General features: G+C 64.0%; 53 protein-coding genes. 24 read left to right on the forward strand and 29 right to left on the reverse strand.

The features are described from left to right. Positions 1–96 precede the first annotated feature (96 nt). Positions 97–750 (forward strand): HNH endonuclease family protein, encoded by a 654-nt coding sequence (locus M3G19_RS05135; protein ID WP_259901199.1) that lies wholly within the window; start codon positions 97–99, stop codon positions 748–750. Between the two features lie 6 nt (positions 751–756). Next, positions 757–1,239 (forward strand): DUF2269 domain-containing protein, encoded by a 483-nt coding sequence (locus M3G19_RS05140; RefSeq protein WP_259901200.1) that lies wholly within the window; start codon positions 757–759, stop codon positions 1,237–1,239. 121 nt (positions 1,240–1,360) lie between these two features. Here M3G19_RS05140 and M3G19_RS05145 read toward each other — a convergent pair whose 3' ends face one another. From M3G19_RS05145 to M3G19_RS05155, 3 genes are all read right to left on the reverse strand, one after another. Continuing rightward, a complete protein-coding gene (locus tag M3G19_RS05145) occupies positions 1,361–2,392 on the reverse strand; it encodes a S1 family peptidase (protein WP_259901201.1) in 1,032 nt (343 codons plus the stop codon). 27 nt (positions 2,393–2,419) lie between these two features. Continuing rightward, positions 2,420–4,531: a DEAD/DEAH box helicase gene (locus M3G19_RS05150; protein ID WP_259901202.1), complete on the reverse strand. Its 2,112-nt coding sequence runs from the start codon at positions 4,529–4,531 to the stop codon at positions 2,420–2,422. A gap of 117 nt (positions 4,532–4,648) precedes the next feature. After that, positions 4,649–5,320, reverse strand: a complete 672-nt coding sequence (locus M3G19_RS05155) for a hypothetical protein (RefSeq protein ID WP_259901203.1) — start codon at positions 5,318–5,320, stop codon at positions 4,649–4,651. Positions 5,321–5,566: 246 nt separating this feature from the next. Between M3G19_RS05155 and M3G19_RS05160 the strand changes: the two genes are divergently transcribed. The 6 genes from M3G19_RS05160 to M3G19_RS05185 all read left to right on the forward strand — a co-directional run bounded on the left by M3G19_RS05160 (position 5,567) and on the right by M3G19_RS05185 (position 11,676). Further along, complete coding sequence (locus M3G19_RS05160; RefSeq protein WP_259901204.1) at positions 5,567–6,169, forward strand: hypothetical protein; 603 nt, start codon at positions 5,567–5,569, stop codon at positions 6,167–6,169. Between the two features lie 222 nt (positions 6,170–6,391). Beyond that, positions 6,392–6,517 carry a hypothetical protein gene (locus M3G19_RS05165; protein WP_259901205.1) on the forward strand — a complete coding sequence of 42 codons (126 nt, stop codon included), beginning with the start codon at positions 6,392–6,394 and terminating at the stop codon, positions 6,515–6,517. A 51-nt stretch (positions 6,518–6,568) separates the two neighbouring features. Then, entirely contained in the window at positions 6,569–7,192 is a 624-nt protein-coding gene (locus M3G19_RS05170; protein WP_259901206.1) for a hypothetical protein, read from the forward strand. A 30-nt stretch (positions 7,193–7,222) separates the two neighbouring features. After that, positions 7,223–7,612 (forward strand): (deoxy)nucleoside triphosphate pyrophosphohydrolase, encoded by a 390-nt coding sequence (locus M3G19_RS05175; RefSeq protein ID WP_259901207.1) that lies wholly within the window; start codon positions 7,223–7,225, stop codon positions 7,610–7,612. Positions 7,613–7,616: 4 nt separating this feature from the next. After that, on the forward strand, positions 7,617–10,532 hold the full coding sequence (locus M3G19_RS05180; protein WP_259901208.1) for a DUF3427 domain-containing protein: 2,916 nt from the start codon (positions 7,617–7,619) through the stop codon (positions 10,530–10,532). 85 nt (positions 10,533–10,617) lie between these two features. Then, positions 10,618–11,676, forward strand: coding sequence for an AAA family ATPase (locus M3G19_RS05185; protein ID WP_311198338.1), 1,059 nt, complete (start codon positions 10,618–10,620; stop codon positions 11,674–11,676). Here the strand turns inward: M3G19_RS05185 and M3G19_RS05190 are convergent. Continuing rightward, positions 11,673–12,677: a nucleoside hydrolase gene (locus M3G19_RS05190; RefSeq protein ID WP_259901210.1), complete on the reverse strand. Its 1,005-nt coding sequence runs from the start codon at positions 12,675–12,677 to the stop codon at positions 11,673–11,675. The two genes, M3G19_RS05185 and M3G19_RS05190, sit on opposite strands and share 4 nt — an antisense overlap. After that, positions 12,677–13,954, reverse strand: coding sequence for an MFS transporter (locus M3G19_RS05195; RefSeq protein ID WP_259901211.1), 1,278 nt, complete (start codon positions 13,952–13,954; stop codon positions 12,677–12,679). Before M3G19_RS05195 ends, M3G19_RS05190 begins: the two co-directional genes overlap by 1 nt. Positions 13,955–14,079: 125 nt before the next feature. Between M3G19_RS05195 and M3G19_RS05200 the strand changes: the two genes are divergently transcribed. Continuing rightward, positions 14,080–14,541, forward strand: coding sequence for a hypothetical protein (locus M3G19_RS05200; RefSeq protein ID WP_259901212.1), 462 nt, complete (start codon positions 14,080–14,082; stop codon positions 14,539–14,541). Here M3G19_RS05200 and M3G19_RS05205 read toward each other — a convergent pair. After that, a complete protein-coding gene (locus tag M3G19_RS05205) occupies positions 14,538–15,434 on the reverse strand; it encodes a hypothetical protein (protein ID WP_259901213.1) in 897 nt (298 codons plus the stop codon). The two genes, M3G19_RS05200 and M3G19_RS05205, sit on opposite strands and share 4 nt — an antisense overlap. Before the next feature lie 142 nt (positions 15,435–15,576). After that, positions 15,577–17,148 carry a carboxylesterase/lipase family protein gene (locus tag M3G19_RS05210; protein ID WP_259901214.1) on the reverse strand — a complete coding sequence of 524 codons (1,572 nt, stop codon included), beginning with the start codon at positions 17,146–17,148 and terminating at the stop codon, positions 15,577–15,579. 166 nt (positions 17,149–17,314) lie between these two features. Here M3G19_RS05210 and M3G19_RS05215 point away from each other — a divergent pair, with 166 nt between their 5' ends. The 4 genes from M3G19_RS05215 to M3G19_RS05230 all read left to right on the forward strand — a co-directional run bounded on the left by M3G19_RS05215 (position 17,315) and on the right by M3G19_RS05230 (position 27,035). Next, entirely contained in the window at positions 17,315–18,238 is a 924-nt protein-coding gene (locus tag M3G19_RS05215) for a hypothetical protein (RefSeq protein WP_396121751.1), read from the forward strand. A 93-nt stretch (positions 18,239–18,331) separates the two neighbouring features. Then, positions 18,332–21,988, forward strand: coding sequence for an ABC transporter ATP-binding protein (locus tag M3G19_RS05220; protein WP_259901216.1), 3,657 nt, complete (start codon positions 18,332–18,334; stop codon positions 21,986–21,988). Positions 21,989–22,053: 65 nt separating this feature from the next. Then, on the forward strand, positions 22,054–25,809 hold the full coding sequence (locus tag M3G19_RS05225; protein WP_259901217.1) for a multifunctional oxoglutarate decarboxylase/oxoglutarate dehydrogenase thiamine pyrophosphate-binding subunit/dihydrolipoyllysine-residue succinyltransferase subunit: 3,756 nt from the start codon (positions 22,054–22,056) through the stop codon (positions 25,807–25,809). 158 nt (positions 25,810–25,967) lie between these two features. Continuing rightward, positions 25,968–27,035, forward strand: coding sequence for an HNH endonuclease signature motif containing protein (locus tag M3G19_RS05230; RefSeq protein WP_259901218.1), 1,068 nt, complete (start codon positions 25,968–25,970; stop codon positions 27,033–27,035). Between the two features lie 86 nt (positions 27,036–27,121). Here the strand turns inward: M3G19_RS05230 and M3G19_RS05235 are convergent, their stop codons facing one another. Continuing rightward, positions 27,122–27,787, reverse strand: a complete 666-nt coding sequence (locus M3G19_RS05235) for a hypothetical protein (RefSeq protein ID WP_259901219.1) — start codon at positions 27,785–27,787, stop codon at positions 27,122–27,124. 83 nt (positions 27,788–27,870) lie between these two features. Beyond that, entirely contained in the window at positions 27,871–28,413 is a 543-nt protein-coding gene (locus tag M3G19_RS05240; protein WP_259901220.1) for a general stress protein, read from the reverse strand. A gap of 90 nt (positions 28,414–28,503) precedes the next feature. On the opposite strand from M3G19_RS05240, the gene M3G19_RS05245 reads away from it, so the two are divergent. Beyond that, complete coding sequence (locus M3G19_RS05245) at positions 28,504–29,646, forward strand: Mrp/NBP35 family ATP-binding protein (protein WP_259901221.1); 1,143 nt, start codon at positions 28,504–28,506, stop codon at positions 29,644–29,646. On the opposite strand, the gene M3G19_RS05250 is transcribed toward M3G19_RS05245, so the two are convergent. From M3G19_RS05250 to sigE, 3 genes are read right to left on the reverse strand one after another with little or no spacing between them, the layout of a single operon-like run. Continuing rightward, the gene (locus M3G19_RS05250) at positions 29,643–30,140 is read right to left on the reverse strand and encodes a Sec-independent protein translocase TatB (protein WP_259901222.1); all 498 of its coding nucleotides are present in this window, start codon (positions 30,138–30,140) and stop codon (positions 29,643–29,645) included. The genes M3G19_RS05245 and M3G19_RS05250 overlap by 4 nt on opposite strands. Before the next feature lie 4 nt (positions 30,141–30,144). Then, positions 30,145–30,483, reverse strand: coding sequence for an anti-sigma factor (locus tag M3G19_RS05255; protein ID WP_259901223.1), 339 nt, complete (start codon positions 30,481–30,483; stop codon positions 30,145–30,147). A 5-nt stretch (positions 30,484–30,488) separates the two neighbouring features. Continuing rightward, positions 30,489–31,073 (reverse strand): RNA polymerase sigma factor SigE, encoded by a 585-nt coding sequence (gene sigE / locus M3G19_RS05260; protein ID WP_259901224.1) that lies wholly within the window; start codon positions 31,071–31,073, stop codon positions 30,489–30,491. A gap of 65 nt (positions 31,074–31,138) precedes the next feature. Here sigE and M3G19_RS05265 point away from each other — a divergent pair, with 65 nt between their 5' ends. Further along, positions 31,139–31,789, forward strand: coding sequence for an O-methyltransferase (locus M3G19_RS05265; protein WP_259901225.1), 651 nt, complete (start codon positions 31,139–31,141; stop codon positions 31,787–31,789). Here M3G19_RS05265 and glgC read toward each other — a convergent pair whose 3' ends face one another. Further along, positions 31,790–33,013: a glucose-1-phosphate adenylyltransferase gene (gene glgC, locus M3G19_RS05270; protein WP_259901226.1), complete on the reverse strand. Its 1,224-nt coding sequence runs from the start codon at positions 33,011–33,013 to the stop codon at positions 31,790–31,792. 119 nt (positions 33,014–33,132) lie between these two features. Between glgC and glgA the strand changes: the two genes are divergently transcribed. After that, positions 33,133–34,353, forward strand: coding sequence for a glycogen synthase (glgA, locus tag M3G19_RS05275; RefSeq protein ID WP_259901227.1), 1,221 nt, complete (start codon positions 33,133–33,135; stop codon positions 34,351–34,353). Between the two features lie 17 nt (positions 34,354–34,370). Beyond that, the gene (locus tag M3G19_RS05280) at positions 34,371–35,762 is read left to right on the forward strand and encodes a GH32 C-terminal domain-containing protein (RefSeq protein WP_259901228.1); all 1,392 of its coding nucleotides are present in this window, start codon (positions 34,371–34,373) and stop codon (positions 35,760–35,762) included. 116 nt (positions 35,763–35,878) lie between these two features. Here the strand turns inward: M3G19_RS05280 and M3G19_RS05285 are convergent, their stop codons facing one another. The 7 genes from M3G19_RS05285 to dapE are packed head-to-tail and all read right to left on the reverse strand — an operon-like array spanning position 35,879 to position 40,820. Further along, positions 35,879–36,757, reverse strand: coding sequence for a methyltransferase domain-containing protein (locus tag M3G19_RS05285; RefSeq protein ID WP_259901229.1), 879 nt, complete (start codon positions 36,755–36,757; stop codon positions 35,879–35,881). Between the two features lie 21 nt (positions 36,758–36,778). Next, a complete protein-coding gene (locus M3G19_RS05290; protein ID WP_087116512.1) occupies positions 36,779–36,949 on the reverse strand; it encodes a DUF3117 domain-containing protein in 171 nt (56 codons plus the stop codon). Between the two features lie 6 nt (positions 36,950–36,955). After that, a complete protein-coding gene (locus tag M3G19_RS05295; protein WP_259901230.1) occupies positions 36,956–37,282 on the reverse strand; it encodes a cell division protein DivIVA in 327 nt (108 codons plus the stop codon). Between the two features lie 9 nt (positions 37,283–37,291). Then, complete coding sequence (locus tag M3G19_RS05300) at positions 37,292–38,023, reverse strand: glucosyl-3-phosphoglycerate synthase (protein WP_259901231.1); 732 nt, start codon at positions 38,021–38,023, stop codon at positions 37,292–37,294. After that, positions 38,023–38,883 carry a dihydropteroate synthase gene (gene folP / locus M3G19_RS05305; protein ID WP_259901232.1) on the reverse strand — a complete coding sequence of 287 codons (861 nt, stop codon included), beginning with the start codon at positions 38,881–38,883 and terminating at the stop codon, positions 38,023–38,025. The genes M3G19_RS05300 and folP overlap by 1 nt, the downstream gene beginning before the upstream one ends. Next, positions 38,884–39,684, reverse strand: coding sequence for a TIGR00730 family Rossman fold protein (locus M3G19_RS05310; RefSeq protein ID WP_259901233.1), 801 nt, complete (start codon positions 39,682–39,684; stop codon positions 38,884–38,886). 50 nt (positions 39,685–39,734) lie between these two features. Continuing rightward, positions 39,735–40,820, reverse strand: coding sequence for a succinyl-diaminopimelate desuccinylase (gene dapE, locus M3G19_RS05315; RefSeq protein WP_259901234.1), 1,086 nt, complete (start codon positions 40,818–40,820; stop codon positions 39,735–39,737). 42 nt (positions 40,821–40,862) lie between these two features. Here dapE and M3G19_RS05320 point away from each other — a divergent pair, with 42 nt between their 5' ends. The 3 genes from M3G19_RS05320 (at position 40,863) to dapD (ending at position 44,357) form a co-directional block, all read left to right on the forward strand. After that, positions 40,863–41,795, forward strand: coding sequence for a succinyltransferase (locus tag M3G19_RS05320; RefSeq protein WP_259901235.1), 933 nt, complete (start codon positions 40,863–40,865; stop codon positions 41,793–41,795). Between the two features lie 95 nt (positions 41,796–41,890). Further along, positions 41,891–43,261: an amino acid permease gene (locus M3G19_RS05325; protein ID WP_259901236.1), complete on the forward strand. Its 1,371-nt coding sequence runs from the start codon at positions 41,891–41,893 to the stop codon at positions 43,259–43,261. Between the two features lie 130 nt (positions 43,262–43,391). Beyond that, the gene (dapD, locus tag M3G19_RS05330; protein WP_259901237.1) at positions 43,392–44,357 is read left to right on the forward strand and encodes a 2,3,4,5-tetrahydropyridine-2,6-dicarboxylate N-succinyltransferase; all 966 of its coding nucleotides are present in this window, start codon (positions 43,392–43,394) and stop codon (positions 44,355–44,357) included. A gap of 80 nt (positions 44,358–44,437) precedes the next feature. Here the strand turns inward: dapD and M3G19_RS05335 are convergent, their stop codons facing one another. The 8 genes from M3G19_RS05335 to typA all read right to left on the reverse strand — a co-directional run bounded on the left by M3G19_RS05335 (position 44,438) and on the right by typA (position 53,472). After that, positions 44,438–46,321: a hypothetical protein gene (locus M3G19_RS05335; protein ID WP_259901238.1), complete on the reverse strand. Its 1,884-nt coding sequence runs from the start codon at positions 46,319–46,321 to the stop codon at positions 44,438–44,440. Between the two features lie 35 nt (positions 46,322–46,356). After that, positions 46,357–46,881, reverse strand: coding sequence for a GtrA family protein (locus M3G19_RS05340; RefSeq protein WP_259901303.1), 525 nt, complete (start codon positions 46,879–46,881; stop codon positions 46,357–46,359). A 193-nt stretch (positions 46,882–47,074) separates the two neighbouring features. Next, the gene (dapC, locus tag M3G19_RS05345; RefSeq protein WP_259901239.1) at positions 47,075–48,178 is read right to left on the reverse strand and encodes a succinyldiaminopimelate transaminase; all 1,104 of its coding nucleotides are present in this window, start codon (positions 48,176–48,178) and stop codon (positions 47,075–47,077) included. Between the two features lie 5 nt (positions 48,179–48,183). Then, positions 48,184–48,507 carry a ferredoxin gene (gene fdxA / locus M3G19_RS05350; RefSeq protein ID WP_259901240.1) on the reverse strand — a complete coding sequence of 108 codons (324 nt, stop codon included), beginning with the start codon at positions 48,505–48,507 and terminating at the stop codon, positions 48,184–48,186. Between the two features lie 44 nt (positions 48,508–48,551). After that, positions 48,552–48,938, reverse strand: a complete 387-nt coding sequence (locus M3G19_RS05355) for a hypothetical protein (protein ID WP_259901241.1) — start codon at positions 48,936–48,938, stop codon at positions 48,552–48,554. Continuing rightward, positions 48,938–49,822: an N-acetyl-1-D-myo-inositol-2-amino-2-deoxy-alpha-D-glucopyranoside deacetylase gene (gene mshB / locus M3G19_RS05360; RefSeq protein WP_259901304.1), complete on the reverse strand. Its 885-nt coding sequence runs from the start codon at positions 49,820–49,822 to the stop codon at positions 48,938–48,940. Before mshB ends, M3G19_RS05355 begins: the two co-directional genes overlap by 1 nt. Continuing rightward, positions 49,812–51,509 carry an ABC transporter family substrate-binding protein gene (locus M3G19_RS05365; RefSeq protein WP_259901242.1) on the reverse strand — a complete coding sequence of 566 codons (1,698 nt, stop codon included), beginning with the start codon at positions 51,507–51,509 and terminating at the stop codon, positions 49,812–49,814. Before M3G19_RS05365 ends, mshB begins: the two co-directional genes overlap by 11 nt. A gap of 46 nt (positions 51,510–51,555) precedes the next feature. Next, positions 51,556–53,472 carry a translational GTPase TypA gene (gene typA, locus M3G19_RS05370; RefSeq protein ID WP_259901243.1) on the reverse strand — a complete coding sequence of 639 codons (1,917 nt, stop codon included), beginning with the start codon at positions 53,470–53,472 and terminating at the stop codon, positions 51,556–51,558. A gap of 254 nt (positions 53,473–53,726) precedes the next feature. Here typA and M3G19_RS05375 point away from each other — a divergent pair, with 254 nt between their 5' ends. Both M3G19_RS05375 and M3G19_RS05380 read left to right on the forward strand, forming a co-directional pair. Then, positions 53,727–54,467, forward strand: a complete 741-nt coding sequence (locus M3G19_RS05375; RefSeq protein WP_259901244.1) for a hypothetical protein — start codon at positions 53,727–53,729, stop codon at positions 54,465–54,467. 38 nt (positions 54,468–54,505) lie between these two features. Continuing rightward, on the forward strand, positions 54,506–55,096 hold the full coding sequence (locus M3G19_RS05380) for a DUF402 domain-containing protein (RefSeq protein WP_259901305.1): 591 nt from the start codon (positions 54,506–54,508) through the stop codon (positions 55,094–55,096). A gap of 10 nt (positions 55,097–55,106) precedes the next feature. Here M3G19_RS05380 and M3G19_RS05385 read toward each other — a convergent pair whose 3' ends face one another. Next, the gene (locus tag M3G19_RS05385) at positions 55,107–55,481 is read right to left on the reverse strand and encodes a DUF2218 domain-containing protein (RefSeq protein ID WP_210574794.1); all 375 of its coding nucleotides are present in this window, start codon (positions 55,479–55,481) and stop codon (positions 55,107–55,109) included. Between the two features lie 77 nt (positions 55,482–55,558). On the opposite strand from M3G19_RS05385, the gene M3G19_RS05390 reads away from it, so the two are divergent. Beyond that, complete coding sequence (locus M3G19_RS05390) at positions 55,559–56,470, forward strand: DUF808 domain-containing protein (RefSeq protein WP_259901245.1); 912 nt, start codon at positions 55,559–55,561, stop codon at positions 56,468–56,470. Between the two features lie 11 nt (positions 56,471–56,481). Further along, positions 56,482–57,651 carry a hypothetical protein gene (locus M3G19_RS05395; RefSeq protein WP_259901246.1) on the forward strand — a complete coding sequence of 390 codons (1,170 nt, stop codon included), beginning with the start codon at positions 56,482–56,484 and terminating at the stop codon, positions 57,649–57,651. Positions 57,652–57,671 lie beyond the last annotated feature (20 nt).

The raw sequence follows: 57,671 nt of genomic DNA on the forward strand, positions 1-57,671 counted from the left end.
GGGTTTTCGCGATCGCATAGGGCAGATCGCATAGGGGACATCGCATAGTGCACCCGACCACGGAACCTCAGCGCGTCCGAGGCAGTCCAATTAGGCATGACCTTCTTCCGCACATATCTCGCCGTCCTTTCCACCATCACAGTCGCGGTCGTGCCGTTCCCCACACCGCATTCGCTTTTCGACGTCCCCTCCCACCCCCAACCCCGCCATACCGTTCTCGGCTACGAGCGCGAAAACTTCGGCGACGGTTGGGGCACGCAGCACTCCGGCTGCACCACCCGGGAGGCTGTCATGGCCAGCGCGTGGCAGATCGATTCCTGCGCTCTGCCCTACCGCCAATGGGACATGTCCGCCGCCGCACCGTTCGACGACCCGTACACCGGCGCCCCACTCGACCCGTCCGAGGTGGAGATCGACCACATCATTCCCCTGCGCGCCGCGTGGGATTCCGGCGCCCACGCCTGGCCGGAGGACAAACGCATCGCCTTCGCCAACGACCCGCTCAATCTCGTGGTCACGTCCCGCACCGCGAACCAGGCTAAGTCCGATTCCCTTCCCAGCGAATGGGTGCCGCCGAAAAAGAATGTCCGCTGCGACTACGCCCGACGTATCGCGCTGATCGCACGCACTTATAGTCTTGCGCTCCCGAAACCGGACGTGCGCGCCATGCGCCGCCAATGTTCAGGTGTGCGTGGCCTTGTAGATTCTTTCGTCCCAGCTGGGACAATTCCGTTGCATTCCGTAGAGTAAGGTGCCATGACAACATTTCTGCTTTTCCTGCACGTCGCCGCCGCTGTTCTTCTCATCGGCCCGGTGACCGTCGCCGTGTCCGCGTTCCCGAAGGCCGCTCAGAAGGCCGAGTCCGGTTCGGAAGAAGCTGTCGGCCGCGCTTCCTTCCTGCACAGCTTGTCCACCAAGTACGGCCTGATCTCCCTGCTGGTCCCGCTGCTTGGCGGCGGCCTGCTCGCCTTCGACTGGGAGACCCACAAGTCCAACTACTGGATGCACACCGCGATCGTGCTCAGCGTCCTCGCCTGGGTCTTCCTGTTCGCCATGGTCATCCCGCAGCAGCGCAAGATGATGGGCAGCCTCGGTGCCCTGCACCCGGCTGACGCCGACCCGCGCGATATTGCCACCAATTTCGATTCCGCTCGCGTCAAGGCTGCTGCCGGCGGCGGCATCTTCTCCCTGCTGTGGTTCCTCACGCTGATCCTCATGTTCCTGCCGACTCCGGCTTAAGACCAGCGGCATCTCGCCCCCAGCGGTTTAGTGCTTAGTGCAAGGCGCTAAACCACCGGGGGTTTCTTTCATTCTGGCTCTGACACCGGCAGCAGTGAGGGGGGACGAGGCCAAGCCCCGCCTAGAAGAACCCGAGGACCTGGCCTGCCAAGGGCACCGCAGCTACCACGATCAGCAGCAGGTAGCCGATGATCGCGCCGGGGCTGAGCGCACCGTTAGACGAGGATCCAGTGGCGCTGGCGTTCTGCGGGGAGTCAAGAGGGTAGCCCTCATAGGCCGGCGCAGTCGGGCCGGGTGTGCCGGTGGGCAAGAAGATGGAGGTGTCGTCGATAGGCACGACGCCCGGATTCGTGCGCTCGGCGAGGTAACGGGTCAAAGCCCAGTTCTTGAAGGACTGGAACGTGTCGGTCGGGCCGTCTGCGGGGAACGTGGCGCGCAGGAATCGTGCGTGGACTTTCTCGCCGCCGTCGCGCGGGGAATGCAGCTTCGGGTTCAAATGGCCGGACATGACGCCGACCATCCCGCGACCGGGAATGAACACGGGGCCACCGGAATCGCCCTTCTGCCCCGTGACGCCGATGGCGAAGAGCTCGTGGCCGAAATCGGCGGCGGCGCGCCCGCAATGGGAACCGAGGGTGCCGCGGTGCGTGGTGGCGCCGTGGAAGCAGACCTTCTCGCCGGGGCGCACCTCCGACGGACGGATCAGGGTGTCGCCTGTGATGTTATTCGGGGCGAGACGCACATTGTCGTTCCACTCGATATAGCCCCAGTCATTCGGCGACTGAAGGTCCGAATACAGCGGTGAAACGCGCAGATGACCAAGCACAGGCGAGCGCTTGGTGTAATCCGATGGATCGAGTAAGCGCACCCCCGCACCGTCGGCACCGCAGTGCGCGGCGGTGAAGCTGCGCTGGTTGTCGGCATCGTTGTAGCCGATCGTGCACAGGCTGTCAGTGTCGTCCACGACGAACGGCATGCCCTGGTACACAGCCGATGGCACCGCCGCCGAGGCAGGCGCGACGCCGCCGGCAATCACGCCAGAAGCAGCTACACCCGCGCACGCGAGCGCGGCGCCCGATTTCAGCGCAGCAGAACGCGCCCGCAGTGCGACGCGCTGCAGGCGAATAGAGAGCTCATTGTTCACGGACTGCATGACACCTACTGCCCTACGGGTTCCGGCCTAGTCGCGCCAGCCGCGGTCGCGGCCGCCACGTCCACCACGGTCATCGCGATCGCGGCCACCACGGCCGCGTCCTCCACCGCGGCCGCCGCGGTAGCCGCGGTCACGGTCGTCGTCACGCTTGCGGTAACCGCCGCGTCCACCACGGCCACGCGGCGGTGCGCCGGTGTCGCGCTGGATATTGATCAGCTGGCCGGAGATGCGCGTGTCGGTGAGGCGGTCGAGGACAGCCGGGTCGAGATTCTTCGGCAGTTCGACGAGCGTGAAGTCGCCGCCGATGGTGATGCGGCCGAAGTCACGGTTAGTCAGGCCGCCCTCGTTCGCCAGCGCGCCGACGATGGCGCCCGGGCGGACGTGCTGGCGCTTGCCCACGTCGAGACGGTAGGTGTCGAAGTTCGGGTCGTCGTTCTGGAAACGGTTGCGCCCGCCACGGTCATCGCGGTCACGACGGCCACGGCCACCGCGGTCACGACGGTCATCGCGGTCCCAACGGTCGCGGTCGCGACGATCGCGCTTGTCCTTCGGCGGCTCTTTCATCAGGAATTCGTCGCCGGAGGTCTGGGCTGCAAGCGCGGCGGCGATATCTTCCATCGGCACGTCGTGATCGGCGGAGTAGCTGCGCACCAGGCTGCGGAAGAGATCCATCTGGTCGTTCTCGAGCGACTCGGTAATCGAATCGGAGAACTTGGCCATGCGGGAGACGTTGACCTCGTCCACGGTGGGCAGGTCCATCTCTTCGATCTTGGCGCCGGTGACCTTCTCGATGGAACGGAGCATGCGGCGCTCGCGCGGGGTGACGAACAGGATCGCCTCGCCCGTTCGGCCGGCACGGCCAGTTCGTCCGATGCGGTGGACGTAGCTTTCCGTGTCGTTCGGGATGTCGTAGTTGAGCACGTGCGAAATGCGCTCAACATCCAGACCGCGTGCGGCGACGTCGGTGGCGACGAGAATGTCCAAGCGCCCGTCGCGAAGCTGGTCGACCGTGCGCTCGCGCTGCTGCTGGGCGATGTCGCCATTGATCGCGGCGGCGGAGAACCCGCGCGCACGGAGCTTCTCGGCGATCTCTTCCGTCTCGTGCTTGGTGCGCACGAAGACAATCATGCCGTCGAATTCGGTGACCTCGAGAATGCGCGTGATCGCATCGAGCTTGTTGCGGTGCGCGGTGAACAGGTAGCGCTGGGTGATATTCGTGTTCGTGCGCGTCTCGGACTTGACCGTGACCTCAGCCGGGTCGTTCAAGTACTGCTTGGAGATGCGGCGGATGCCGTTCGGCATCGTCGCGGAAAACAGCGCAACCTGCTTGTCGTCTGGGGTGTCCTCGAGGATGCGCTCGACGTCTTCCTGGAAGCCCATGTTGAGCATCTCGTCGGCCTCATCGAGCACGAGGAAGCGCAGGTCGGAGATGTCCAGCGAGCCCTTCTCCAGGTGGTCGATGACACGGCCCGGGGTGCCCACGATGACCTGCGCACCCCGGCGTAGACCGGACAGCTGAATGCCGTATGCCTGGCCGCCGTAAATCGGCAGGACCGAGATACCGCCCAGGTGGTCCGCGAAGGACTGGAAGGAATCAGACACCTGCAGCGCCAGCTCACGCGTCGGCGCGAGCACGAGCGCTTGCGGGTGACGCGCCTTCTTGTCGATCTGGGCGAGCACCGGCAGCGCGAACGCCGCCGTCTTGCCCGTACCCGTCTGCGCGAGACCGACCACATCACGGCCTTCCATCAGCAGCGGGATCGTCTGCGCCTGAATCGGCGACGGCTCCTCGAAGCCGACCTTGCGGATCGCGGCCAGCAGATCATCCGGCAGGTCGAGCGCGTCGAAGCCAGTGCTTATCGACGCCTCCTCTGCCCCCTTTCCGCCGTTATCCTCAGCGGAACTCCCGTTCACAGTCTCGTCGTTGTTCTGCTCCGCAGCTTCGTCTGCGGCCCCTGTTTCGTTCACGTTCCCATTCTTATCTGCAGTGCCTGCAGCGTCCGAAACACTTGCTGTTTCGCCCTGCGTCTGCGCCTCGGGGCCAGACGGCACCTGATCTGCATTCAGATCGTCGGTGTTTTCCGTCTCAGCCGGGGTATTCGCCTGCTGTTCTTCAGCGGCGTTGTCATCAATACTCATCACCGCCAAAGCCTACCGTCAACGCGGGCCACATAGCTATTTACAGCGGGTACAGCGCCTGCCCGGCGCGTGCGGAGGTCTAGCGCGGCCCGCGACCGCCTTCACCCCAGCCGTTTTCTACCGCCGCGGCGGCTGGTTCGGCCCCGACCCCGGCCCCTGCTGGCCGTACGGATTCTGGTCCAAATACGAACTGGGCCTTCCCTGCCCGCCCGGCGCGCCCGGGTGGTCCGGCCGACCCTGCTGGGAGAAATCGTCCACGAAATTGACCGTCTCACGGATACGCTGCCGCTCCCGGTGGCGGCCGACGAGCGCGAGGATGACGCCCACAAGGAGCACAAAGGCCGCGGCCATGCCGCCGAAGATCCCTCCGAAGAGCCCGAGCAGACCGGAGCCGATCTTGTCGATGTCCTCCTTCTTCGCCAGCATCACGTCACGGTCGCAGGAAAAGGAGTAGTCGCCTTCTTCCTCCGTGACGATCTTGTTGTGGGTGACCCACGCGTCATCGCCCTCACCCAGCGTCACCGACGTTGCGGTGGTCTGAGTCTCGATCTTCTCGCCGGACGGCGATGTGATCGTGCACTCGGGCAATCCCGATGCGTCGCCCCGGCGGAAGAGACGGTATTCCGACTTCACCATGAGATTCGCCGTGCCACTGCCACCGTTGATCTCTATTTTCGGGGTGTCCGCGACCTGCTTCATACCGCCTCCCCCGACGAACACTCCGAAAAGGATCGCCGCGACCAGCCCGATCCCGCCAATCACCGACAACGCAATGCCGAATTTCTTCATTTACGCGCCTTTCTCGACTCACCCAATACCCACGTTGCCTGCACCGCCTGGCCCGCCATGCTGTGGGGCATCTAACGCTCATGGCGCGCCAGCTTGTCTATAGATTAACCGTGATGCCGGTCACAGGCAGGGCTTTCTCCGATCACCCCGCCCGCAGCAACGCATGAACCAACCGCAGCCACACATGAACAAACCGCACCAACGCATCAAGCAACCGCACCAGCGCACCGCATAGACTGAACGCTTATGCGCACCTCCCGCCGACTCCGTTCCGCCGCCGTTCTCCTCGCCGCGTCCGCGCTCGCCCTCGCCGGTTGCTCCGGCGCCGAGGACGAGCTCGCCGAGCCCGCCCTGACCACCGTGGAGACCTCCGCCGCCGAGCAGCCCTCCTCCGAGCAAAAAGACGAGCAGACAGACGAGAAGTCAACCGAAAAGAAAGATGACGGCAAGGCCGAAGACGAGAAGGAGAAGGACAGGAAAGAAGAAAAGAAGGACGACGAGCCCAAGGACGACCGCTCCAATGTCGCCGCCGGCACCGTCTGCGGCGAGGCGGGCTCCCGGGGCGACGAGGGCACGCTCTCCATCGTCACGCTTGACGACGGCATGGACTGCGACGAGGTGATGGAAGTCTTCACCGACTACATGTCCGGCTCCCCGTCAGGCCAGCCCCCGCAGGGCTCCGGCGCATTCTGGACTGCGCCGAACGGCTGGTTGTGCGCCAGCAACGCCTTCCTCTTCCCCGGCGACGAGGACCAGAAGTTCAACAAGTACCCCTCTTGCGGCCCGCAGGACGTGAACAAGAGCGCCGTCGCGATTCCCGCTGCGCGCATCAGCGAACTCCCGGTTTAGCCCCCAACACAAAAACCACGAACAGCCGCGCCATGGCTGAACCGATCACCTGCATCAACCAGCGCAGGTACCCGGCGTTCCACATCGTGGCGCCAGGCGGCTGAATCAACGATCCGAACGGCCTGTGCTTTTTCAACGGCCGCTACCACGCCTTTCTACCAGCACCACCCGTACTCGGCGGGCAGCAACGACGCCGACGACATCTGGTCCGGTTCCGTATTCGTGCACGACGGCACCCACACCCTGTCCTCTCTCGACTTCTCCGGCGAAGGCGACCGCACGCTCACCCTCACCGCCGTGAGCGGACCCGCCGATGTGACGGCCACGATCGAAGAGCTTTCCCGCTAGCCATCCAGCCCCACCTTCTAGGCCCGCCGCATACGACATAAACTCATCACTATGCATTCCTTCTCCCGCCGCATTATCACCGCCGCCCTTCTGGCCACGACCGCATTAGCTGTTACTTCCTGCTCCGATACCCAAGACGACAGCGCCTCGCCTGCCCTCACCACGGTCGAGTCCTCCGCTGCCGAAACCTCTACACAGTCCTCCGCCTCCGAGCAGCCGTCGTCCACCGCCAAGGACACCGCTCCCAGCAGCGCGAAGAAGGACGACGCCGACGAGAAGGACAACAACAAGGAAGACGAACAGGCGAAGGAAGAAAAGCCCGATAAAGACGGCGACAAGGTCGACATGGCCAGTGCCCCGTCCGGCACACACTGCGGTGAAATCACCGACAACCAAGGCGACCCGCTCCTCGTCATCGCCATCGCCGACGGCGCCGATTGCACCACAGGCGTCGAGATGGTGAAAACCTACCTGTCCCCCAACCCGCCGGGAACGATGCACCCAGGCTCTGCCGCCATTTGGGAATCCCCCGACGGCTGGGCCTGCTCCGCCCGCGTCATCCCGCCCGGGGCCAACGACGAACCCGCAAACCGCAAGATCGGCTGCGGCCCCAACACCAGCGACCGAACCGTCATCCTCCTCAGCCCCGACGAAGCGCCGACGTACGGCCTGTAATCCGACAGCAAGCCCACTAGTCTCGAACGCATGTCGAAGCTCATCAACGTCACCGGTGCCGTCATCATTCGCGACGGCGCAGTCTTCGCCGCACAGCGTGGCCCGGGCAAAGCGCTCGCCGGCATGTGGGAATTCCCCGGTGGCAAGATCGAGCCAGGCGAAACCCCGGAGGAATCACTCGCACGCGAGCTCAAAGAAGAATTGCTCGTCGACGCCACCGTGGGTGACCACGTCACTACTACTGAGTACGAATACGACTTCGGCACAGTTCGCTTGTCGACGTATCACTGTGTTCTCTCCCCCGATGCGGAGCCCACCCTCACCGAACACGCTGATGCACGTTGGATCCCGTTGACTGAGCTGAAAGAACTTGAGTGGGCACCGGCGGACATTCCAGCAGTGAATCTCATCGCTAAGTAGATCAATGAGCACGGCGCAATCACTGAGCAGCCTCGAGGCTGACACATTTTTCGGCTACATCGACCGGCAGACGCTGTCTGAGCGGATCCAAAACCCTTCGCTTGTTGCCAACGCCGAAGACAATACGATGCTGGCAGCTCTTCGCGCTGAGCTTAAGACAGCAATGTCATTCACGATCTCCGTCGCTTTCGTTACCAATGGCGGAATAGGTGCGCTGAAGGAAGCCCTCGTCGGCTTCAAAGGCCACGGCTTGATCATCACCTCGGACTACCAGGACTTCAATTCGCCGGACGCCCTCCGCGAGTTACTCCAGCTCCGGAATGTCGACGTCCGAATCATGAGTGGTCGTGCCCATCATGCCAAGGGCTATGTTTTCGAGCATGGCGATCATGTGACCGCTTTGGTCGGCAGCTCGAATCTCACGCGCGATGCGCTCATCGATAATTCCGAATGGAATTTGAAATTCTCCACCCACCAAGACGGTGACATCGCCGACCAGTTGAACTCCGCCCTGCAGCGCCATGCCGAAACCTCGGAGCCTCTCACCGAGCAGTGGATTCACGCCTACAGCCAGCGACGCCAGCCCCCAATCTTTCCATCGAACAATGTCGAGATCGAGGGCACACCCCATCAACAAGCGAAAATCTTGCCGAACAAGATGCAGACTGAGGCCCTGGATCGCCTGGGAGAGCTAATCGACTCTGGTGAGAACCGCGCACTGATCATCTCCGCGACAGGCACTGGAAAGACGATTTTGGCAGGTCTCGCTGCTCGAAATTTCGATCCTGAGCGAGTTCTGTTCGTTGCTCATACAGCACAGATTCTTCGCAAAGCCGCGACAGAATTTCAGCGCGTTTTCCAAACAGACGCCGACGAAACTGGCTTCTTCATCGGTCAACTGCGCGAGATTGATCGACGTTTCACCTTCGCGACGGTTCAATCGCTTTCCCGGATTGAAAACCTCGCCGATATTTCACCGAAGCAATTCGACTACATCATTATTGATGAGGTCCACCGCTCAGGCGCCGAATCCTACATGCGCATCATCGACCACTTCCGTCCTGATTTCCTCTTGGGGCTGACCGCTACCCCGGAGCGCACAGATGGGTTCAACGTTTACGAACTCTTCGATCACAATGTGCCCTTCGAAATCCGTCTGGGCGATGCACTGGAATCTCGGATGCTCGTTCCCTTCGACTACTACGGAGTCTCTGACTACGAGTCGATGAATGGTTACATGATCTCCGACGATTCAACCGTGGTGGAGAAAGTCGCCCGTGAACGCGTCGAGCACCTCGTGCAAGTGCTCGAGGACTACAGCTTTCCCAGTGGCACAAAAGGACTGATTTTCTGTAGTTCCAATAAGGAAGCGGCACGCCTCTCCCAGGAGCTGAACAAATACACGCTCTACGGAAAACCCCTTCGAACCGTTTCCTTGAGCGGTGCAGATAGCATCCAGCACCGAGAAGACACCGTCGAAAAGCTACAAGCCGGCGAACTCGACTTCATCATCACCGTAGACATCTTCAATGAGGGAATCGACATCCCTGACGTCAACGTGATCATGATGCTTCGCAGCACACAGTCATCGATCATTTTCACGCAACAGCTGGGACGTGGCCTTCGGAAGGCAAAGTCTAAAGAGACTCTTCGCGTCATCGATGTCATCGGCAATTACTCGAATAACTACCTCATTCCGATTGCCTTGACTGGTGACCGTTCCGGTGACCCTGACAGTGCGCGTGAGACTGTGCGACGTTCGCGCACTCATCCGGTGGCGGGCTCCTCGACAATCAGCTTCGATGAGGTCACTACTGAACGCATCCTCGAATCGTTGAAGCGTGCCAACCTCATCGACAAGCGGAAGTGCAAGGAGGCGATTCTCAATCTTGAGTACCGCCTCGGTCAGCTTCCGCGCCTCATCGACTTCGAGACGCACGAGTCGATCAACCCCTACCTGATGGCCAGCAAGTACAAGAATTACTGGTCGCTGCTCCACTCTCTGAAGTTCGTCGACGCCGGCCCATCCGAAAAAGAGCGTGGTTTTCTCACCATGCTTTCGGCGATCTTGCTCAGCGGGAAGCGCCCACAGGAGCTCTTGCTGCTCAAAACCCTTTGTGAGCAAGGCTCGATACCCGTGCAAACATTCGCTGATTCTTTGGCGGCTCAAGGTCTCGACCACAGCGAAGCCTGCCTGAACACCGTCGAGCGGGTTCTCAATCTCCAGTGGTTCACCGAGTCTCAGCGACTCTCCTTCGGCGATCTGCCCCTAGTAGTGAGGGAAGGAAGCGTTTTCAAGCTCAGCGATGACTTCCGGATGCTCTACCGCTCCTATGCAGACACCGAACATTTTTCAGCAGTGAGCTTCCGCGATTACGTCGACGACCTTATCGAGGCTGGCCTCCTTCTGAATCGCAAGAACTTCAACGGAAGCGACCAGTTCATCCAAGGCAAGCGCTACTCCCGCCGCGATGTTTGCCGCCTGCTCAACTGGGCGAACAACCAGGAGTCGACTGTGTACGGATACAAGACCGACAAAGCGACGATGACGTGCCCGATTTTCGTGACCTACCACAAGGACTCAGAGATCTCGGAGAGCATCCGCTACGAAGACACACTCATTGACCGTTCAACCTTGCACTGGTTCACACGCAATCGACGCACTTTGAAGAGCAATGAGCTTCAGCCGATCCTCAATGGCGATGCCGACCTCCATCTCTTCGCCAAGCGCGAAGACGCCGAGGGAACCGAGTTCTACTACCTCGGACAAGCTGACTCGACCAATCCTCAGCAAACCGAGATGATCGGCAAGAACAATAAGCCCGTCGACGTTGTGACCACAGACTTGAAACTCCGGGTCCCGCTACCTGCCGAGCTATTCGACAGCCTCACTGCCCGTAAGACGGTGGCTGCACGTTAAAGACACCCCGAACGTGCAGTACCTGGATTGAACGCCTAGGTTTATGTCTGAACTTGAGACAGTTTCCGGAGGATACATGCCGAGCATCAAGACCCTTAGCTTCTTCAACAACAAAGGCGGTGTCGGCAAGACGACGCTCTCCACGAACGTTGCCTACAACATCGCCACCAAGGGAAAGCGTGTTCTGTACGTTGACTGCGATCCTCAGTGCAACGCCACGCAATTGATGCTGACAGAGCGTCAAACGAACGAAATCTACGACGGTAACCCCGACCCAGAGATTGCCCGGCGGGAATCACTCTTGAAAACCGTCTACGGCGTTTTCATCCCGCTGAGGGAGGGCGAACCAGAGATTGAAACGGAGATACCGGTCCACCGCTCGGAGCGGTTCAAAGTCGATGTGATGGCTGGCCATCCTCGGCTTTCTCAAATTGAAGACGTCATGTCGGCTGCGTGGCAAACTGCATTGAGCAGGGAAACTGCCGCGTTCCGCCGCGTTCATTGGGCCGGGCAGCTCGTCACCGCAATGGAAGATGAGGACCGGTATGACTACATCCTCTTCGACGTCGGTCCGAGCCTTGGCCCCTTCAACCGAACCGTCCTTCTCGGCTGCGATGCATTTGTCACCCCAACAGCAACGGACTTGTTCAGCTATCACGCATTCGGAAACCTTGCCCGTTGGTTTGATGAATGGGTTGCCGAATACTCCGAGATGTCCGAAGCGAATATTGCAGCTTGGAAGTCTTTCTCCGCCAGCTTTGAGAAGAAATCTCGAAACCTACGCCTTGGTGGGCAGAATGACCACAACTTGAAATATCTTGGCTATACGACGCTCGAATACGTGAAGAAGAAGGCTAACGGTAAGGAACAACTCGTTGGCGCCTTTGAGCGTTTTCGAGACAAGTTCGCTGATGAAGCTCGCCTGATCGGTCGTACGCTCGGTCAATCCGACGATGAGTATCTACTTGGGCATGTTCCCCACATGCATTCGATGCCGGCTACCGCGCAGGATGTGCACTCACCGATTGCAGACTTGAAATACCAGGATGGCTTGAAGGGCTCCGCGAATGCACAGCGGGATAGCTACGCCGAGAAAATCAAGAGCATTGCTGACACAGTTTTCGAGCGTTTGAACTCAAACTAATCCTCCGCCCGCAAGTGCCGGAGCTTCTCCAGGGCAGCGTCGCCGGCGGCGATGCGGTCGAGGATGTGGGAGGCGTCGTCGAAAAGCGTCCATGCGTGCTCGATGGTGGCGGTGTCTGTGTGGGTGATGATGCGGGCGTTGGGGTCGCGCTCCCAGAAGTCCTTCGTGTCGGCGACGGAGGTGCCGCGGGTCAGTTCGCTGTCGGCTTCGACGTCGACGGTGGTCAGCTGGCCGTCGGTGGGGATGGCGTCGATGGCGGCGAGAACGGTGAACAGGTCGTGGATCTGGGCCTGGTAGCCCTCCCCCATCTCTTCGTGGAATTCGAAGTAGAAGCGGGTGATGGGGGCAAGCTGTTCCGCAATGGGGGCGGTGCCGAGGGTTTGTGTGATGCGGTCGAGAAGCTCAGGGGTGAGAAGCATCTGCTCCGTGGCGTTGAGGGGGCATACGGTGATCGGTGCGGGGGCGGTCGCGAAGACTTCCTTGGCGGCGTGGGGGTCGACCCAGAAATTCCACTCGGCGGTGGGCGTGGTGTTGCCCGGGTAATTGAACGCCCCGCCCATGACGGTGATGTGGCGCAGCTTCGCGTAATGGTCCGGGTGGAGGCGGCGGAAGGCGGCGAGGTTGGTCATGGGGCCGGTGACGATGAGGTGGAGGTCGTCGGTGCCGCGGTCGATCGCGTCGATCCAGAGGCGGTCCCAGTCGTGTTCAACGTGGCGGTCGGGGGCGTTCGCGTAGCCGAGGCCGGCGTCGCCGTGGGTCTCCGGGGTGGTGACGAGCTCCCACTCGAGGGGTTCGGGGACGCCGGCGGCGAGCGGGATGATGGGCAGGCCGCACAAGGTGAGGATCCAGGCAGCATTGCGCGCACACTGGTCGGCATCCACGTTGCCGCTGGTGGTAGTCACGCACTCGAGTTCGTGTGTGCCGGCGTGCGCGGCGGCCGCGAGGTAGATCAGCGCGTAGGTGTCGTCCACGCCCGGGTCACAGTCGTAGATGATGCGCATTAGTGCTCCTTCGCGGGGGTTGGCGTGGTTGTCCGGTTCGGACGGGTCTCCTGCCCCATGATCGCCCAGACGGTGAAGGCGCACGCAGCGATCGCGCCGCACACGGCGAAGGCGACGGGGAATCCGTGGGACTGCGCCAGCGCGCCGATCACAATCGGGCCGAGGACCTGGCCGGCGTCACCGCACATCTGGAACAACGACAGTGCCTTACCGCCGGAGCGATCGTTGCCGATGATGTCCGCCAAGGTCGCCTGCTGGCTCGGCACGAGCAGGCCGCCGCCGACGCCGGCAAGGGCAGACAGTGCGATCAGCGGCCAGAAGCTCGTGGCAAAACCGAGGGTCGCCGTCGCGACAACGGTGGTCGCCAGACCGGTGAGGATCATGGGCTTGCGGCCGATCTCGTCGGCAAGCCGGCCAGAAAATTGCAGCGTCACCGCATTGCCAGCAGCGAATGCCGCGAGAGCGAGACCAGCCATCGCACCGCCGTGCGCGAACACGGACGCCGCGAACAGCGGGAGGATCGCCACGCGCACGCCCATATTCACCCAGCCTTGAGAGAACATCGACGCGAGCAAACTCCGGTAGCTGGGGTGACTAAGCGCCTCATCGAGACGCATCGGCGGGCGCGCGGCGCGGTCCACATCGCGGTCGGACTTGGGCAGCTTCGCCCACACCACGAACGCGGCCAGGCCCACGCCGATCCCGTAAATCACGAACGGCCAGCGCATGCCCAAAAACGACAAGCCCGCGCCGGCGATCGGCCCGATGATATTTCCCAGCAGGAATGCCGTCGCATACGTCGAACTTGCCCGCCCGCGGATCTGCGGCGGCGCGACTTTCACAATCAGCGCCTGCGCCGAGATCGTGAACATCGTCGACCCCAGACCAGCCAGAAAGCGCAGCACCATCATGTGCCAATATTCCTGCGCGATAGCGACCAAGCCGGTGGTCACCGCAACAATGAAAAGGCCGGAGAGATAGATCTTTCGCGAGCCGAGCTTATCGACGAGCCGTCCCGCCCCCGGTGCCCCCACCAACCGTGCTGCGGAGAACACCGACACCACGGCCGCTGCCGCCGCCATCGAGACACCGAAGCTCTCCGCGAACTGAGGGATGATCGGCGCGATCAGTCCGTAGCCGAGCGCGATCAGGAATGCCGCGGACACGAGCACCCAGATCTCCTGCGGGATCGGCGGCACCGGTCCGCGCGCGGCCTTCGCTTCGGCGCGGGCATGCCGATGTGCAGCCCAACGGCTGGTCTTAGAGGGGGTTGTCATAGCGCCCAACAGGCTACCCGTTTCGGTCCGTAAAGCCACGTCGCGCTTAGTTTTGCAACACGCGTTCGAAATAGTGTTCGAATGAGGGTGCGGTTGTGTCCGGGTCGCTTCGTAATTTGTGAGCCATGACGAACACACGAGAACTCGCCCAGCAGATCCGCTCCACCTACTCCGACGCCCTCAACCGCTTCGAGGCAGTGATCCACCACCCGCGCTCACTCGCCCGCCCGACACCCGCGTGGCGGCCACCGACACGGGAGCTGCCACGCATCGGCCACGGACCACAGCTCAAGGCGGCGGTCACCCGCCGCCGCGTCGGACCTCGCGCGCAAGCCCGCATCAAGGGCTTCGGCGAATCCCACGTCCCCGCTTATCTGATTGAGGTCCGCTTCACCGATGCCACCGGCATCACCGTCGACCGCGACCTCGCCGAGGCCTGGGTCCGCGCCCTCGTTCCGTCGTCCATGGCAGGCGCCGTCCACGAGGTCTACTCCCCGACCGGCACCACATTCGTCTGGCTCGTAGACGGGACCTTCACGCCCGTCTACTCCCCCGCCTCCATGTTTGAGGGACTAGCAGCTGCTTAGTCCTCGTCGTCGGTGTCGTCTTCTTCGTCGTCGCCTTCGTCGTCGTCCTCATCATCGTCGAGGTCGTAGTCGTCGAAGTCGTCCTCGTCATCATCGTCGAGGTCATCGAGGTCGTCCTCGGTGTCCTCCTCGGCGTCATCGTCATCGTCCGGGTCATCGGCGCCGAAGATGTCGTAGACATCGGGCTCGTCGAAGTCTTCGTCGTCGAACGGGAGGAGCTGGGACTCCCAGTCCTCGGCGTGGTCGGCGGCGAGAGACAGGACATCGAAGAGGCGGTCGAAGTCGAAGAAGACGCCGAGGTCGAGGGTCTCTACTTCGGCGACAGCCTCCGCGTGAAGGCTGGCGAAGAGGCGCTCGCGGTCTTCGTCGGTCAGCTCGGCGTCGCCGTCGGATTCCCACAGCTCGCCGATCGCGTCGTCCAACAGGTCGTCGTAGGACTCCGGCAGCGCGATGAACGTGACTGCCGCGCACGGGGTGCCGTCCTGCAGCTCCACCTGGACCTGCAGCTCAGCATTGTCGCCTACTTCGGCGCGGACCAGATTCGGGTCGACCGGGTCCTGGAAGAAATCCAGGTCGCCGATGCGCTCGTCGGTGCCCTCCAGCAGGTCGCTGAGCACCGTGATCACCTGGTCGGTAGCCATGTGCTTCACCGCGGTCTGCACGGCGTCTTCCACCGAGAACACGACGGAGACGAGCACGGTCTCGAATTCGTCATCGTCCTCGTCGACGTCGGCAGCGGCGATGTACACATTCGCAGCGGGAAGAAGCGGATCGATCTCCACGAAGTGGATCTCCACATCCGAGGTGATTGGCACGAACATCGTGTCGTCGTGCACGCGCGACTCGATCCCTTCACGGTCGAGGCCTGCGGCGATGTCCTCGAAAAAGCTCATGACGGCAGCTCCCTCCTGCTGGATTTTTAAGACGCGTTCCGCCTGGCCGACCCCAGCCTAGCCAGGTTCCCCCGGCACCGCACCGGATCAACGAGGATTCGTATGTGCTTATGCCTTCATGGGCTCGCCGCGTGCGATGGAGTCAGAGCACGTCATCGGGTTCAAGACCGAGGAAATCAGTGACGCTTTCAAGCACCTCCGGGCGGCCGGTGCCCCAATTGGTGAATTTGAAGCCTTCCCACGCGCGGCGTTTCTCCGCCTTCGGGTCGCGCACCACCTTCGGGTCGGCGCTGATCACGGCAGTGGCGCGGCCCGGGGCGTCCTCGGAGCGGAAACCGTAGACCGGCCATTCGTCGCCGACCTGCCCGGTGTGGAAGAACGAACCCCAGTTGCGCTGCATCATCTCGCTGACTGTCTCGAAATCGCTTTGGGGGCCGAGGCGCTGCAAAATCCCGGCGGGACTGGAATACGGTTCGCCGAAGACTGCCTCCAAGTCGGCGGTGTGCACGGCCCCGATACCGAGGCGCTTGACCGCTGGGGCGGCGTGGTCGAAGTGGTACATCCACACATCGGCGACGTGGCGGTGCTCCGTAGCCAGGCGCACCGAGGGTGCCCAGAAGACGGCGTCGGCGATGAGCTCCGCGAAATCGGAACGGGTCTGCGCGCCGTTGTACGCCTCCAGGATCGCGTCGGCATGCCCCGGATCGAACACTTCGAGCAGGCGGCGGGCGGCGCGTTCACGGGACCGGTTGAACACGTACATCGCCTTGGTGAAGCTGGCCTCGCCAGAATTCGACCCGATAATGAGCGGCACCGGTGCTTCCTCATTGGCCGTGAACACGTCGATCGGGTGCGCGGGCAGCACCTCACCATCGACGGTGGGCATGAACGCGAGGTTCAGATACGGCAGCTCACCGCTGCGGATGAGCAGCGAATTGCCCACACGGACAAGCTCTTCACCGTCGACCTCACGCAGGTCTTGGAGGGTGGAAAGGCGGGACAGGCCCATGCCGTCGAGAAGCTTGCGCACCCACATTGCCGCCTGGATGCGAGTGTGGACCGCGGCGGCGGGCGTGGATTGCGCGACGGCGCCGTGGAACAGCCCGCGCGCCGGAGGCGAGGACATCAGCGTTGTCACGGAAGCTGCGCCCGCAGATTCGCCCATGATGGTCACGCGCTCAGGGTCACCGCCGAAGCCAGCGATATTCTCGCGCACCCACTGAAGCGCGAGAATCTGGTCCATCGTCCCCGGATTAGCCACGCAATCAGCGCCCAGCGAGCGCAGGTCCAGGTAACCGAGCACGCCGAGGCGGAAATTGATCGACACGTAGACGATGTCCGTGGCCTTCGCGAAGCGGTGTCCCTGCAGCACCTTCTCGTGCGAGGAACCAGTCAGAAATGTCCCGCCGTGCATGTACACCACGACCGGGAGCTCGTCGTCGGTGTCGGGGCGCACGATGTCGAGCACCAGGCAATCCTCCGTGCCTTTGACTCGGTCATTCCAGCCGTACGTGCCCTGCATCGCCGGGTGCGCGAACTTGCTCGCATCGTGCTCGCCGTCCCACGGCTCGGGCGGATGCGGGGCGCGGAAACGCGCGTCCCCACCCGTGGGCGCACCGAACGGCACGCCGCGCCATGTGCGCATGCCCGTCGTCGGGTCCACAATGCCGCGGACGAGTCCAGCGGTGGTGCGCACGACGGGTTCGGTGACCATGCCTTGCCACTGTAGCCATGCCAGCGCGTACGGGCAGACGCTTGACGACGACCCACCCCGTCCTCCTATAAATTGGTGTGCATTGGCTTTCACGGGCCAGACGACACTGCACCCCAGCGCGTGCCCACCATGCAGGCGCGAACAAAGGAGATGCCACACCATGGCCCTGTTCAAGAAAGACAAGAAGAACCAGCTGGCTGCTGCGCCGACTGAGCTGGACGCGAAGACCATTGAGCAGAACGCGAACCTGTGGGGCCGTTCGTTCATCCGCGGTCTGGACCGCGCTGTGCGCCTGCAGTCCGGTGTGATCCGCGCGTACGTCGACCACCTGCGCCGCTCGAATCCGGAGGCCTCGCCCGCTGAGATCCAGGCGATGATGGACAAGCACTTCATGTACGCCGCCTCCGGCACCGGTGCTGGAGCTGGTGGCGCTGCTGCTATCCCGGGCATCGGTTTCTTCACCGGTGCCGCCGCGGTCGCCGGCGAATCCCTCGTATTCGTGGATCTGGCAGCCGTCTACACCGTCGGCTCCGCCTACCTCCGCGGCGTGGACATCTCGGATGCGGAGCGCCGCCGTGCCATCGTTTTGATGGTGCTGTCGGGTTCGCAGGGCGCGGCGATCGTCGATACGCTCATGGGCCCCGATGCCCAGAAGGTCCCCTCCATTGCGACGGTGTCCAAATTCTCCGGACCGACCTTGAGCCAGGCCAACAGCCTGCTCACCCGCCAGCTGCTGAAGTCCATGAAGAAGCGTCTGCGCCGCATGTGGCTGGGCAAGCTCATGCCGCTGGGCATCGGCGCCGTCGCCGGCACCATGGCCAACCGTGCCCTGGCGAGGAAGGTCATTGAGGGCCTTGGCCCCAACCTCGGCCAGCCGCCCGCCGAATTCGCCAATGAGCTGCCCGCGAAGTCCGAGGCCGAAGACGAGATCGACAAGGCCGAGAAGAACAAGAAATTCCGCGTCAAGGCCCTCGTCGACGTGTTCAGTCGCTTCCGCGACAGTGACAAGGACGGCGACAACGACGACCGCGAGGCCGACAAGGACGAGGCAGCCGCCGCAGCAGTACTCGACGCCGCATCCGAGGACTAGCCGGGGGCAGCGAGAATCTCACACTCGGGAAACAAGGGCGCGGGACGGGCAGGGGTCGTCGATAAGCTGCGCGGGCATCTGCTCACCCGGTCGTTGCAAGCCAACCGCGGATTTGCTGCGCTCACCCTCGTCACAGCGGTGCTCGCGGCAGTGCTGCAAACGACGCTGCCGGGGCTGACCGGCACCGCCGTCGACGTCGCCACTGGCGCGCGCGATGGTTCCGTTACGACCATCGCATGGGCGATGGCCGGAATCGCCGTCTCCCAATTCGCCTTCCAAGTCCTGCGCCGCTGGGCCGCCGGCAATCTGGCCACGCGCTCGCAGCACTACGTGCGCGTGGAGCTTTTGAAAACGCTGCACCGCCTCGACGGGCCGGGCCAAGACCACATCGTCACCGGGCAGATCGTGTCGCGCTCCATTACGGATCTGGGCCAGCTGTTCTCCGTTCTGGCGCTGAGCCCCATGGCGTTTTCGCGCCTGGTCCAGCTGATCCTCACCGTCGCCGTCATGGCTTGGCTGGATCTTCCCCTAACACTCATGGCCCTGGCGTTTTTGCCAGTCATCGTCTGGGTGGCCAACCGCTCCCGCCGCTCGATGTACGCCGCCACGTGGGCGAATCAGCAGACCGCAGCCGACCTGACCAGCCACGTCGAGCAGACTGTCTCCGGCGTGCGCGTGGTCAAGGCCTTCGGTCGGGAAGACCACGAAATCGATGTCCTCGATGGACTCGCGCGGCGCCTCTACGCCGTGAAAATGCGCGCAGCGAATCTCACCGCCTCTTTCCAGCCCGCGCTGAGCCAGCTACCGAACCTCGCGCTCGTTGTCACGATCGTCGCCGGCGGCATCATCGCGCTAAACGGCGGTATGACAGTCGGCGGCTTCGTCGCATTCACCGCGTATCTCAGCTCGCTGACGTCGCTGATGTCCATGCTGGCGAACACGTACGTCACGCTCCAGATGGGCATGAGCGGCATCGACCGGCTCGACGAGGTCTTGCAGCTCGCGCCCGAGCGCCCCGACCCCTCAACCCCGCGCACGCTGCCCGAGGGCCCGGTCGGCATCGCATTCAACGACGTCACCTTCACCGCCGACGGCCGCCGCGTTCTCGACGGTTTCAATCTCACCGTCGCGCCGGGCGAGCAAGTCGCGCTCGTAGGGCCAGCAGGTTCCGGCAAGTCGATGGCCGTGCAGCTCGCCGGGGCGTTCTACACCCCCGAGAGCGGGCACCTCGCACTAGTTACGCCCGACGGCCAGATCCCGTACAGCGAGCTCACCCACGCCGACATCCGCAGCGCCGTCACGTGTGTTTTCGACGAAGCTTTCCTGTTCTCGCTGTCCATCCGCGACAACATCGCCATGGGCGCCGACGTCACCGACGCCGAGATCGCCCACGCCGCGCGCATGGCCTGTGCCGACGAATTCATCAGCCAGCTTCCCGACGGCTACGACACCGTCGTCGGCGAACGCGGCCTCACGCTATCCGGCGGCCAGCGCCAACGCATCGCGCTCGCCCGCGCACTCCTATCGCGCCCGCGCGTCCTCATCCTCGACGACGCCACCTCCGCCATCGACGCCGCAACCGAAGCAGACATCCTCGCCAACCTGCGCGACAACCTCCCCGGCGCCACCATCATCGCCGTCGCGCACCGCCAATCCACGGTCGAGCACACCGAACGCGTCATCATCGTGGACCACGGCACATCGCTTATCGACGCTCCCCTCACCCCCGCCCTTACCCACCCCTCCTACACGGCCCTCATGGCCCCCGGCGACACCACTTCCGACTCCCCTCCTCCCGCTAATCCCTCCCATGACCAGCTATGGCCCGACCTGCCCGACACCTCGCCTCACGAACACGTTCTCACCTCCTCCGGCACAGGTGGCGGCGGCGGTGGTGGCGGTGGCCGCGCCCGCGTTGTCACCGCGACACCTGAACTCTTAGAGCGCCTCGAAGCGCTGCCCGACGCCGACGAAGAGCCCACCGGCACCATCCCTGCGGGACTGCGCGCGATGTTCTCCTCGGTCAAATGGCTGATCGCGGCAGTCACCGCCCTCCTCGTCGTGGGCGTGCTCGCGGACTTAAGCTTTCCGACGCTGGTCCGCACAGCCGTCGACCAGGGCATTGCCACCGGCAATGAGCGCACCCTCTGGTTCGTCTCCGGCGCCGCCCTGACCGTTGTCCTCATCGCGTGGGCCGCCAACGCCGCGATGACCGTCTTATCCGCCCGCTCCGGCGAGCGCCTCCTCTACGGCCTACGCGTGCGCAGCTACGCCCACCTGCAGCATCTCGGACTGAGTTATTTCGAATCGCACCTCTCGGGCCGGATCATGACGCGGATGACGACCGACATCGACACCCTGTCCAGCTTCCTGCAGACAGGTCTCGCTCAAGCGATCGTCTCGGTGGGCACCCTCATCGGCGTGGCCGCAATGCTCGTCGCCACCGACGGCTCCCTCGCCCTGACCGCCCTCTACGCCGTTCCGGTCATCGCGCTGATCACCGTCGTCTTCCGCCACTACTCCAAGCGATTCCACGCTGCAGCCCGCGCCCAGATCTCCGCCGTCAACGGCGAATTCGCCGAGCTCATCGGCGGGATCCGCATCAGCCAAATGCACCGCATGGAACCGTCTGCCGAAGCGCACTTCACCGCAGAAAGCGAGACCTACCGGCGCTTGCGCATGCGATCGCAGCTCCTCGTGGCCACCTACTTCAACGGCATGCAAATGATCTCCCAGATCATGACCGCCATCATCATCGCCATCGGAGGCGCACGCATCGCCGACGGCACGCTCACCGTCGGCGTCCTCGTCGCCTTCACCATGTACCTCACCCAGCTCTACGGCCCCATCCAGCAGCTCGGCCAAATCTTCGACTCCTGGCAGCAAGCCACCGTGAGCTTCGACCGCATCCGCGCGCTTCTCGACGAACCCACCACCGTCCCCGATACCGGCACCACCCCGCACGCCTCCAACGCCGCCCGCGGACCCCTCGCCCTCGACGGCGTCACCTTCTCCTACAGCGCACGCCCCGATTCCCGCGATTCAGCCGACGCAGCCGAACCGACCAGCGCTTCTCCGGTCGCGCTGTCAGATGTCACCGTCACCTTCCAGCCCGGCGAGACCGTGGCGCTGGTGGGGGCGACGGGGGCGGGCAAGTCGACCGTCGTCAAGCTGCTTGCCCGTTTTTATGATCCCGTGACAGGCGCTGTGACCGCGAGCGGAACCGACATCCGCGAATTCCCCTTGTCCGACTGGCGACGCGCACTCGCGCAAGTCCCCCAGGAGTCCTACCTGTTTCCCGGGACCGTGGCCGACAACATCGCGTACGGCGCGCCCGATGCCAGCGAAGCCGAGATCGAAGACGCCGTGCGGCGCATCGGCGCACTCGGCATCATCGCCGCCATCCCCGGCGGCTTCAACCACCGCGTCGGCGAACGCGGCCGCGGCTTGAGTTCCGGCCAACGCCAAATCATCGCGCTCGCGCGCGCCGAAATGCTCCGTCCCGACGTCGTGCTTCTCGACGAAGCCACCGCCACCCTCGACCCCGCCACCGAACGCGCCGTCCTCGACGCTTCCGGACGCGCCACTGCTCACCGCACCGCAATCATCGTCGCGCACCGCCTCGCCACCGCTGCAAAGGCCGACCGAATCCTCGTGATAGACCAAGGACGTATCATTGAAGACGGACCCCACACCGACCTGCTCAAGCGGGGCGGAAAGTATGCAGTATTGTGGGCTGTTAGCCATTGATTGACAATGACCGACAAAGCAATCAAAAGCACCCAGAGAACGAAGAAACGAGGCGAGTACCTGCCGTGAGCAGCGAGAGCACATTCGGCCAAAACGACTGGCTGGTTGATGAGATGTTCCAGCAGTACCAGGAGGATCCGAACTCCGTCGACGAAGAATGGCGCGAGATGTTCGAAAAAGAGGGTAAGCCAGCCGCGGGCAAGGCCACCCCGCTCGTCTCCCCCGCCGCGAAGAAGGTGTCGGCGAACAACACCCAGCCGCACAAGGCGCGCACCGCGACCAAGGTCGCCGAGACCACCGGTGCTCCGAGCCAGGACGGCCGTGAGACCCGCGTCGACACCGCCGTCAAGGACGTGCCGCAGCCGTCGCAGAAGAGCGCCAACAAGAAGAAGGCCAAGCAGTCCCCGATGGACCGCCTCAAGCCGCTTCCGGAGGCTGGCGAGACCCAGCTGAAGGGCACCTTCAAGGCCATCGCGAAGAACATGGACGAGTCCCTGACCGTCCCGACCGCGACGACCGTGCGCGACATGCCGGTCAAGCTCATGTTCGAAAACCGCGCTCAGATCAACGATCACTTAAAGCGCACCCGCGGCGGCAAGATCTCGTTCACCCACATCATCGGCTGGGCGATCGTCAAGTCCGCGCTGCTCCACCCGGGCATGAACGTCAACTACAAGGTGGTCGACGGCAAGCCGTTCGTCGTCACGCCTGAGCACATCAACCTGGGCCTTGCGATCGACCTTCCGCAGAAGGACGGCACCCGCGCACTCGTTGTCGCCGCCATCAAGGAGTGCGAGACCCTCACCTTCGACCAGTTCGTCAAGGCCTACGAGGACATCGTCGCCCGCGCCCGCCAGAACAAGCTCAAGCTCGAGGACTTCCAGGGCGTCACCATTCAGCTGACCAACCCGGGCGGCATCGGCACCCGCCACTCCATCCCGCGCCTGACCAAGGGCCAGGGCACCATCGTCGGCGTCGGCGCCATGGACTACCCGGCAGAATTCGCCGGCGCCTCCGAGGACCGTCTCGCCGAGCTCGGCGTGGGCAAGCTGACCACGCTGACCTCCACCTACGACCACCGCGTCATCCAGGGCGCAGAGTCCGGCGAATTCCTCCGCGACATCTCGCAGCTGCTTAACGACGACAAGTTCTGGGACGAGATCTTCAACGCCATGCAGATCCCCTACGCCCCGATGCGCTGGGCCCAGGACATCCCCAACGGCGGTGTGGACAAGAACACCCGCGTGATGAACCTCATCGAGGCCTACCGCTCCCGCGGCCACCTCATGGCTGACACCAACCCGCTGCAGTGGCACCAGCCCGGCCTGCCCAAGCCGGACTCCCGCGACCTGCTGCTCGAATCCCACGGTCTGACCCTGTGGGACCTCGACCGCACCTTCAACGTCGGTGGCTTCGGCGGCAAGGAGACCATGACGCTGCGCGAGGTGCTCACCCGCCTGCGCGCCGCCTACACCCTCCACGTCGGTGCCGAGTACACCCACGTCCTCGACCGCGACGAGCGCGAGTGGCTGCGCGACCGCATCGAAGTCGGCATGCCCAAGCCCACCAGCGCCGAGCAGAAGTACATCCTGCAGAAGCTCAACGCCGCAGAGGCCTTCGAGAACTTCCTGCAGACCAAGTACCTCGGCCAGAAGCGCTTCTCCCTCGAGGGCGCCGAGACCCTGATCCCGCTGATGGATGCCGTCATCGACACCGCCGCTGGCCAGGGCCTCGACGAGGTCGTCATCGGCATGCCGCACCGCGGCCGTCTCAACGTGCTGTTCAACATCGTCGGTAAGCCGGTCAAGACCATCTTCGGCGAGTTTGAAGGCAACCTGCAGCCGGCCCAGCAGGGCGGCTCCGGCGATGTGAAGTACCACCTCGGCTTCGAAGGCGAGCACCTCCAGATGTTCGGCGACGGCGAGATCAAGGTCACCCTCGCCGCCAACCCGTCCCACCTGGAGGCCGTCGACCCGGTGCTGGTCGGCATCGCCCGCGCCAAGCAGGACATCATCAACCACGACAACAACACCAACGAGCGTTCCGTCGTCCCGATGATGCTCCACGGCGACGCATCCTTCGCCGGCCTCGGCGTCGTTCAGGAGACCCTGAACATGTCCCAGCTCACCGGCTACAACGTCGGCGGCACCGTCCACATCGTGGTGAACAACCAGGTCGGCTTCACCACCACCCCGGACCAGGGCCGCTCCACCTACTACGCCACCGACTTGGCCAAGGGCTTCGACTGCCCGGTCTTCCACGTCAACGGCGACGACCCTGAGGCAGCAGCCTGGGTCGGCCAGCTGGCCACCGAGTACCGCCGCGAATTCGGCAAAGATGTCTTCATCGACCTCATCTGCTACCGCCTCCGCGGTCACAACGAGGCCGACGACCCGTCGGTGACCCAGCCGCTCATGTACGAGCGCATCGACTCCCACCCGTCCGTGCGTACCCGCTACACCAAGGACCTCATCGGTCGTGGCGACCTCACGGAGGAAGAGGCGGAGATCGCCAAGCAGGACTTCCACGACCAGCTGGACTCCGTGTTCAACGACGTCAAGGAAGGCGGCGGGTCCCCCGCCTCCCAGCACGGCATCACCGAATCCCAGTCGCTCACCCGCGGCCTGGACACCTCCATCACGGAGGCAACATTCCAGGAGCTTGCCGACACCTACGCCAACCTCCCCGGCGACTTCACCCCCAACAAGCGCCTCAAGTCGGTGCTGAAGTCCCGCGGCGGCTCCTTCGACAACGGCAACATCGACTGGGCATGGGGCGAGCTCCTTGCCTTCGGCTCCCTGGCCGCTGAGGGCAAGCTCGTGCGCCTCACCGGCGAGGACTCCAAGCGCGGCACCTTCACCCAGCGCCACGGCGTCCTGTTCGACCCGAATACCGGCGAGCAGTACAACCCGCTCGATGCCTACGCCATCGAGTCTGGCAATGGCGGCCGCTTCAACATCTACAACTCGGCTCTTACCGAGTTCGGCGGTCTCGGCTTTGAGTACGGCTACACCGTCGGCAACCCGGGCGCACTCGTCGCATGGGAGGCACAGTTCGGCGACTTCGCCAACGGCGCCCAGACCATCATCGACGAGTACATCTCCTCCGGTGAGACCAAGTGGGGTCAGCTGTCCAGCCTGATCATGCTGCTGCCGCACGGCTACGAGGGCCAGGGTCCGGACCACTCGTCGGCACGCATCGAGCGCTTCCTGCAGCTCGTTGCCGAGGGCTCCATGACGATCGCTCAGCCGTCGACGCCGGCAAACCACTTCCACCTGCTGCGTCGTCAAGCTTTGGGCGATATGAGCCGCCCGCTCGTCGTCTTCACCCCGAAGTCGATGCTGCGCAACAAGGCCGCTGTCTCCCAGCCGGCAGACTTCATCGAGTCCAAGTCCTTCCGCTCCGTCATCGACGACCCGAATATCGTCGATGCGAAGAACAAGGTCATCGGCGACGCCGACAAGGTGACCACCATCATCCTGTGCTCCGGCAAGGTCTACTACGATCTGGAGAAGCGCCGCCAGAAGGACGGCCGTGACGACGTCGCGATCATCCGCATCGAGATGCTCCACCCGATCCCGTTCAACCGCCTCAACAAGGCATTCGCCAACTACCCGAACGCCAAGGAGGTCCGCTTCGTGCAGGACGAGCCCGCCAACCAGGGTCCGTGGCCGTTCTACAACGAGCACCTGGCCAACCTCGTCGACAACCTGCCGCCGATGCGCCGTATCTCCCGCCGCGCACAGTCCACCACGGCGACCGGCGTGAGCAAGGTTCACCAGCAAGAGGAGAAGGCGCTTATCGACGAAGCCTTCGCCTAACCTTCTCCCCTCCTCACCCCGCCCCACGCCCTTTCACATCGGTGTGCGGCGGGGTTTCGGCCATTTCTGCGCCCTGTGACCTGCCCGTTTGTGCGATGTCTACTGAAGTAGACATCGTTTCGTAGACGATGGGTTGCGGGGCGTTTAACGTTTGTGTCATGAACCAATTCGCGGCGCATGTGGGCGCAGGCAATGCTATCGACCTGCTGGGTAGTTTCAACGCCCAGCAGCTTGTCGACGCCGGCGCCAACCCCACCCGCGTTGCCGATTGGAAAGGCGTCTACGAGGTCTACTACGGAAAGACCCGGTTTTCCCGCCAGCAGGCTACTGCTGTGCGTGTTGCCCGCCAGACGGCGAAGTCACTGGATCAGTTGGTGCTCATCGAGCAACGAGTCCGCGCGTTGGACACCGAAAAAGAGAAGTGGAAGATCCGCCTAGCGTTGTTGTCCGTGTGGGGTAACTACGAGACGTTGAAACGCCGCGCCAAAGACATCGTCCCCGAGGTGGATACACCTGCTCCGGAGTCGTCGGTGCGGTTCGGTAAGGAGCGGAAAGGCAAACGCACCTTCAGTGCCACCGGTGATGCGCGGGATATCGCTGCCCTTGAGTACGCCCTGCGCCAAAAACTCGACGCCAACCGTCCCGAGGGCCCGCAGATGTACGAAGCATTCCACGACCTGCTCCACAAGGATGGTGCTGTTGCGGATGCTGTTCCACGCCCACTGGTCCAAATTCCGTTGCCGGATTACATCTCGATCCTCGGCGGCCAAGGCGATGACACCATCCTAGGGCTGTCGGATGGCACCACGATGACTGGTGCGGAGTACCTGGCCCACCATCACTCCAAGGACCTCGAGGTGGCACTCTTCCACCCGCAGCACGGTCCGGTGAACCTGTACAACACGAAACGGTTCGCTAATAAGAAACAACGCGATCTCGCCCGGGCGACACTGACGACGTGCCCTGTTCCGGATTGCCGGCATGCTGCTGATAACTGCGAAGTCCACCACATCGAACCGTGGGCCCGCGGTGGACAGACGAACATGAACAACCTGTCGGTGTTGTGCAGGTATCACAACCGCACCAACGACGATGACCCGGATAGACACAACAGGGGTCGAATACAGATGCGCGATGGGACACCAACATGGGTTTCACCGCGCGGAACACCAGTACCAACCCGGACACACCAATACGGTGCCATGCACCTACTGTTCGGGAAATAGCGAAACGGCCGCAGACACAGCCTGACCACGCTCATCGCGTGAATCAAGCATGTCCACGGCCACTTCCGCACGCCTGCAATCGGCTTCTAGACTTCGCGAGCCTGACCTTCGTCGACGATGCGCTTCAACTCGGAACCCATGCCGGTCTTCTCCTGCATCCAGGCATTGACGGCAGCGCCGGGGTCGCCGTCTTCTTCGGTCTTTTCGATGAGCTTCTCCAAGTCTGTGGTGGACAACGCACGGGTGACTTTGTTCATGGCGTTGCGGACGCCGCGGTCGAAAAGCCCGGCCTGGTAGACGGGAATGATGTTCTGCGGCAGATCGCCGTGGTCGGCGTCTGCGCAGCCCTCGGCAGGCGACGGATCGACGGTCTTGAACGCACCAGGCAACGTCGCGACGGCCGCATCATAGGTCGCCAGCGCCAAATCCACGTCGTTGGAGTCATCCGCGTCTGCCTCGCGCTTCTTCTCCTCTAAAGCGTCAGTCTCGGCCGGGTTCGCCGCGACGACCAGCGACCCGACGCACATGACCGCCAGATTCGCGTCGCGGGCCTGAAGCAGGGCGAGCTTCTCGCCGTCATCGTTCAGTTGCTGGCCGACGATCCCCACTTCTTTTCCGGCTAGCTCTGCCACCTGGCGGTAGATCTCAGCGAGCACCATCTGCTCAGGATCAGACGGATCAGCGGCAATCCGCACCGGTTCCTCGGCCGGCGCGCACGCTGTCGCGCCGAAAAGCAACCCCGCAGCTGACATAGCAGCGACGATTCGCACAGCTCCAACCGACGACCACGACGAGCGCCCACGCGACCTGCTCTGCAGGTGAGGAAGGGAGGGCATTAGCTCTGGGGGCTTTCGTCGATAAGCGATTGTGCGGGACGCGGCCCCATCTCCGCGATCATGTCGCGGGCGCGGGGCGCGGACGACGGCTCGCACAAAATGTCGTAACGGCCGGCGACGATGGTCGTCGCCGACGAGAAATCGCGGCGGCCGCGCGTGAACGCGTACCCGAGCGCTGCGAACACGACGCCGAAGAGCAGACCGATCACGAGCGCAGACAACAACGACTTCCACACATCCGGCGTGAACAGCGCAAACAGCAAACCGACGAACAAGCCGAACCACATGCCGGACAGCGCACCGCCCGCCAGCACACGACCCCACGTCAGCCGACCGGTAACCCGCTCGACCTGCATGAGGTCGACGCCGACGATCGTGATGTCCTCCACCGGGAACTCGCGGTCGGACAGCCCGTCGACGGCGGCCTGCGCGTCCTCGTAATTCTTGAAGCTGCCCACGGGCCAACCCGAAGGGCGCTGCAGCCCGTCGACGGGACGGCGCGATGCGGAGGCGCCGCCGGGTGCCGGATTCAGCTGGCTCATGTGCTCATCCTTCATTTTCGCGTTCGTGTACCCGTTCGAGTCTAGTGCCGGCTTCAGCCGCGGGCGCGAAGGCCATATACTTTACGAGCAATGACTGACACAGCCCCGATTTCAGAAGCAGCTGTCCGCAACGCACTCGCCCGGGTCGACGACCCCGAGATCGGCAAACCGATCACCGAATTGGACATGGTCGAGTCCGTGCGTATCGACGGCCGCGACGTCGCCGTCGGCATCTACCTCACCATTGCCGGATGCCCGATGCGCGACACCATCGAATCCAATGTGCGTGCCGTGCTCGAGGAACTCGAGGGCGTCGGCGAAGTCAGCGTGACCATGCACACGATGAGTGAGGAGCAGCGCCGCAACCTCGCTCAGCGCCTCAAGGGCGACAGGTCCGAGCCGGTGATCCCGTTCGCGCAACCGGGCTCGACGACGCGGGTGTTCGCGGTGGCGTCGGGCAAGGGTGGCGTCGGCAAGTCCTCGATGACCGTGAACCTGGCGACCGCGCTGGCTGCGCAGGGCTTGAACGTCGGCATTTTGGACGCCGATATCTACGGCCACTCCATCCCTGGCCTAATGGGTTCGGCGGGCCAGGGCCCGACGGTTGTCGACGAGATGCTCATGCCGCCCATCGCCCACGGCGTCCGCCACATCTCCATCGGCCAGTTCGTCGAAGGAAACGCCCCGGTCGTGTGGCGTGGGCCGATGCTCACCCGAGCTATCCAGCAGTTTCTTTCCGATGTCTACTGGTCCGAACTCGACGTCCTCTTCATGGACCTACCGCCCGGGACCGGCGACGTGGCCATCACCGTAGCGCAGCTCGTCCCGAATGCCGAGCTCCTCATCGTGACCACACCGCAAGCCGCTGCCGCTGAAGTCGCTGAGCGTGCCGGCTCCATCTCTCAGCAGACGGGCCAGCGCGTCGCCGGAGTCATCGAGAACATGTCCGCCATGGTCATGCCCGACGGCACCACCATGGATGTCTTCGGCACCGGCGGCGGCGAGAACGTCGCCGAGCGCCTCACCGCCATCACGGGCACCGACGTCCCCCTCCTCGGCTCTGTCCCCCTCGATCCAGCTCTGCGTGTCCAGGGTGACGAAGGCACCCCCATCGCCCTGCAGGCCCCCGACTCCCCGTCCGGCAAAGCCATCGCCGACATCGCCAGCAAGCTGAAGATCCGCCGCGATTCCCTCGCCGGAAAGAACCTCAACTTAGGAGTCACCCGAAACTAGGTGACGTCCGCCCAGGAGAACCCTGCCCCGCCCGACTGCGCCGGCGGGTTCTGGTTCCCTGTCTGCGAGTCCTGCGGCGCACTGACTCCCATTCCGGGCTGACGACGCCGCCGTTTAGACCCTCGCTCCTGCGATCGCTGCACGTCATCAGAGCTGGGGCTGGGAGCCGTCGAACTGCCCACAGTAGGGTCCCCATCCATCATCTTGCGGGGGTCGAACTGGTCAAGGTAGTCGCCGTCTTCGTCGAAAAGCACTTTGGCGATGGCGCGCTTCGGCCCCATCGCGGCGTATTCGGTGACGGTGCTCATTGGTTTGCGGAACTCGTCGAATTCCTCGCCGTAGAGCTCGTTCTTCGCGTCGTTGATCGCGCGGCGCGCCGCGAAAATCGCGGCACGGACATCCATGATGACCCCAGGCAGGCGCTCGGGACCGATAATGATCAGGCCCGCGAGCACGACGACGAAGATTTCGCCCCAACCGATAGTGTCAAACACGGTTTCACTTTAGCCCGTCGCGCGTGCGGAGCCAGGAAAAGGGGCGGTTCCGGGACGATTCGCGGGAGCGGGAATCGGCAGCGGCAGCGTGGGGGTCCGCGTCGGCGGAGTCGAGATGCTGCAGGCGTTCCACCAACGACCGCGGCGCGCGCAAGCACCCGTCGGAATTGTGTTCGCGCACGGCATCGGCGGCGGCACGCTGCTGAGCGACTTCACGACGGCAGTCGGGACACTGCAACAGGTGCTGTTGGGCGCGGCGGAGGGCGGTGGGGGTGAGTTCGTCGTCGATAAGCGCGGCGACGGCTTCGAAATTGAGGTGGTCGATCGAATCGAACTTGGGCAACGCCGTCACCTCGCGCGGATGAGCTCGCGCGCCGCCTCGTTGGACACGGCCTGCGCCTCGAGCGACGCGCGGAGCTGGCTGCGGCCGCGGTGGATGCGCGAACGGACGGTGCCCATCTTCACGCCGAGCGTCTTCGCGATCTCCTCGTAGCTCATCCCGACGACATCGCAGAGCACGACGGACACGCGGAATTCAGGCCCGAGTTCGTCGAGCGCAGCTTGCAGCGCGGGGTCGAGGTTCGTCGCGGTGTACACCTGCTCGGGTGTGGGGGCGGTGCCGGGGACGCGCTCGTAGTCCTCGGGCAACGCCTCCATGCGGATCTTGCTGCGGTGGCGCACCATGTCGAGGAACAGGTTCGTCGTGATGCGGTGCAGCCAGCCCTCGAACGTGCCGGGCTTGTACGTCTTCAGGTTGCGGAACACGCGCATGAACGTCTCTTGGGTGAGGTCCTCGGCGTCTTGCTGGTTGCCGGCGAGGCGGAACGCGAGGCGGTACACGCTGTCGGCGTGCTCCTCGACGAGCTCTGCCCAGCTGGGCATCTCGCCGTGGCCTTGGTCGAAGGCGGCGGTGCCGGTGGCGTCGTCGTGCATGCTCACTATTGTTGCGTACCGCGCGGGTCCACGCACCGCCGGGGTCGATTTCGTAGGATACTCATGTGAGCAATTCAGCATTTTCGTCCCTCAACGAGTACATCACAGGCAAGCAGCAAGAGGGCCCGCTTATCGACGCCCGCGCCGACGCCTCCGAATACTCCCTTCCCACCCCGAGCGTCGCGGTGGGTGAATTGCTGGGTACGTTGGCTGCAGCCGGCGCCACCAGCGGCGCTGCCGCGACGGGCGCTGTGGCGATGACGCCCGCCGCCGGCGTTGTAGGCCTGCACATTCTCGCGGGACTGCCGGACAAGGCCCCGTTGACGTGTATCGACCCGGAGGCGGATCACCAGGCACGCGCGAAGGCCGCGTTCCGGGACGCCGGCTTCGGCGGATCGCGCGTGCGTTTCCTGCCGTCGCGCCCGCTCGACGTGCTCGGACGGCTCGCGACCGGCGCGTACCACCTCGTCTACGCGGACGTCGACCCGGTGGATTTGCCGGCTGTCGTCGAGGCCGCGTGGCCGCTGCTCTCCCCCGGCGGCACGCTCGTTCTCGCGGGTTCGCTTCTCGACGGCACCGTCACCGACCCCACCCGCAAAGACCGCGCCACTCTCGCTGCGCGGGAAGCGGATGAGCTGGTGGATGGGCTGGAAGGCGCCGTCGTGACGCGTCTCCCCCTCGATTCCGGGGTGACACTGGTGACGCGCCGCGTCTAGCTACTCGACGACCTCGGACTTGCCCACCACCACAACACCGGCCTTCGAGATGGAGAACTCGCGGGCACGGTCGTTGTCTTCGTCGACACCGACGGTCGCGCCGTCCGAAACGTAGACGTTCTTGTCCAAGATGGCGTGGCGCACGACAGCTCCGCGGCCGACGCGCACACCGGGCATGAGCACCGACGACTCGACCGTCGCGCCTTCTTCCACGCGCACGTCCGTCGACAGCACAGAATTGCGCACCGTGGAACCCGAAATGATCGAGCCCGGCGCGATGATGGACTCCTGCGCGATACCGCCGGAGACGAATTTCGCGGGCGGCAGGTTCTCGTCCTCAGTGGAGTGAATCGGCCACGACTTGTTGTACAGGTTGAACACCGGGTGGATCGAGATGAGATCCATGTGGGCGTCGTAGAAGGAATCGATGGTGCCGACGTCACGCCAGTACCCCTTGTCACGCTCAGTCGCGCCGGGGACTTGGTTGGCGGAGAAGTCGTAGACGTGGGCATCGCCCTTGCCGACAAAATACGGAATGATGTCCCCGCCCATGTCGTGGGAGGAGGATTCGTTGTCGTTGTCTTCGCGGAGGGCGTCGATGAGCGCCTCCGTCGAAAAGCAATAATTGCCCATCGACGCGTAGGTGACCTCCGGGTCGTCGGGCGTGCCCGGCGGGTCGGCTGGCTTCTCCAAGAACTCCGTGATCGTGCCGTCGTCGTCGGACTGGATGCAACCGAACGCCGTGGCCTCGACGCGCGGCACGCGGATGCCGGCGACGGTGCACGACTTGCCCGACGCGATGTGGTCCTCGACCATCTGCGACGGATCCATGCGGTAGACGTGGTCAGCGCCGAAGACGAGCACGTAGTCCGGCTGCTCGTCGTAGATGAGGTTCAGCGACTGCAAAAGCGCGTCCGCCGACCCCTGGTACCAGCGCTTACCCAGACGCTGCTGCGCCGGCACCGACGCGATGTACTGGTGCATCGGCCCTGAGAAATTCCACGCGGTAGCCACGTGGCGGTCGAGCGAGTGCGATTTGTACTGCGTCAGCACCGCGATGCGGTTGTACCCGGCGTTGACGAGGTTGGACAGAACGAAGTCGACGAGACGGTAATTCCCGCCGAACGGCACGGCGGGCTTGGCGCGGTCGAGAGTCAACGGAAAAAGGCGCTTGCCTTCTCCGCCCGCGAGGACAATGGCGAGGACATTCGGCTGGCTGTTCACACCCCCAAGCCTAGGTAAGAAGAGCTAAAGCTGCACTGCACTTGCATCAAATGGGACGCCCGCCACCTCCCTCCGTGGGTGCCTGCACGGCCGCGGAAACGCTACTAGTCTCGGAGAGCATGAGAGTCGGAATGATGACCCGCGAATATCCGCCCGAAATCTACGGAGGCGCGGGAGTCCATGTCACGGAGCTCACGCGCTTCATGCGCAAGCTTGACGACGTCACCGTGGACGTCCACTGCATGGGCCAGCCCCGCGACGCGGAAAACGTATACGTCCACGGCGTCGACCCCGCCTTGGATGACGCGAACGGCGCTATCAAAACCATGTCGACGGGTCTGCGCATGGCTCATGCCGCCTCCGATGTCGACATCGTCCACTCCCACACCTGGTACTCGGGCCTCGGCGGGCACCTCGCCGGACTGCTCCACGGTGTCCCGCACGTCGTCACCGCGCACTCCCTCGAACCCGACCGCCCGTGGAAGCGCGAGCAGCTCGGCGGCGGCTACGACGTCTCCTCCTGGTCCGAGAAGAACGCCATGGAAAACGCCGACGCCGTCATCGGAGTCTCCGCCGGCATGAAGGACGCCATCTTGCGCGCCTACCCGCGTATCGACGCCTCGCGCGTCCACGTCGTCCTCAACGGCATCGACACCTCGTTCTGGTACCCCACCGTCGACGCCGCTGGCGACCTGCGCGGCGAAACCGACAGTGCCGCAGCCGACGCGAGCAGCGAAAAGAATGTCATCGAGCGCCTGGGCATCGACCCGTCGCGCCCCGTCGTCGCATTCGTCGGGCGCATCACCCGCCAGAAGGGCGTGCCCCACCTGGTGAAGGCAGCCCAGGACTTCGACCCGGACATCCAGTTGATTCTCTGCGCAGGAGCTCCCGATACGAAGGAGATTGCGGAGGAGACGGAGGGGCTCGTCGATAAGCTTCGTGCATTGCGCGACGGCGTGCATTGGGTGACGGACATGCTGCCGAAGGAAGATATCCGCGACATCTACTCCGCAGCCGATATTTTCGTGTGCCCTTCGGTGTACGAACCGCTGGGCATCGTGAACTTGGAGGCGATGGCGTGCAACACCGCCGTCGTCGCGTCCGACGTGGGCGGCATTCCCGAAGTTGTCGTTGACGGCGAGACCGGTACCCTGGTGCACTACGACGCGGACGACACACAGTCCTTCGAGAAGGACCTCGCCGCCGCAGTCAACGCACTCGCCCAGGACGCGGCCACCACCAAACGCTTCGCAGCAGCTGGTCTGACCCGCGTGAAAAAAGAATTCACCTGGGACAAAATCGCCCAAGAAACCGTCGACGTGTACAAGTCGCTTCTGTAAGACCGGAGGACGAAACTGTGAGCAATTTGAGACCGGAACTGCATGTCACCGCGGACGAAGGCATTTTGAACGCCGCAGCGGGCATGCTTCGCGACGGCGACGACTGGCACCTCTTCTACCAGTACGAACCTTCCGAAGGTGCCCCGACGCGTTGGGCGCACCAATTCTCCGAGGGCAACCCGTTCGACTTCTACGAGTGCAACGACGTCATCGCACCCGTCGGCGGCGAGACCCGCATCCTGGCCGGCTCCGTCGTTTCCTCGGCGGAAGGCACGGACCTGTACTTCACGTCCGTCACCAACGCAGGAACGACGGTTCAAGCAGCGCGTATCGACGAGATCGAGACCCTCTGCGAGGAAGTCGACGAAGCCGGTGACATCGATCCCGGAGTGCGCCGCCTTGGCCCTGTGGTGAAGGACGTCGGGCGTTTCACTCGCTTCCGCTCCCCCTGCGTCGTCCCCGACTGGAAGGAAAGCGAGGACCGCACCCGCGGCCAATCCGGCTGGGTGATGCTGGCGAGCAGCGGCCCCTCCGAGAAGCCTGTCCCGGTCGTGCTGGACTCCCCCGACGGAACGTCGTGGTCCTTGCTCGGCCCGCTGCGCTTCGACGGCGACACCGGCCTTTCCGACGACGCTGTGACCGTCGCCCCGCGCATCATCCGCTTGCGCGACGAGGAAGACGACGAGATCTACGACGTGCTGTTTTTGACCATCGAGCTTGAGAAGGGCGACCTGACCGGCTACCTCGTCGGCACCCTCGACGAGACCGAATTCACCGTGCGGACCCCGTTCACCCGCCTCGATTACGGCCACGACTTCACCCGCCCCCGCAGCACCAACGTCGTGCGCGGCACGCAGACCGACGACGAGCGCTACGCCGAAGCCCGCATCTTCGGTCTGCTGGCTGCGACCGGCCGCGGCGGCGACCCGACAGCCCAGCCGACCTGGGAATCCGAAGGCTGGGCCAACGCCCTGTCGCTGCCCCGCGTGGTCACCCTCGCGGGCGGAGAGCTGTACCAGACCCCCGCGCAGGGGCTTCCCGACGCTGTCAGCGCCACCCAGCGCGCCAAGCTCTGGACTGGCCTGTGTGAGATCCCGGTGGGGTCGAAGGTGGCGGTCGAAGTTGTCGACACCACAGGCGACGTCGCCGCCGTGATCTCACACTCCGGCGACGAGATCACCCTCGACCGCCTCGACGGCAACCCCGCCACCGCGCAGCTCGACGACGAGGACGAAGACCACATCTCCGTGCTTGTCGACGGCTCCGCCATCGAAGTCTTCGCCGGCGGCGGCGCCGTCACCATGGCCAGCCGCTTCTGGCCCGAAAACGGCGTCGGTGAGCTCCGCGCCACGACTGAAGGCGACGCGGAGATTCTCAGCCAGTGGAGCCGCCCGCGCGCGGCGGTCTAAAACCGCGAAAGCCCTGCTCGCGCAGAGCTGCAGCCGGCGCGAGCAGGGCGGAGACAGCGCCGCTACGCCTAAGGCTGAGCCGCCGAGCCGCCGAGCCTAAGGCTGAGCCGCGGAGTCTAGGCCTGCGGCGCTCGCTTCATCCGAGTGAGCTGCGCTCGCGCGGTGACCGTCATGGTCTCAGGAAGAGCAGCGACACGCTCAGCGAGAACCTCCGGGTCGAGGTGGCGGGCAGACGGGCTCATGCCGACCTGGGCGGCGATCGACTCGCGGTCCAGGTTCATCGGGAACTCAATGAGCTCTGGCTCACCAACGGGAACGAGGTGGCCGGCGGCTTGCTCGAGCATGCGCTCCTGCTTGCCTTCCTCAACGCCCAAGATGCCGAGGGGCTCGCGGAGTTCGTCGAGGTGGCCGGCTTGGGGGGTGAGGATGAGGACCTCGCCGTCGTCGACAAGCACGCGCGCGAATTCCTGCGGGTTGCGCGGCGCGAAAATCACGGTGATCACGTCGACGGAATTATCGCGCAGAGGAAGGCCCTCCCACACATCGGCGACGACGGCGCCGATCTTGGGGTGCGCTTTCGCCAAGTGCTTCGCGGCGGGAACAGCGATATCGACGCCGATTCCGCGGGAATTCTCCACCGCGTCGAGAGTGTGCGTCAGGTAGTAGCCGGTGCCGGCGCCGACTTCGAGGATGGTGGGGGTGGCCGCGACGTCGTCAAGCGGGAGTCCTTGAAGAGCGTCGAGGACGCGCTCCGTGACCGTCTCCACGAACGGCGCGAAATGGCCGCGCGATAAAAACGCCTCGCGTGAGACCACCATCTCCGGGCTGTCGCCCTCATGAGCAATCCCGGCGCCGGATGCCAGCGTGACGTAGCCCTGCTTAGCCACGTCGTACGAATGCCCGGTCTCAGACACCAGGCGGCTGAAATCGTCCGCCCCCGTCAGAGCACTTCCGTCAACGGGGTCCGCCAGCACATCAACAATGTCTTTGAGCATGGCGTCATGTTACCTGCAGCTCTACTGCGCTGCGACATCGGTGAGGAGCTGGCCAAGTTCGGCAGCTTCCTCGTTGTTGAGCTCCACCACGAGGCGTCCGCCGCCGTCGGACGGGATGCGCATCACGATCTTTCGGCTTTCCTCGACGACTTCCATCGGACCGTTGCCGGTACGCGGCTTCATTGCTGCCATGTGGTGTTACTCCTTGGCTTCTTCGATTGTCTGCTCTCCGTCGGTCGCGGTCACGCGCGACGGAAATTCCTCCCCAATCTTACGCCCTTGCTTGGAAAGGAGGTGCTCGACGAGAGCATCGACTTGGTCCTGGCGGTATCCGCGGGGGACGACTTCGAGGGCGATGTCCTCGTAACGGCCAGCGTCGACGGCATCGCGGTTCGAGGCGATGACGTCGCGGGGTGCGTCCATCGGAGGTAGCGCTTCACCGCGGCCGGCGATCGAGGCAGAAATCCACGCGCCGAGCAGCGCGATGGCGGCGATGACGAGGATGAGAATGACCCAAGACAGCATGAACTGATGCTACCGCAGTTCGGCCCAGGGCTGGCGTTGCGGGACGTCGCCTACGCCGGCGCGGGCGAGGATGGTGGCGGCGACGGTTTCAGCCATTGCGGACAGTTCGTGCAAAGGCCGGTTGCGGTGGGCTTTCTGCCCGAGGGGGATTTGGGCAAGGGAGGAGGGGCCGTGGAGGGTGGAGACGTCGATAAGCAAGCCCGCTTCGACGCCGTATCCCGCGACGAACGGCACCTTGAGTGCGGTGTCGCGGCGGATGGCGTATTCGCCGGCGAGCGGCTGGTCAAGCGGCGGGATGTCGGGAAACAGGAGGCGGAGCAGCGGCTTCGCTGTCAGTTCCGTGACGCGCCCACCGCCGCGCGGGGCACCGTTGAGCGCGCGGTCATAGCTCGCTTTCACAAGATGCACACGCTTATCGACGAACGCCCCCGCCAACCTATCCACCCACCCCGCCTCAACGGTGGTGACGTCTGCGTCGAGGAACACCACGATGTCCCCCTGCGCCGCGAGGGCCCCGCGCCACAACGCTTCGCCCTTGCCGGGCTGAACCGGAATCTCCGGCGCGATATCCCGCCAATTGAGCACCGTCGCACCGGCAGCTTCCGCGTTGGCGGCTGTCGCGTCCGTCGAATCGGAATCGACGACGATGACCTCGTCGGCGCACGATGCGCGAGCTGCGCGCACCACATCAGCGACAGTGTTTTCCTCGTTGAGGGCGGGAATGACGACGGAGACCTGCACTACGCCAAACCTCTGATCGTCGCGAGCGGACCTGTGGTTCCTTGGATGGCTGCGGTGGTGCGGATGACGTCAATGGTTTCGGCGACCTCGTGCACGCGGAATGCCGCGACCCCGCGCGCCGCGCACCACGCTGTCGCCGCGAGCGTGCCCGCGACGCGCTCCCCCACTGCGCGTCCCGTGGTCTCCCCAATGAAGTCCTTATTCGACAGCGCCATGAGCACCGGCCAGCCCGTTGCGACGACCTCCTCGATGCGCCGCAGGATCTCCAACCCGTGGAACGTGTTCTTGCCGAAGTCGTGCGTGGGGTCGATGAACACCTTGTCTTCCGGGACGCCGCAGTCCACGGCGCGCTCCGCGAGCGTCGTCGTTTCGCGAATCACGTCGGCGACGACGTCGTCGTAATGCACGCGGTGCGGTCGCGTGCGCGGGGTCGCACCGCCGGTGTGCGAGCAGACGTAGCCCACTTTGTGCGCGCCGGCGACCTCGACGAGCTCTGGTTCAAAGCCTGCCCATGTGTCGTTGATGAGGGTCGCTCCCGCCGCGATCGCCGCCTCCGCGACAGCGGGGCGCCACGTGTCCACGGAGATATCCACCGAGGTCGCGTCGGCTGCGGCGAGCTGATTGCGGACGGCGTCGATAAACGGCACGACGCGGTCAATCTCCTCGTGAGCACTGACGTCGTCGCCCGGACCCGCTTTCACGCCGCCGACATCGACGATCGTGGCACCTGCGTCGACGACCTCTCGGCAGCGCGCCAGAGCGGCGTCGAAGGCGAAGGTCGCACCCTTGTCATAAAACGAGTCCGGAGTGCGGTTCACGATGGCCATGACACGAGGCAGGCCGGCGGGAAGGAGGTGCATTTAACGCTCGTATTTGTGCAGGTTGCGCGGGTCCGACATCTCGCGGTGCGTGTTGACGATGTACTCCACCGCCTCGTCCACCGAATCCGTGACGAGGAAGAGCTGGTCGTCGCCCTCCGAGATCAGGCCGCGGCCGAGCTGCTGGGTGCGAATCCAGTCGACGAGGCCGGACCAGAACTCGGTGCCGAGGAGCACCATCGGGAAGTTGGTGACCTTGCCTGTCTGGATCATGCAGAGGACCTCGAAGACCTCGTCCATCGTGCCGAAGCCACCCGGCAGCGAGATGAACCCCTGCGAGTACTTCAAAAACATCGTCTTGCGGGCGAAGAAGTACCGGAAATTCAACCCGAGGTCGACCCAGGGGTTGAGCACCTGCTCGAAAGGCAGCTCGATGCCCAGGCCGACAGACATGCCGCCGGCTTCGTAAGCTCCGCGGTTCGGGCCTTCCATCAGGCCGGGGCCGCCACCGGTGATGACCGCGTAACCAGCCTCCACCAGGGCCTTGCCCAGTGCGCGAGCCTGCTCGTATTCCGGGGTGCCCTCGCCGAGACGGGCGGAGCCGAAGACGGTCACGGCCCAGTCGAGATCGTGAAGAGCGTCGAAGCCGGAGACGAACTCGCTGGTGATGCGCATGACGCGCCACGGGTCCGCATGCTTCCAATCGTGGTCCGGGCGACCCATCTGCAAGAGACGCTGGTCGTAGGTGGACGTGGAATTGTCGTCGCCGCCTTTGTGGCGCCTAAGAATCGGGCCGCTCAGAGTACGGTCGCGATCCGGGCGCGGGGTGATGTGTGGTGCCACGGGGTGAAAGCTTTCTAGTCGGGAAAGTTATTGCGCTGTGGGCCTGCGCTTTAAGCGGACGCGCCGGTCAAGTACGCGATGAGGGTGTCCGCGACGGTGCGGATCTGCTCGATCGGGCACTGCTCGTCGATCTTGTGGGCGAACCCGGGATCGCCGGCGCCAAAGTTCACAGCCGGAACTCCCAGCGTAGAGAACCGGGACACATCCGTCCATCCGAATTTGGCACGGAATTCACCGCCGACAGCGGCGAGCAGGCCTTGGGCGGCGGGGGCGTCGAGGCCGGGGAGGGCGCCGGGGACGGCGTCGTCGTAAAGCAATTCGAGGCCTTCTTCGAGCGCGAGGGTGTCTTCGAGGTGCTGTTTCGCCTCGTCCAGGCTGCGGTCGGGCGCGAAGCGGAAGTTGATGGTGAGGGAGGCTTCGTCGGGAAGCGTGTTCGTCGCGACGCCGCCAGAAAGCCCGACGACGTTGAGGCCCTCGCGGTATTCGCAGCCCGCGATGGTGACGGTGCGCGGCTCGTACGCGGCGATGCGGCCGAGCACTCCGGCGAGATCGTGCGCGGCGTTGTGGCCGAGCCAGGCGCGCGCCGAGTGCGCACGGGTGCCGCGCGCGGTGACGGTGACGCGGATGCTGCCCTGGCAACCGGCCTCGATGATCGCGCCGGACGGTTCGCCGAGCAGCGCCAGCGAGCCCTGGAGCAGCTCGGGCTCGTCGCGTTCAAGATGCGCGAGACCGTTGTACTTAGCGGCGACTTCTTCCGCTTCGTAGCAGATGAGCGTGAGGTCAAACTGCAGGCCGGCAGAGTTGCACAGCGTCGCGAAAGCGTGGAGGTAGCACGCCATTCCGGACTTCATGTCGACGGCACCGCAGCCCCACAAGATGTCGCCTTCGACGTGGTGGGGCACATTATCCGCGATAGGCACAGTGTCGATGTGCCCGGCGAGAACGATCCGTTCGCCAAGATCGCGGTTGGTGCGCGCGACGACGGTGTTGCCGCGGCGGGTCACCTCCACGCCGTCCAAGGCCTCGAGCGCGGCCTGGATCGCGTCGGCGATCGCCTTCTCCTCGTGGGAGGGCGACGGGATGTCGACCAGCGCTTTGGTGAGCTCGACAGGGTCAGCAAAAAGGTCCAGATTCACGGGGGCGATACTACCTGCCGGGTAAGCACGTACGATACAGCCATGCCCCAAGGAGCTCGCGCTACAGGAATCGCACATATTGCCGCCAACGGCACCGTCCTCGACAGCTGGTACCCCACCGTCGAGCTTATCGACGATATCCCCCACTCCCTCACCCGCCGCGTCAGCGCCAACGAGCTCTCGCCTCGGCTGCTCAATCTGATCGGCATGGACCGCGACCGCCACGTCGAAGTGGTGCCGGTGCACACCGAGATCGCGGACCTGTCTGCCCCGGCCATTGACGCACACGACGTCTACCTGCGTCTCCACTTGCTGTCGCACCGGAAGGTGAAGCCGCTGGAGATCAATATGACGGACGCGCTCGAACACCTCGTCCCCGTGGCGTGGACGAATAAAGGTCCGTGCCTGCCCGACGACTTCGAGTACGTGCGCACCAACCTGCGCGCCCGCGGAACCATTCATGTCTACGGCATCGAGCGTCTGCCGCGCATGGTCGATTATGTCGTTCCCACCGGGGTGTCCATCGCGGAAGCCGAACGCGTCCGCCTCGGCGCGTATCTTAGCCCCGGGACCAGCGTGTTCCGGGAAGGATCGGTGTCGTACAACGCCGGAACTCTCGGCCCGGCGCAGGTGGAAGGGCGCGTGCTGTCCTCGTGCGTCATCGGGGCGGGCTCGGATCTCGGGTTGTCGTCGTTCGTCATGGCGGAACGCACCGACGGGCACAACCGGTCTCCCCTGCGCATCGGCGAGAACTGCATCATCCGGCCGTCTGCAGGACTCATCGACTTGAACATGGGCGACCGCTGCGAACTCGGTTCCGGCATCATTTTGGAGCCCGACACCATTGTCTACGACACGCGCAACCCGCACGAGAAGACCTACGTCCCCGCTCACACGATCACTGAACAGTCGGACTGGACGATCACTAACGAACCGCACAGCGCTACTCCGGTGGTGAGGGAGAGGTCGCGGTAGAGGCCGGGCGTCGATAAGCGTGCTCTTTTTGCTTGAGCCTGCATTTAATTCACCCCGAATTATTGGCTCGCGCCCATGGTTCCTACACTTGACTCATGTCGAACACCCTCAATAGCGGCTTGCAAACCCGCCACCTGACCATGATGGGACTGGGCTCCGCCATCGGCGCCGGACTCTTCCTCGGAACCGGCGTGGGCATTCAAGCCGCCGGACCGGCCGTCATCATCGCCTATGTGATTGCCGGCGCCGTCACCGTCTGCATCATGACGATGCTCGCGGAAATGGTGGCGTCGCGACCGTCCTCCGGAAGCTTCGCCACATACGCCGACCAGGCATTCGGCGCCTGGGCCGGCTTCTCCGTCGGCTGGTCCTACTGGATCATGCAGGTGCTCATCATCGGCGTGGAGATCACCGGCGCCTCCGCCATCATCTCCGGCTGGTTCGACATCGCGCCGTGGATCCCCGCGCTGATCGCCGTCGTGTTCTTCGCCGCGATCAACCTCGCCGCCGTGCGCGGCTTCGGCGAATTCGAATTCTGGTTCGCCCTGATCAAAGTGGCTGCGATCGTCATTTTCTTGGTCGTCGGCGTGCTCATGGTCTTCGGCCTCTTCCCCGGCATGGACGCCGTGGGCACCAGCAATATCGACCACGTCGGCTTCATGCCCAACGGCATCGGCGGCATCGCCACCGCCATGCTCGCCGTCGCCTTCGCATTCGGCGGCATCGAGCTCGTGACTATCGCCGCAGCCGAGTCCGAGAACCCCACAGCCGCCGTCAGCGCGGCGATCCGCTCCGCGATTTGGCGCATCGCCGTGTTCTACATCGGCTCCGTGGTGCTGATCATTCTGCTGCTGCCCTACGAACAGATCGCCGGCGCCGATTCCGCCGCCGAGTCCCCGTTCACCCTCGTGCTCGAGCGCGCGAATGTCTCCGGTGCCGCCACCATCATGGAAGTCGTCATCGCGCTCGCCCTGTTGTCCGCGTGCAACGCGCAGCTCTACGGCAACTCCCGTCTGCTGTACTCGATGGCGCGCGGTGGCGAGGCACCCTCCTATTTCGCTCAGACGAACGCATCGGGCGTGCCTGTTCGCGCCGTGATCGTCTCCATTATCTTCGGCTTCATCTCCGTCGCGATGCAGTGGTGGAACCCGCCGGGGCTTTTGACCTTCCTTCTGAACGCTGTCGGCGGCATCCTGATTTCGATCTGGGCGATGGTGATCCTGTCGTACATCCGCCTGCACCCCAAGCTCGTCGCATCCGGCGAAATCACAAATGTGCGCATGTGGGGCTACCCGTGGTTGCCGTGGATCACGTTCGCCACGCTGGGCGGATTCATCCTGCTCATGCTTTTCGACGCTGGCGGCCGCACCGAGCTCATCTCCGCCCTCGTCGTCGTTGGCGCGATCGTCGTGACCAGCCTCATCGTCCACCGTGGCAAGGCGTCCGAGCCGGCGCACATGGCGTAATTGGCACGACGCCGCCCCCGCGCGTGAAAACCAACGCGCCGCCTGAAGATCTTCTAAGCTATGCAGCGCTAGCGCTTTTGCGCGGGCCGTGCATACGCAGACACCGTAAGAGAAAGAACTGATTACTACTATGACCACCGCATTCGCACGAGGCTTGGCCACTGTCACCCACGATGGAACTGTCCTGGATGTCTGGTATCCGGCCCCGAAGCTCGGTGAGTCCGTCTCTTCCACCGGCACGACCCGCTTGGAGGAAACCCCGCAGCAGTTCGTCAATCTCGCCGGCCCCGACGAGGACCGGGGAGTCGCACGCGTGCCTGTGGCGACGTCCATCTCCGATATCTCCGCCGCGCCTGTTGACGCTTACGATGCGTACCTGCGTCTCCACCTCCTCTCCCACCGCCTGGTCAAGCCGCACGAAGCGAACCTCGACGGCCTCTTCGGTCTGCTCGCCAACGTCGTGTGGACCAACTACGGCCCCTGCGCGGTCTCCGATTTCCAGGTTGTCCGCAGCCGCCTGTCGGCGCGCGGCCCAGTGGTCGTGTTCTCCGTGGATAAATTCCCGCGCATGGTCGACTACGTCGTTCCCACCGGTGTCCGCATCGGCGACGCCGACCGCGTGCGTCTCGGCGCACACCTCGCTGAGGGCACCACAGTCATGCACGAAGGCTTCGTGAACTTCAACGCTGGCACGCTCGGTGCCTCCATGGTCGAGGGCCGCATCTCCGCCGGCGTCGTCGTCGGCGACGGCTCCGACATCGGCGGCGGCGCGTCCATCATGGGCACGCTGTCCGGCGGCGGCAAGGAGACCATCAAGATCGGCGAGCGCTGCCTGCTCGGCGCCAACGCGGGCATCGGTATTTCGCTTGGCGACGACTGCACCGTCGAAGCCGGCCTCTACGTCACCGCCGGCACCAAGGTCACCCTGTCCGCTGAGATCGCGCAGTCTGTCGGACGCTCTGAAGGCGACTCTGTAAAGGCTGTCGAGCTCTCCGGTGCCAACGGCATTCTCTTCCGCCGCAACTCCGTGACCGGTGCCGTCGAGGCCGTCAAGGCCAAGGGCGTGGAGCTCAACGCGGAGCTGCACAACAACTAACGCACTCGATGCTGTGGATTTCGCTGGCACTCCACAACGATCTTCGCACCAAAAGCCAGGTCGCGAACGGTAGGTTGCGATCAAGAATTTAGTGCACAACCGGTGTTGAGGTGTTCAAGCTGAATAAATGCAGGCAAGAAACCAGAAACGGGATGGTACCCAGCCGCCGTGACCCACGCTGAAACGTCGGATATTTGGTGAGCATCGATAACCTCGCACGTGACATGCGGACCGACAGAGTTTTCGGCAAAAACCGCATTCACTGCGAGGGACAATTCCTGATAGACGGCCACTCTGTCTGCGTATTCAGACTCGAACGCGACCACCACCCTAATCAGATGCCTCCCACTGGCAGAGGTTTTTCTAGCATGAGCGACCCCGATCCATGACAAGCCTTTAGTGCAACAATGGCGCAGAGCTCGGCGAACGGCAGCGAGCGCGAGTGCCTGATTCGTGGCAGCTATTGATCGTGCCCCTAACGCACGGGGCCATAAGACGGGGAGTTCCAGCGACGTGGCCTGTTGGGGTGCAGCGTTGGGAGAGGATGTGCTGACGCCGGCCTCTTTCGGCGGATCGGACCACAGTAACTCAATCGGGAAGTCTGTAAAGGAATCGATGCCCAGGTCCCCGAGAACATCACACACGTCATGTGCCACAGTGCCGAGTGGCGCCTGCGCATCGACCTCAACTGTCAACAGTGGTTGAGGAATGGAACCTTCCACAGCGGCGATGCTATTGGCACGCACGCTAAGCACGGAACACGAACTTGCGGTGCTGCCGGACGCGAGCCCCCAAGTGCTGAGAGATTCCCAGATCAGCGCCGGTGTTACAGCTGCGGCGAGACAATCAGGATCAGCCATCGCCTTTTCCTGTTGTAACTTAGAAACAAGTTCCGAGGACGCGAGATAGCCACCGCGGTGAATTGCACGATCGGCGATACTTGTTCCTGGGATGAAACTGCGTACCCGGATGATGCCGCTATCTGGGAGCCGACGAATACTCAGCGAAGTCCGTTCGGGAAGTTCTCTCAGCGCGTCATCGGCTGTGCGGACGGCGCTGTCAACCAACACCTGCGTTAACGGTTGGACAGGGAGAAGATCAGTGCTGAGCGGGATCCGGTACAGAATGATTGGCGTTTCTTCAGCATCCGGTTCATGGACGGTGCTAGGGAACGCCTGGTGGAAAATGATGTTGTGGAAAACCGACCCACAATGAACGCCACTTCCACAGGCGCTAGCGAAGGCCTGTGCCCGGCCAAGGATGTGCCTCAACACTGATTCTGTGAAAAGAGGATCATCTTCCTGAACGTGCAGGGTGATCACCGGAGCGGTGGTTGCAGAGTCATCATTGACTTTGAACGCCACGCTATAGGCGAGGCGGCCACAACCGAGAACTTCCTGGGCGTTTAGAGAATCCGAACGAAGATCCTTTACGTACTTCCGAGTAAGTTCCCGTACTACCTCGCCCGTGAAGTATTCACGAACAGCAAGAGCTAGCAGCCCTAATGACTCGGCCATATTCCAAGCAGGAATATGTTCTGAAAGAGCCGATCCTATTGCGGAGTTGCTGAGGCGCTGAGCTGCAGCTAATGCTGCCTTCGGACTGTAGTCGGGGCGGCGATCCCTGAAGGAGTAGTTTTTGCTCTCGCACGCGCTATCGCTGACATCCAGGATGGTGAAGTCATGGTCGATGTGCTCATAATGCGTTAAACAGAGCTGCTGGTGGTACACATAATCCAGCACAGATTCATCACTAGGACCTCCGGCTAGCAACCACTGGATATGTGTGTACTCACGCTCAATGTCCTCGAATGTTGTGGAGCGTCCCCCGGCGCTCTGGATCAAGATTCTTCCGGGAGAATCCCCCGGAAGAACAGCCAACGCCTGGCAGTTTCGTGGGATGGCTAAACCACTGGTCCACGCTGCAATTCCAATCCAGCGCACATAGTCAATGGACATGGTCATTTCGCCAGTCTAACCTTTTGGTTTTGCTGTCTCCCCTACGCCGCTGTGCTGCTTCTCGCGGCCTTGGGTTTCCGGAATGTCCAGAGCTTGTTGATGATGAAGTTCACGGGCATCGCGATCAGCGTCGAGATCGCCTGCGCCCAATACGACTTGGTGCGCAGACCGCTGGAACCGTCGAAGACGTGGTCGGGCAGGCCGACGGGCGTCGTCGGGTTCATGAGCAGCGTCATGCACGTCAAGGACACCACGAAGGCGACAAGCCCCGTGGCGAGGAACGGGAAGAAGCCGCGTAGCCACGACTTTTTGACCATCCCGCCGAAAGTCCAGCTGCGGTTGAGCTGGTAGTTCCAGGTGTTGGCAAGTAGGAAGGCCAAAGAGGACAGGAAGTGGTACCAGCGCACATTCCAGCGGGTGGAACCGATCTGGGTGATGATGTCGTCTGCTTCCAACCCGAAGCCGTGGAGCAGAGCCTTCGACGCGAGGTAGAACACCACGAAATTGACCAGGACGCCGGAACCGCCGACGATGCCGAATTTGATGAATTCGCGGGCACCGTTCATCACGCGCAAAGCGGTGCTGCCGCTCTTCTGCTGCGCAGGTGGCGCCGAGCGGGCGGCATCGGTCGCCGCGTCTTCAGCTATATCGTGTTGGGTCACCCCAGCCGCCTTCCTTCCTGCGGTACTGTTCTAAGTCTTTAAACTTGTGACAGTGTAGTCCCGCGAGGGCGACGAAATGAAAACGTTATGAGCTGCGCTACTGCGTGATGCGACGCGCGGCTGCGTCGATCTTCTCGTCGGTGGCCGTCAGCGCAATGCGCACATGGGATGCGCCAGCCGGGCCATAGAAGTCGCCGGGGGCACCGAGGATTCCGCGGTCGGCGAACCAGTCGAGCGCCTGGCGGGAGCCCATCCCTTCGCGGCGCACCCACAAGTACAGGCCGGCATCGGAATGGTCGACGGTGAAACCGGCATCAGGCAGCGCCTTGAGCAGCTCGAGGCGGCGCGAGGCGTAGACGGAGCGTTGCATTTCCTCGTGCAGGTCGCTCTCCAGCGCCGCGACCATCGCGTGCTGGATCGGGCCAGGAACGATCAGGCCGGCGTGCTTGCGCACCTCGAGGAGTTCCTGGACGAGGGCTTCGTCGCCGGAAATCATGCCGCAGCGGTAGGACGCCAGATTCGAGGTCTTGGACAGGGAGTGCAGCGCCAAAAGGCCGGTGTCGTCGCCGTCGGTGACGGACGGGTGCAGCACGGAGACAGGTTCGGTGGCCCACCCGAGGTAGAGATAGCACTCGTCGGAGGCGATGATCGCGCCGGTTTCGCGCGCGAAGGCGACCCAGGAGCGCAGCAGCTCAACAGAGGCCACAGCGCCGGTCGGGTTCGACGGGGAGTTGAGGAAAATCAGGGCGGCATCGCGAGGGGCTTGCGCCGGATCGTCACAACGCACGACATTGCAGCCAGCCATGAGTGCGCTGACTTCGTAGGTGGGGTACGCGACTACCGGGATGACGACGGTCTGGCCGCGCAGCCCGAGCAACGTCGGCAGCCACGCGATGGCTTCTTTGAGCCCGATGGTCGGCAACACGGCGCGCTCGTTCAGTCCGGCGATGCCGAAGCGGCGCTCCAACGCCGAGACGATCGCGGCGCGCAAGGCAGGCGCGCCCATCGTCTGCGGGTAGCCAGGCGCGGCGGAATTCTCCGCAAGCGCGAGCTGGATCGCGGGCGGGACGTCGTCGACGGGCCCGCCGACAGACAGGTCGATCAGCCCGTCCGGGTGCGACGCGGCTTTAGCTTTGACGTCGGCGATGGTGTCCCACGGAAAATCGGGCAGGACCTGGCTGAGCGGGCGGCGCGTCCCCATGTCCCCTACTCCTGGTTCATGGGTGGCAGCGCGGCCACGAACGGGTGGTCGAAGTCGTACGGGCCTTCAGCGGCAGCGCCGCCCGGAGAGCCGATCTCGTCGAAGAAGGCGACGTTGGCGTCGTAGTAGTCGTTCCACTCGTCCGGCAGGTCGTCTTCGTAGAAGATGGCTTCGACGGGGCACGCGGGTTCGCAGGCGCCACAGTCGACGCACTCGTCGGGGTGGATGTAGAGCATGCGCTTGCCCTCGTAGATGCAGTCGACGGGGCATTCTTCGACGCAGGCGCGGTCCAGCAGGTCAACGCATGGTTCAGCGATGATGTAGGTCATGGGCTCCTGTCACTCCTTATGACGAAAATTCTCACATCAGTATGTCACTTCCGCGCCACAATGGGCCACACGGCCCCGGCACATGCGGCGGCGAGCAGGATAACGCAGCGAATCTTATATTCGGCGATGATCGCGGCGGTCACCTCGGGCCCGACAGCGAGCAGCAGGAACCCGCAGATCCACGCCAACAGCGGAACGAGGGCGCCGAGCACGCGACCGCGTGTCCACAGCAGCGCCGTGCGCGTGAACACAGCCCCAAGACCAGCTGCGGCGAGAATCGAGGGAACACCGTAGAGCGAGCTTATCGACGCCACCTCAACCAGCCCCGATCCCACCGCCCCCACCGACAGCCACATGAGTCCGGAGCGGGCTTCCGCCGGTGAGAAGTCGGTCCGCGTAATGGGACGGCGGGGTGAACCGGGGGCAGGCATTAGAAGTCGAGGCCGCTTGCGATATCGGCGCCGTGGTCCAGGGGCAGTCCTGCGCCGAGGAGGTAGTGCTCGCGGCGGATGATGGGCTGCGCGATGAGGTTGGACAGCGCATAAGTGGTCACCGGGCCACGAGCGATGGCGGGGTGGGGGTTGGTGAGGGAAACGGAGCCGTCGGCAAGCCAAATCTGCGTTGCGTGCGCTTTCATGGCTTCGGCCTTGGCGGCGTAGACGACATCGTCCATCTCGACCCAGGTGTCGGTGGTGTCAACAGCGTCGAGCTCCCCCGGTGCCGGGTGCGTCCAGCCGGCGGGAATGTCGTCGGCGAAATTGGCTTCGAGTTCTTCGCGCAGGCGTGCTGCCCAGAGGATGCGCGGGATATCGACCTGCCGGGCGGCCAGATGCGTGATCTCGTGGGCGCGGATGTGGTCGGGGTGGCCATAACCGCCGTTGGCGTCGTAGGTGAGCACGAGGTGCGGGGCCTCGCGGCGGAAGATCTCCACGAGGTCGTTCACTGCTGCCTCGCCGGAATTGACGAAGGCGCGGGGGTTACGGCTCGCCGGCGAACCCGCCATGCCCGAATCCCGGTAACGCCCGGCCCCGCCGAGGAATTCGCCGCGCACATCGAGGATGGCTAGCGCACGGGAGAGCTCGTGAATGCGGAACCCGCCGAGCTGGTCCGCCTCGTCGTTGACCAGACCTTGGTAGGTCTCCCCGATCACTTCGCCCTCTTCCCCGAGCGTGCACGTGACCACGAGGACATCGGCGCCACGGCGCGCGAGATCCGCTAGTGCGCCGCCGGTCGAGATCGACTCATCGTCGGGATGCGCGTGCACTGCGACGACGCGCAATCCCACCAGATCGCGAAAGTGGCGGTCACTGCTCATGTTCGGGTTCGGGTTCGCGTTGTTCATCGTCGGCTCGGTCATCCTTTCTGTTGTCGTCGTTGTCGTCATCCTCGGCTGCGGGCTCGGCCACCTTCCACTGGGCAGCGCCGGCGACGCCGCGGTCCCAGTCGTCAAGGGCAGGTGCGGGGCCGGTGATCCCGCGGCCGAGGGCCACGATGCGGCGTTCGGAGAGCACAGGCACCCAGACAGCTTCACGACGAAGCGTGTCAGTAACAGCGCCGCGCACCTCTGAGTCGGGAATGCGACCGGACAAGATGTTGTCGGACATGGCGCGTGTGGAAGGCAGGCAAAGCCCGCTCAAGTTGCCGGAGACGAAGTCGGTGTCCTCGTCCGGGCACTGAATCTTGCTGGCCCACACGGCCGCTCCCCCGTCGAGAGACCAGCCGACGACGGCATCGACAGTTCCTTCACGCAGGCGTTGAGCGGTGTCGGTGGCATCAGCCGCGACAGTTTCAGCGTCAATGCCAGCGCGCACGAGCAGATCGGCTACGGCGCGAGCGGCGGGCATGGCTTGGTCATCGCGCGGGTCGGCGGCGATGCGGATGGGGCCGGATTCAGCCGCGGCAGCGCGCAGCGCGTCCGGCTCATGGCCGAGGGGCAAAGTCGGGTCGGCGGCAGCCAGGTCGCGGGAACGGGAGGCGGCGATGCGGGCGATGAGGGGGACGTCGATAAGCGATGCGAACTCGCGGCGTACCTCTTTTGTGCCGAGAACCGGCGAGTTGACGGACATGGTGACTCCGAGTTCGCGCGGGCCTTCGACGAGGCGAAGCTGCGCGTCAGGGATCAGCGAGTACGCGTCCCACGACGTCTCCCCCGGCACGTGGTCGACGAATGCGAGTTGGCCGGAGCGCAGGCGGTCGGCGGTGAGGTCCGTCGACCGGACGAAATTGAGCGTGAGCAAGTCGATGCTGGCTGGGTACGGCGCCCAGAAGCGGTCATTGCGTTTCAGGGCGATGACGCCAGCGCCGCGGTCGACCTTGTCCACCATGTAGCGCCCGGCGGAAGCGGGAATCGTCTCGGCGAGCGCCGTGGCGAAATCATCCGCGCGGGAGTCGAGCAGGTGCGACGGGAGGAGATAGTTGAACAGCTCGGGCCATGCCTCAGTGGATTCGCTGAACACGACGTCGACGGTCTTGCCGCCGGTGCCGCTGACGCGCACGTCTTCAATGGCGCGGTAGCCGGCGGGGTCGACGGTGCCAGGCGTGCTGGTCATGCCGCGCCAGAGGTAGACGAAGTCGGCACCGGTGATCGGACTGCCATCGGACCATTGCGCGGCGGGGGCGATCACGTAGCGCACCGTCATCGCCGAGGTGGCTTCTTCGCCTTGTTCACCGTCTTCTTCCAGCACCTCCGCTGATTCGAGGAGGTCGCTGTTGAGCTCGCCGTCGCTAAACGCGCTGGGCAACGTGAGCTCAGCGAGGTCGCGGACGGTGGAATTCTCGTCGGCGACCAGGTGCGGGTTCAGGCCGTTGCGCAGCGGCTCGACGCCCGCGGCGGCCTTGGTGCGCGCGGCGGGCTGTGCTGTGGTCGTGGTTGTCTCCGTCGTTTCGGACTCCTCCACAATCGGTGGTGGGCCCGGCTGCGCCGCGCACGACGACAACACCCCCAGCGCGAGAACCGGGGCGAGAATTCTCGCCGCCGTGGTCCTGCAACTGGGGGTGCGCATGAGCACTCATGCTACTGCATGGCGCGTGCGATCCGTCTACTCGCTGCTACTTGTTCATCTGCTTTGCGCGGGAGCGGGCGCGGCCGCGCTCGGTGGCGTTCAGGATGACCTTGCGCACGCGCATCACCTCAGGGGTGACCTCGACGCACTCGTCGTCGTCACAGAATTCGATGGCTTCGTCGAGGGACAGCGCCTTCGCCTTGGCGAGAGTGACCGTGGTGTCCGCGGACGCGGCACGCATATTGGTCAGCTTCTTCTCCTTGGTGATGTTGATGTCCATGTCCTCGTCGCGGCTATTCGCGCCGACGACCATTCCCTCGTAGGTCTCCGCGCCGGGCTCAACGAAGAATTCACCGCGGTCCGCGAGCTGCATGAGCGCATAGGAGGTGACCTGGCCGGAGCGGTCGGCGACGAGGGAGCCGGTCGGGCGGCCCTTGATCTCGCCGGCCCACGGACGGTGCTCGATGGAGTACGAGTTGGCGATACCAGCACCACGGGTCTCCGTGAGGAAGGTCGTGCGGAAGCCAATGAGGCCGCGGGACGGCACGTCGAATTCCATGCGGACCCAATCGCCGGAACCAGCGTTGCCCATGGCAGTCATCTGGCCCTTGCGGTTGGCCATCAGCTGGGTGACAGCACCCTGGTGCTCGGCCGGGGTGTCAATGACCATGTGGTCGTACGGCTCGTAGGTCTTGCCGTCGATCTCCTTGGTGACGACCTGCGGCTTGCCCACGGTGAGCTCGAAGCCCTCGCGGCGCATTGTCTCGATCAAGACAGTCAGGGCCATCTCACCGCGGCCCTGGACCTCCCACGCGTCGGGGCGGTCCGTCGGCAGCACCTTGATGGAGACGTTACCGATGAGCTCCTGGTCCAGACGAGCCTTGACCAAGCGGGCGGTGAGCTTGTCGCCGCCGCCGCGGCCAGCCATCGGAGAGGTGTTCACGCCGATGGTCATGGAGATGGCCGGGTCGTCGATCTTGATGCGCGGGCGTGGCTCGACATGCTCCGGGTTGCAGAGGGTGTCGCCGATCATGATCTCATCGATGCCGGAAACCGCGGCGATGTCGCCGGCGACGACCTCGCCTTCGGCAGGCACACGCTCAAGCCCCTCGGTGACAAGAAGCTCGGCGATCTTGACGTTCTTGACGTGCTGCTCGCCGTCGGCGTCGTAGTGGACCCACGCGACATTGTCACCCTTTTTCACCGAGCCGCGGTAGACGCGGATCAGAGCGATGCGACCGAGGAAGGAAGAGGAGTCCAGGTTGGTGACCTGAGCCTGGAACGGAGCGTCGATATCCGCGGAGGGCTCGGGCAGAACGTCGTAAATGACGTCGAACAGCGGCTGGAGATCCTCATTGTCCGGCAGCCCGCCGTTGCCCGGGTTATTGAAGGAAGCACGGCCTGCGCGGCCGGAGGCGTAGAGGACGGGCAGCTCGAGCAGGTTCTCGGCAGCTTCGGCAGCCTCGGGGTCTTCGAGGGAAGCACCGAGCTCGAGCAGCAGGTCCTGGGCCTCGTCGACAACTTCGTCGATACGCGCATCAGGACGGTCGGTCTTATTCACGCAGATGATGACCGGCTTCTTAGCCTCGAGGGCCTTGCCCAAAACGAAGCGGGTCTGCGGGAGGGGGCCTTCGGAAGCGTCGATCAGCAGGACGACGCCGTCGACCATGGACATGCCGCGCTCGACCTCGCCGCCGAAGTCCGCGTGGCCCGGAGTGTCAATGACGTTGATGACCAAGTCCCGGCCATCCTTGCCCGCGCCGGCGCGACGGATGGAGGTGTTCTTGGCCAGAATGGTGATTCCGCGCTCGGACTCGAGGTCGCCGGAATCCATGACGCGGTCTGCAACCTCGCCGTGATCGCCGAACGCGCCGGACTGCTCCAGCATGCCGTTGACGAGAGTGGTCTTGCCATGGTCGACGTGGGCGACGATGGCGACGTTACGGAACTCAGGGTGCGACACTTCTACGTCTGCTCCTTAGATAGGCGTACTGCACACGGCAGTTGAACGGTTAAACCCTACTCCCATAGGGCGCTACGTGCGATACCGAAAATACACGGCGCCGAAAAACCCACAGCCAAGTCTACTTTTCAGCCTTGACAGCGCCAAAAAACTTCAAATAGTGGGACTGGTGTTGCAATTGTTGCAAACGTCACTAGAGTTACTGACGTTATTAATGTTCTAATGTTGTTTTCCTGCGACAAAGGATCAGTTCCTTGAAGATAGCAACAGCTGCCCACGCTCCTGCCCGCGTCCGCACTGCCGTCATCTCCGCCGCAACTGCCGCAGCGCTTACCGTCGGTGCCTTCGCCGTCCCCGCTTCCGCGCAGGCGGCGCCCGCACCCGCACCCGCCCAGGCAGCTTCTGCTCTGTCCGCTGGTTCTTCTCTCGTGGATCATCTCGGCCGCCCCACTCCCCAGGTGCAGCGGGCTGTCAAGGACTTCGCGAACCGCCCCGGCGTGCCGCCCCAGGTCCGCGACGCATTGTTGAGCGGTCTCGCGTTCTTGGTTGGCGATACTTCCGGCAACGGCGGCGGCCCCGGCCTGCCCGAAGGCGGCCCCGCGTTCCGCCAAGGCTTCTGGCCGACGGTGTCCCGCAACTGCATGGGCCCCGGCATGAACTCCACAGGCTCCCTCATCGCGGTCCCGGGACCGGCACACATTCCAGTGCCGGCTCCGAAGGCTGGGCAGGCCACATTCGTGTTCACTGCTTTGGGCACGAAACCTGCATCGCCCCAGCAAGGGGCCATGAACGTGCACTGGATCAACCTGGCTAACCTGCGCACCGGTGTAACGCCCCTTTTGAACAAGGGGATAAATAAGACAGGACCGGCAACGCTCTCCAACGTCGCCGACACGGGCTCCGGCCCAGTGCTGGCGGTGGTCTCCGGGGCAGTCAAAACAGACGGCCGCAGCTGCGGCTTCCCCCCGACGGCACTGAGCGTGACGGTGAAGTAGGTATCAACATGAAGCAGCACGGACAGCAGGTGAACGGAATGGCCACATCCAACACGGGCCACGCAGACGCTCTTGACGCTGAGCGCGCAGACGTTCCCGATCTGCACCCGGTCAAGCAGGAGACCTTCGACACCACCTCGAAGATCAACACTGACCCGAAGGGTTTCCTCCGCGAAGTGGACACATTCCGGGTCACGGACTTCGGCCTGTACATGGCGCGCGGTGCGAACCACCCGAAATTCGGCTACCTGGAAAGCTGGCTGCTGCCGCAGCTCAATCTTCGCGCGAATATCTTCCACTTCCGCGAGGGCGTGGACATGGAGCAGGACTACTACTTCGATATCGCGGACATCGACGTCGAAGGCGAAGTGTGGCGTACACGCGACCTGTACGTGGATCTCGTCGCGGTGCAGGGAGAAGCGATCGACGTGCTCGATATCGACGAGCTCGCGGCGGCGACATCCGCCGGCTTCATCACTGCAGCAGAGGCAGAGAAGGCGATCGAGGCCACGCTCAATGCAGTAGAGGGCATCACCCGCCACGATGACGACGCAATGGAGTGGCTCCGGGCGCTGGGCATCGAGTTGACCTGGGCCGACGAGGTCGAGCTCACCCCGGCAGCCTCCTGATCCGGCGCACCTATGCCGAGGTCAGTTCTTCGCGGGTGAATCGCGCGCGGCCGCGGTCGGCGCGGGCGAATTCAACGACGATATCTTGGTCCTGCGCGAGGTGAATGAGACGCGTGGCCAACTCGCGTTCAGCATTCTCAACTGCGGTTTCAGCTCCCTCGACGCTGAGCATGAGCACGCCCTCCGTGCCGATCACATCGCACGTGGCAGCCCCGTTGCCGGGAGTTTCCAGAGTGCCGGCGGACGGGAAGGTGAACGTGCCTTTGGAGGTCTCGGGGTCCCACGCGACGTCGATAAGCTGCTCAAAATAGCTGGCCAACAGCTTGCCGTAACGTGCAGGGCGGTCGATCCGCACGCGCGCGGTCGAGGTGACGGTTTTGGGCATGGACCACACCCTACCCAAAATGCGCGCACACATTAGTATTTGTGTATCGTACCCCTCCCCGACAGAAAGGCACGCGCATGGCCGGCGGTCTCCTTGCATTGCTTGACGACGTCGCCCTCATCGCCAAAACCGCAGCCTCCAGTATGGACGATGTTGCGGGCATGACAGCGAAGACATCCACAAAAGCCGCCGGCGTCGTCATTGACGATGCCGCGGTGACCCCACAGTACGTCACCGGCGTTACTCCCGCGCGCGAGCTTCCGATTATTTGGAAGATCACGAAGGGTTCGCTGCGTAACAAGCTGATCATCATCCTGCCGATCGCCCTCCTGCTCAATGCCTTCGCACCGTGGGCCCTGGTTCCGATCCTGATGGTTGGCGGCACCTACCTGTGCTTCGAGGGCGCGGAAAAGATCGCTGACAAGCTCCTCCACGACGAGTCCGAACAGCAGGATCAGGCGGTCAACCGCGACGAACAAGGCGAGGATGCCCTGGTTAAAAGCGCGGTGCGGACCGACCTGATCCTGTCGGCGGAGATCATGATCATCTCCCTCGACGAGGTCGCCGACCAGCCCGTGCTCATGGAATTCATGGTGCTCGTCGCCGTAGCGATTTTCATCACCATCGCCGTGTACGGCGCCGTGGCCCTGCTGGTCAAGGTGGACGACATCGGACTGGGCATGATTGAGCGCGACAACGCCCCCGGCATCGGACGCGCTCTGGTCAATGGCATGCCGATCGTACTGAAGATCATCGGCATCGTCGGCACCGTGGCCATGCTGTGGGTCGGCGGCCACCTGATCATCCGCGGCCTCCACGAAGTCTTTGGCTGGCACTGGCCGCACGATGTCCTCGCCCAGCTTTCCGAGGCCGTTGGCGGCGGTGCCCTCGGCTGGCTCGTCGATACCGCTGGCTCCGCGCTCGTCGGTCTCCTGGTCGGCTTTGCGGTGCTTGGCGTCGTAGCGGGTGTGCGCAAAGTACTGCGCTAGAGTCGAGGTCCATGGAACCTCTGCCCCGCTACCCGCTCGCTCCGTTCGCCATCGGCGGCGGATCCGACCTCAGCGTGGGCAACCTCATCGCGGCCACTCTGTTCACGTACGCCGGCACTCCCGATGCCAGCGATCCCCTGAACACCACAGTCGAGCTTGAGCCCGATCCGCTGACCGGCGCGTGGCGTGTGCGCTGGCCTGCCGCGCACGGCAGCATCATCGGCGATATCACCGCGCACGAGCGTGCGCCGTTCCACAGCGTCGACACCCTCCACGAAGCCGGCTTGGTGCCTGCCGCACAGGCCACGATCACCTTCGACCGGCTCACCGCCGCCCACCGCGTCGTTGTCCACCTCGCCCCGCCGGCATTGTGCGTGCCCCGCAATAATCTGCTGCCCGGTGCGTTGCTGCTGCCTGGCACCGTTGCCGGCGAGTCCCCCGTGTACGTCCACGTCGCCGACGGTGAATTCACCGCCGCGGAAACCATGCTCATGTCGCCCGGCCAGTGGCTGGTCGGATTGCACCTGCACGGTCACACCGTCGTGGTCACCTGCGGCGGCCGTGTTCTTGGCACCCTCGATGCCCGCCAGTCCGGCCCCGTGCGCGAGAAACTCGCCGCCTTATTCGCCCAGAGTGTCGACGTGAAGGCCCGCGCCTGGGCTGTCGACGGCTCCATCAGCGTCGATGTCACCCGCACCCCGGGCATTTTCCCCGTCCGCACTCTCCCACCGTTGCCGTTGCCCGCCGGTCCCGAGATCGATATTCCCGCCGCCGAGATCTACGAATTCGCCGACGGCTCGCTCGTGGTCACCGTAGATCTCTCCGCCGCCATCGACCCCGAGGATTGGGTCTACCCCCGCCCGGGTGCACGCACCGTCGACCCCGTCCACCCCGCGCAGCCCGCCGCACCGATCTTCCCCGAAGAACCGCTGGTCCAGCCGGCTGCACCCGAAGTGGCGCACGAGTCCGCGCAGGACGCGCCCACCCAGTACTTCCCTGCCTTCGTGGACTTCAACCCGTCAAACACCGACGACGGCGAAGCCGCGGCCAGCGAGACGTACCTCACCGAAGTGGAAAAGGTCCGCCTCCGCCGCGCGCGCCGCAATTCGCACGGCCCGAAGCACAGCCGGGACGACAGTGCGCCGCAGGAATACACCGGCCGTCACCGGCGCGACGATTAGCCCGGGCTTTGCTAAAGTTC

The organism is Corynebacterium sp. p3-SID1194, assembly GCF_025144155.1.
GTDB lineage: Bacteria > Actinomycetota > Actinomycetes > Mycobacteriales > Mycobacteriaceae > Corynebacterium.

Bases quoted from the DNA above. Each gene is read 5' to 3' on its own strand.
- M3G19_RS05175 (WP_259901207.1), top strand. From the start codon at position 7,223: ATGTCGAAGCTCATCAACGTCACCGGTGCCGTCATCATTCGCGACGGC.
- M3G19_RS05170 (WP_259901206.1), top strand. From the start codon at position 6,569: ATGCATTCCTTCTCCCGCCGCATTATCACCGCCGCCCTTCTGGCCACG.
- M3G19_RS05335 (WP_259901238.1), bottom strand. From the start codon at position 46,321: ATGACCATGTCCATTGACTATGTGCGCTGGATTGGAATTGCAGCGTGG.
- M3G19_RS05180 (WP_259901208.1), top strand. From the start codon at position 7,617: ATGAGCACGGCGCAATCACTGAGCAGCCTCGAGGCTGACACATTTTTC.
- M3G19_RS05340 (WP_259901303.1), bottom strand. From the start codon at position 46,881: ATGAACGGTGCCCGCGAATTCATCAAATTCGGCATCGTCGGCGGTTCC.
- glgA (WP_259901227.1), top strand. From the start codon at position 33,133: ATGAGAGTCGGAATGATGACCCGCGAATATCCGCCCGAAATCTACGGA.
- M3G19_RS05145 (WP_259901201.1), bottom strand. From the start codon at position 2,392: ATGCAGTCCGTGAACAATGAGCTCTCTATTCGCCTGCAGCGCGTCGCA.
- M3G19_RS05205 (WP_259901213.1), bottom strand. From the start codon at position 15,434: ATGAGCTTTTTCGAGGACATCGCCGCAGGCCTCGACCGTGAAGGGATC.
- M3G19_RS05295 (WP_259901230.1), bottom strand. From the start codon at position 37,282: ATGCTGTCTTGGGTCATTCTCATCCTCGTCATCGCCGCCATCGCGCTG.
- M3G19_RS05155 (WP_259901203.1), bottom strand. From the start codon at position 5,320: ATGAAGAAATTCGGCATTGCGTTGTCGGTGATTGGCGGGATCGGGCTG.
- M3G19_RS05380 (WP_259901305.1), top strand. From the start codon at position 54,506: ATGGCCACATCCAACACGGGCCACGCAGACGCTCTTGACGCTGAGCGC.
- fdxA (WP_259901240.1), bottom strand. From the start codon at position 48,507: ATGACCTACATCATCGCTGAACCATGCGTTGACCTGCTGGACCGCGCC.
- dapD (WP_259901237.1), top strand. From the start codon at position 43,392: ATGACCACCGCATTCGCACGAGGCTTGGCCACTGTCACCCACGATGGA.
- M3G19_RS05290 (WP_087116512.1), bottom strand. From the start codon at position 36,949: ATGGCAGCAATGAAGCCGCGTACCGGCAACGGTCCGATGGAAGTCGTC.
- dapC (WP_259901239.1), bottom strand. From the start codon at position 48,178: ATGGGGACGCGCCGCCCGCTCAGCCAGGTCCTGCCCGATTTTCCGTGG.
- M3G19_RS05285 (WP_259901229.1), bottom strand. From the start codon at position 36,757: ATGCTCAAAGACATTGTTGATGTGCTGGCGGACCCCGTTGACGGAAGT.
- M3G19_RS05240 (WP_259901220.1), bottom strand. From the start codon at position 28,413: ATGAGCCAGCTGAATCCGGCACCCGGCGGCGCCTCCGCATCGCGCCGT.
- M3G19_RS05235 (WP_259901219.1), bottom strand. From the start codon at position 27,787: ATGTCAGCTGCGGGGTTGCTTTTCGGCGCGACAGCGTGCGCGCCGGCC.
- M3G19_RS05365 (WP_259901242.1), bottom strand. From the start codon at position 51,509: ATGCGCACCCCCAGTTGCAGGACCACGGCGGCGAGAATTCTCGCCCCG.
- folP (WP_259901232.1), bottom strand. From the start codon at position 38,883: ATGCACCTCCTTCCCGCCGGCCTGCCTCGTGTCATGGCCATCGTGAAC.
- M3G19_RS05230 (WP_259901218.1), top strand. From the start codon at position 25,968: ATGAACCAATTCGCGGCGCATGTGGGCGCAGGCAATGCTATCGACCTG.
- M3G19_RS05160 (WP_259901204.1), top strand. From the start codon at position 5,567: ATGCGCACCTCCCGCCGACTCCGTTCCGCCGCCGTTCTCCTCGCCGCG.
- M3G19_RS05245 (WP_259901221.1), top strand. From the start codon at position 28,504: ATGACTGACACAGCCCCGATTTCAGAAGCAGCTGTCCGCAACGCACTC.
- sigE (WP_259901224.1), bottom strand. From the start codon at position 31,073: ATGCACGACGACGCCACCGGCACCGCCGCCTTCGACCAAGGCCACGGC.
- M3G19_RS05150 (WP_259901202.1), bottom strand. From the start codon at position 4,531: ATGAGTATTGATGACAACGCCGCTGAAGAACAGCAGGCGAATACCCCG.
- mshB (WP_259901304.1), bottom strand. From the start codon at position 49,822: ATGAGCAGTGACCGCCACTTTCGCGATCTGGTGGGATTGCGCGTCGTC.
- M3G19_RS05355 (WP_259901241.1), bottom strand. From the start codon at position 48,938: ATGCCTGCCCCCGGTTCACCCCGCCGTCCCATTACGCGGACCGACTTC.
- M3G19_RS05200 (WP_259901212.1), top strand. From the start codon at position 14,080: ATGACGAACACACGAGAACTCGCCCAGCAGATCCGCTCCACCTACTCC.
- M3G19_RS05140 (WP_259901200.1), top strand. From the start codon at position 757: ATGACAACATTTCTGCTTTTCCTGCACGTCGCCGCCGCTGTTCTTCTC.
- M3G19_RS05135 (WP_259901199.1), top strand. From the start codon at position 97: ATGACCTTCTTCCGCACATATCTCGCCGTCCTTTCCACCATCACAGTC.
- M3G19_RS05390 (WP_259901245.1), top strand. From the start codon at position 55,559: ATGGCCGGCGGTCTCCTTGCATTGCTTGACGACGTCGCCCTCATCGCC.
- M3G19_RS05385 (WP_210574794.1), bottom strand. From the start codon at position 55,481: ATGCCCAAAACCGTCACCTCGACCGCGCGCGTGCGGATCGACCGCCCT.
- M3G19_RS05195 (WP_259901211.1), bottom strand. From the start codon at position 13,954: ATGACAACCCCCTCTAAGACCAGCCGTTGGGCTGCACATCGGCATGCC.
- M3G19_RS05325 (WP_259901236.1), top strand. From the start codon at position 41,891: ATGTCGAACACCCTCAATAGCGGCTTGCAAACCCGCCACCTGACCATG.
- M3G19_RS05190 (WP_259901210.1), bottom strand. From the start codon at position 12,677: ATGCGCATCATCTACGACTGTGACCCGGGCGTGGACGACACCTACGCG.
- M3G19_RS05395 (WP_259901246.1), top strand. From the start codon at position 56,482: ATGGAACCTCTGCCCCGCTACCCGCTCGCTCCGTTCGCCATCGGCGGC.
- M3G19_RS05210 (WP_259901214.1), bottom strand. From the start codon at position 17,148: ATGGTCACCGAACCCGTCGTGCGCACCACCGCTGGACTCGTCCGCGGC.
- M3G19_RS05320 (WP_259901235.1), top strand. From the start codon at position 40,863: ATGCCCCAAGGAGCTCGCGCTACAGGAATCGCACATATTGCCGCCAAC.